Source organism: Pseudoalteromonas sp. BMB (assembly GCF_001709235.1).
Taxonomy (GTDB): Bacteria; Pseudomonadota; Gammaproteobacteria; order Enterobacterales; family Alteromonadaceae; genus Pseudoalteromonas; species Pseudoalteromonas maricaloris.
Genome location: NZ_MBQA01000197.1, coordinates 1 through 57671 on the forward strand (window position 1 = coordinate 1; position 57671 = coordinate 57671).

57 protein-coding genes (1 of these 57 running past the window's edge) are annotated in these 57671 nt (G+C 42.9%); 22 read left to right on the forward strand and 35 right to left on the reverse strand.

Going from position 1 to position 57671, the window contains the following annotated elements:
- The first annotated feature begins 102 nt into the window (after nt 1-102).
- The 3 genes from BB427_RS19710 (at nt 103) to BB427_RS19720 (ending at nt 2408) form a co-directional block, all read left to right on the forward strand.
- Nucleotides 103-1179: a hypothetical protein gene (locus tag BB427_RS19710; RefSeq protein WP_069022737.1), complete on the forward strand. Its 1077-nt coding sequence runs from the start codon at nt 103-105 to the stop codon at nt 1177-1179.
- A 128-nt stretch (nt 1180-1307) separates the two neighbouring features.
- Nucleotides 1308-1919: a hypothetical protein gene (locus BB427_RS19715; RefSeq protein WP_069022739.1), complete on the forward strand. Its 612-nt coding sequence runs from the start codon at nt 1308-1310 to the stop codon at nt 1917-1919.
- Nucleotides 1920-2042: 123 nt separating this feature from the next.
- Complete coding sequence (locus tag BB427_RS19720) at nt 2043-2408, forward strand: hypothetical protein (protein ID WP_069022741.1); 366 nt, start codon at nt 2043-2045, stop codon at nt 2406-2408.
- A 361-nt stretch (nt 2409-2769) separates the two neighbouring features.
- Here BB427_RS19720 and guaA read toward each other — a convergent pair whose 3' ends face one another.
- Together guaA and guaB are read right to left on the reverse strand one after the other, a co-directional pair.
- On the reverse strand, nt 2770-4344 hold the full coding sequence (gene guaA, locus BB427_RS19725) for a glutamine-hydrolyzing GMP synthase (RefSeq protein ID WP_069022743.1): 1575 nt from the start codon (nt 4342-4344) through the stop codon (nt 2770-2772).
- Between the two features lie 105 nt (nt 4345-4449).
- Nucleotides 4450-5919 (reverse strand): IMP dehydrogenase, encoded by a 1470-nt coding sequence (gene guaB / locus BB427_RS19730; protein WP_010374639.1) that lies wholly within the window; start codon nt 5917-5919, stop codon nt 4450-4452.
- A 131-nt stretch (nt 5920-6050) separates the two neighbouring features.
- Here guaB and xseA point away from each other — a divergent pair, with 131 nt between their 5' ends.
- Nucleotides 6051-7388, forward strand: a complete 1338-nt coding sequence (gene xseA, locus BB427_RS19735) for an exodeoxyribonuclease VII large subunit (protein ID WP_069022745.1) — start codon at nt 6051-6053, stop codon at nt 7386-7388.
- Between the two features lie 49 nt (nt 7389-7437).
- Here the strand turns inward: xseA and cysE are convergent, their stop codons facing one another.
- The gene (gene cysE, locus BB427_RS19740) at nt 7438-8259 is read right to left on the reverse strand and encodes a serine O-acetyltransferase (RefSeq protein ID WP_045987778.1); all 822 of its coding nucleotides are present in this window, start codon (nt 8257-8259) and stop codon (nt 7438-7440) included.
- A 243-nt stretch (nt 8260-8502) separates the two neighbouring features.
- On the opposite strand from cysE, the gene BB427_RS19745 reads away from it, so the two are divergent.
- The gene (locus BB427_RS19745) at nt 8503-8910 is read left to right on the forward strand and encodes a diacylglycerol kinase (protein ID WP_010374636.1); all 408 of its coding nucleotides are present in this window, start codon (nt 8503-8505) and stop codon (nt 8908-8910) included.
- Between the two features lie 75 nt (nt 8911-8985).
- Here BB427_RS19745 and BB427_RS19750 read toward each other — a convergent pair whose 3' ends face one another.
- Nucleotides 8986-11862: a M16 family metallopeptidase gene (locus BB427_RS19750; protein WP_069022747.1), complete on the reverse strand. Its 2877-nt coding sequence runs from the start codon at nt 11860-11862 to the stop codon at nt 8986-8988.
- 270 nt (nt 11863-12132) lie between these two features.
- Between BB427_RS19750 and BB427_RS19755 the strand changes: the two genes are divergently transcribed.
- Nucleotides 12133-13089 (forward strand): methylenetetrahydrofolate reductase, encoded by a 957-nt coding sequence (locus BB427_RS19755; RefSeq protein ID WP_069022749.1) that lies wholly within the window; start codon nt 12133-12135, stop codon nt 13087-13089.
- Between the two features lie 333 nt (nt 13090-13422).
- Here BB427_RS19755 and BB427_RS19760 read toward each other — a convergent pair whose 3' ends face one another.
- The 3 genes from BB427_RS19760 to folB are packed head-to-tail and all read right to left on the reverse strand — an operon-like array spanning nt 13423 to nt 15066.
- Nucleotides 13423-14223 (reverse strand): undecaprenyl-diphosphate phosphatase, encoded by an 801-nt coding sequence (locus BB427_RS19760; protein ID WP_010607635.1) that lies wholly within the window; start codon nt 14221-14223, stop codon nt 13423-13425.
- A complete protein-coding gene (folK, locus tag BB427_RS19765; RefSeq protein ID WP_069022751.1) occupies nt 14220-14708 on the reverse strand; it encodes a 2-amino-4-hydroxy-6-hydroxymethyldihydropteridine diphosphokinase in 489 nt (162 codons plus the stop codon). Before folK ends, BB427_RS19760 begins: the two co-directional genes overlap by 4 nt.
- A 7-nt stretch (nt 14709-14715) precedes the next feature.
- Nucleotides 14716-15066, reverse strand: a complete 351-nt coding sequence (folB, locus tag BB427_RS19770) for a dihydroneopterin aldolase (RefSeq protein WP_069022753.1) — start codon at nt 15064-15066, stop codon at nt 14716-14718.
- Nucleotides 15067-15190: 124 nt separating this feature from the next.
- Here folB and plsY point away from each other — a divergent pair, with 124 nt between their 5' ends.
- Nucleotides 15191-15781 carry a glycerol-3-phosphate 1-O-acyltransferase PlsY gene (plsY, locus tag BB427_RS19775; RefSeq protein ID WP_083229914.1) on the forward strand — a complete coding sequence of 197 codons (591 nt, stop codon included), beginning with the start codon at nt 15191-15193 and terminating at the stop codon, nt 15779-15781.
- On the opposite strand, the gene tsaD is transcribed toward plsY, so the two are convergent.
- Genes tsaD through BB427_RS19790 form a run of 3 tightly spaced genes read right to left on the reverse strand, consistent with a single transcriptional unit; the run spans nt 15778 to nt 17765 of the window.
- A complete protein-coding gene (tsaD, locus tag BB427_RS19780; protein ID WP_010607631.1) occupies nt 15778-16791 on the reverse strand; it encodes a tRNA (adenosine(37)-N6)-threonylcarbamoyltransferase complex transferase subunit TsaD in 1014 nt (337 codons plus the stop codon). The two genes, plsY and tsaD, sit on opposite strands and share 4 nt — an antisense overlap.
- 49 nt (nt 16792-16840) lie before the next feature.
- The gene (locus tag BB427_RS19785) at nt 16841-17434 is read right to left on the reverse strand and encodes a YjaG family protein (protein ID WP_010374628.1); all 594 of its coding nucleotides are present in this window, start codon (nt 17432-17434) and stop codon (nt 16841-16843) included.
- The gene (locus tag BB427_RS19790) at nt 17418-17765 is read right to left on the reverse strand and encodes a putative signal transducing protein (protein WP_010607629.1); all 348 of its coding nucleotides are present in this window, start codon (nt 17763-17765) and stop codon (nt 17418-17420) included. Before BB427_RS19790 ends, BB427_RS19785 begins: the two co-directional genes overlap by 17 nt.
- A gap of 109 nt (nt 17766-17874) precedes the next feature.
- Between BB427_RS19790 and BB427_RS19795 the strand changes: the two genes are divergently transcribed.
- From BB427_RS19795 to BB427_RS19805, 3 genes are all read left to right on the forward strand, one after another.
- Nucleotides 17875-18273: a DUF2721 domain-containing protein gene (locus tag BB427_RS19795; protein WP_010374626.1), complete on the forward strand. Its 399-nt coding sequence runs from the start codon at nt 17875-17877 to the stop codon at nt 18271-18273.
- A gap of 58 nt (nt 18274-18331) precedes the next feature.
- A complete protein-coding gene (locus tag BB427_RS19800; RefSeq protein WP_039491371.1) occupies nt 18332-19855 on the forward strand; it encodes a DUF3369 domain-containing protein in 1524 nt (507 codons plus the stop codon).
- A 108-nt stretch (nt 19856-19963) separates the two neighbouring features.
- Complete coding sequence (locus BB427_RS19805) at nt 19964-20866, forward strand: LysR family transcriptional regulator (RefSeq protein ID WP_045988224.1); 903 nt, start codon at nt 19964-19966, stop codon at nt 20864-20866.
- A gap of 56 nt (nt 20867-20922) precedes the next feature.
- On the opposite strand, the gene ubiA is transcribed toward BB427_RS19805, so the two are convergent.
- Nucleotides 20923-21786 (reverse strand): 4-hydroxybenzoate octaprenyltransferase, encoded by an 864-nt coding sequence (ubiA, locus tag BB427_RS19810; protein WP_069022761.1) that lies wholly within the window; start codon nt 21784-21786, stop codon nt 20923-20925.
- Complete coding sequence (locus BB427_RS19815) at nt 21779-22312, reverse strand: chorismate--pyruvate lyase family protein (RefSeq protein ID WP_069022763.1); 534 nt, start codon at nt 22310-22312, stop codon at nt 21779-21781. Before BB427_RS19815 ends, ubiA begins: the two co-directional genes overlap by 8 nt.
- Before the next feature lie 151 nt (nt 22313-22463).
- Here BB427_RS19815 and BB427_RS19820 point away from each other — a divergent pair, with 151 nt between their 5' ends.
- A complete protein-coding gene (locus tag BB427_RS19820) occupies nt 22464-22859 on the forward strand; it encodes a flagellar basal body-associated protein FliL (RefSeq protein WP_039491379.1) in 396 nt (131 codons plus the stop codon).
- Nucleotides 22860-22912: 53 nt separating this feature from the next.
- On the opposite strand, the gene glpG is transcribed toward BB427_RS19820, so the two are convergent.
- The 6 genes from glpG to BB427_RS19850 form a co-directional block, all read right to left on the reverse strand.
- A complete protein-coding gene (gene glpG, locus BB427_RS19825; RefSeq protein ID WP_069022765.1) occupies nt 22913-23740 on the reverse strand; it encodes a rhomboid family intramembrane serine protease GlpG in 828 nt (275 codons plus the stop codon).
- Nucleotides 23737-24054, reverse strand: a complete 318-nt coding sequence (glpE, locus tag BB427_RS19830; RefSeq protein ID WP_010374619.1) for a thiosulfate sulfurtransferase GlpE — start codon at nt 24052-24054, stop codon at nt 23737-23739. The genes glpG and glpE overlap by 4 nt, the downstream gene beginning before the upstream one ends.
- A gap of 104 nt (nt 24055-24158) precedes the next feature.
- Nucleotides 24159-25184, reverse strand: a complete 1026-nt coding sequence (gene tdh, locus BB427_RS19835; protein ID WP_010607622.1) for an L-threonine 3-dehydrogenase — start codon at nt 25182-25184, stop codon at nt 24159-24161.
- A 43-nt stretch (nt 25185-25227) separates the two neighbouring features.
- Nucleotides 25228-26424: a glycine C-acetyltransferase gene (locus tag BB427_RS19840; protein WP_010374617.1), complete on the reverse strand. Its 1197-nt coding sequence runs from the start codon at nt 26422-26424 to the stop codon at nt 25228-25230.
- 214 nt (nt 26425-26638) lie between these two features.
- Entirely contained in the window at nt 26639-27193 is a 555-nt protein-coding gene (gene gmhB, locus BB427_RS19845) for a D-glycero-beta-D-manno-heptose 1,7-bisphosphate 7-phosphatase (protein ID WP_039491386.1), read from the reverse strand.
- Nucleotides 27186-28253 (reverse strand): glycosyltransferase family 9 protein, encoded by a 1068-nt coding sequence (locus BB427_RS19850; protein ID WP_069022767.1) that lies wholly within the window; start codon nt 28251-28253, stop codon nt 27186-27188. The genes gmhB and BB427_RS19850 overlap by 8 nt, the downstream gene beginning before the upstream one ends.
- Nucleotides 28254-28360: 107 nt before the next feature.
- Between BB427_RS19850 and BB427_RS19855 the strand changes: the two genes are divergently transcribed.
- Nucleotides 28361-29074, forward strand: a complete 714-nt coding sequence (locus BB427_RS19855; protein WP_069022768.1) for a 3-deoxy-D-manno-octulosonic acid kinase — start codon at nt 28361-28363, stop codon at nt 29072-29074.
- On the opposite strand, the gene hldE is transcribed toward BB427_RS19855, so the two are convergent.
- Genes hldE through BB427_RS19870 form a run of 3 tightly spaced genes read right to left on the reverse strand, consistent with a single transcriptional unit; the run spans nt 29071 to nt 32598 of the window.
- Entirely contained in the window at nt 29071-30519 is a 1449-nt protein-coding gene (gene hldE, locus BB427_RS19860) for a bifunctional D-glycero-beta-D-manno-heptose-7-phosphate kinase/D-glycero-beta-D-manno-heptose 1-phosphate adenylyltransferase HldE (RefSeq protein WP_069022769.1), read from the reverse strand. The two genes, BB427_RS19855 and hldE, sit on opposite strands and share 4 nt — an antisense overlap.
- Entirely contained in the window at nt 30516-31112 is a 597-nt protein-coding gene (locus BB427_RS19865; protein WP_039491395.1) for an SIS domain-containing protein, read from the reverse strand. The genes hldE and BB427_RS19865 overlap by 4 nt, the downstream gene beginning before the upstream one ends.
- Before the next feature lie 40 nt (nt 31113-31152).
- On the reverse strand, nt 31153-32598 hold the full coding sequence (locus tag BB427_RS19870; RefSeq protein WP_069022770.1) for a capsule assembly Wzi family protein: 1446 nt from the start codon (nt 32596-32598) through the stop codon (nt 31153-31155).
- Nucleotides 32599-32743: 145 nt separating this feature from the next.
- Between BB427_RS19870 and waaA the strand changes: the two genes are divergently transcribed.
- Both waaA and BB427_RS19880 read left to right on the forward strand, forming a co-directional pair.
- On the forward strand, nt 32744-34012 hold the full coding sequence (waaA, locus tag BB427_RS19875; RefSeq protein WP_069022772.1) for a lipid IV(A) 3-deoxy-D-manno-octulosonic acid transferase: 1269 nt from the start codon (nt 32744-32746) through the stop codon (nt 34010-34012).
- Nucleotides 34013-34015: 3 nt separating this feature from the next.
- Complete coding sequence (locus BB427_RS19880; RefSeq protein ID WP_045988234.1) at nt 34016-34558, forward strand: DUF1415 domain-containing protein; 543 nt, start codon at nt 34016-34018, stop codon at nt 34556-34558.
- 67 nt (nt 34559-34625) lie between these two features.
- Here BB427_RS19880 and BB427_RS19885 read toward each other — a convergent pair whose 3' ends face one another.
- From BB427_RS19885 to purL, 4 genes are all read right to left on the reverse strand, one after another.
- Entirely contained in the window at nt 34626-34946 is a 321-nt protein-coding gene (locus BB427_RS19885) for a YdbL family protein (RefSeq protein WP_017216535.1), read from the reverse strand.
- A gap of 9 nt (nt 34947-34955) precedes the next feature.
- Nucleotides 34956-35135: a YnbE family lipoprotein gene (locus BB427_RS19890; RefSeq protein WP_010374602.1), complete on the reverse strand. Its 180-nt coding sequence runs from the start codon at nt 35133-35135 to the stop codon at nt 34956-34958.
- A gap of 3 nt (nt 35136-35138) precedes the next feature.
- Nucleotides 35139-37691, reverse strand: a complete 2553-nt coding sequence (locus BB427_RS19895; protein WP_069022774.1) for an intermembrane phospholipid transport protein YdbH family protein — start codon at nt 37689-37691, stop codon at nt 35139-35141.
- 104 nt (nt 37692-37795) lie between these two features.
- On the reverse strand, nt 37796-41680 hold the full coding sequence (gene purL, locus BB427_RS19900) for a phosphoribosylformylglycinamidine synthase (RefSeq protein ID WP_069022776.1): 3885 nt from the start codon (nt 41678-41680) through the stop codon (nt 37796-37798).
- A gap of 201 nt (nt 41681-41881) precedes the next feature.
- Between purL and mltF the strand changes: the two genes are divergently transcribed.
- Together mltF and BB427_RS19910 are read left to right on the forward strand one after the other, a co-directional pair.
- Nucleotides 41882-43312, forward strand: coding sequence for a membrane-bound lytic murein transglycosylase MltF (gene mltF, locus BB427_RS19905; RefSeq protein ID WP_069022778.1), 1431 nt, complete (start codon nt 41882-41884; stop codon nt 43310-43312).
- A 129-nt stretch (nt 43313-43441) separates the two neighbouring features.
- Nucleotides 43442-43624, forward strand: a complete 183-nt coding sequence (locus BB427_RS19910) for a hypothetical protein (RefSeq protein ID WP_010374594.1) — start codon at nt 43442-43444, stop codon at nt 43622-43624.
- On the opposite strand, the gene tadA is transcribed toward BB427_RS19910, so the two are convergent.
- Nucleotides 43621-44121, reverse strand: coding sequence for a tRNA adenosine(34) deaminase TadA (tadA, locus tag BB427_RS19915; RefSeq protein ID WP_069022780.1), 501 nt, complete (start codon nt 44119-44121; stop codon nt 43621-43623). The genes BB427_RS19910 and tadA overlap by 4 nt on opposite strands.
- Before the next feature lie 259 nt (nt 44122-44380).
- Between tadA and BB427_RS19920 the strand changes: the two genes are divergently transcribed.
- Nucleotides 44381-45685 (forward strand): inosine/guanosine kinase, encoded by a 1305-nt coding sequence (locus tag BB427_RS19920; protein ID WP_010374590.1) that lies wholly within the window; start codon nt 44381-44383, stop codon nt 45683-45685.
- 83 nt (nt 45686-45768) lie between these two features.
- On the opposite strand, the gene glsB is transcribed toward BB427_RS19920, so the two are convergent.
- The 7 genes from glsB to rplU form a co-directional block, all read right to left on the reverse strand.
- On the reverse strand, nt 45769-46686 hold the full coding sequence (gene glsB, locus BB427_RS19925) for a glutaminase B (protein WP_069022782.1): 918 nt from the start codon (nt 46684-46686) through the stop codon (nt 45769-45771).
- 86 nt (nt 46687-46772) lie between these two features.
- On the reverse strand, nt 46773-47129 hold the full coding sequence (hpf, locus tag BB427_RS19930) for a ribosome hibernation-promoting factor, HPF/YfiA family (protein ID WP_010374586.1): 357 nt from the start codon (nt 47127-47129) through the stop codon (nt 46773-46775).
- A gap of 230 nt (nt 47130-47359) precedes the next feature.
- Complete coding sequence (locus BB427_RS19935; RefSeq protein WP_010374584.1) at nt 47360-47731, reverse strand: DUF3718 domain-containing protein; 372 nt, start codon at nt 47729-47731, stop codon at nt 47360-47362.
- Nucleotides 47732-47810: 79 nt separating this feature from the next.
- The gene (gene folA / locus BB427_RS19940) at nt 47811-48302 is read right to left on the reverse strand and encodes a type 3 dihydrofolate reductase (protein ID WP_069022784.1); all 492 of its coding nucleotides are present in this window, start codon (nt 48300-48302) and stop codon (nt 47811-47813) included.
- Between the two features lie 379 nt (nt 48303-48681).
- Nucleotides 48682-49839, reverse strand: a complete 1158-nt coding sequence (gene cgtA, locus BB427_RS19945) for an Obg family GTPase CgtA (RefSeq protein WP_069022786.1) — start codon at nt 49837-49839, stop codon at nt 48682-48684.
- A gap of 169 nt (nt 49840-50008) precedes the next feature.
- Nucleotides 50009-50266 carry a 50S ribosomal protein L27 gene (gene rpmA / locus BB427_RS19950; RefSeq protein ID WP_010374578.1) on the reverse strand — a complete coding sequence of 86 codons (258 nt, stop codon included), beginning with the start codon at nt 50264-50266 and terminating at the stop codon, nt 50009-50011.
- Between the two features lie 19 nt (nt 50267-50285).
- A complete protein-coding gene (rplU, locus tag BB427_RS19955) occupies nt 50286-50597 on the reverse strand; it encodes a 50S ribosomal protein L21 (RefSeq protein ID WP_010374575.1) in 312 nt (103 codons plus the stop codon).
- 417 nt (nt 50598-51014) lie between these two features.
- Between rplU and ispB the strand changes: the two genes are divergently transcribed.
- A complete protein-coding gene (gene ispB / locus BB427_RS19960; RefSeq protein WP_017216541.1) occupies nt 51015-51986 on the forward strand; it encodes an octaprenyl diphosphate synthase in 972 nt (323 codons plus the stop codon).
- A gap of 49 nt (nt 51987-52035) precedes the next feature.
- Here ispB and BB427_RS19965 read toward each other — a convergent pair whose 3' ends face one another.
- Nucleotides 52036-52308 (reverse strand): oxidative damage protection protein, encoded by a 273-nt coding sequence (locus BB427_RS19965; protein ID WP_069022789.1) that lies wholly within the window; start codon nt 52306-52308, stop codon nt 52036-52038.
- Between the two features lie 65 nt (nt 52309-52373).
- Nucleotides 52374-53435 (reverse strand): A/G-specific adenine glycosylase, encoded by a 1062-nt coding sequence (gene mutY, locus BB427_RS19970; RefSeq protein ID WP_069022790.1) that lies wholly within the window; start codon nt 53433-53435, stop codon nt 52374-52376.
- A 144-nt stretch (nt 53436-53579) separates the two neighbouring features.
- Between mutY and trmB the strand changes: the two genes are divergently transcribed.
- The 4 genes from trmB to BB427_RS19990 form a co-directional block, all read left to right on the forward strand.
- Nucleotides 53580-54305 (forward strand): tRNA (guanosine(46)-N7)-methyltransferase TrmB, encoded by a 726-nt coding sequence (gene trmB / locus BB427_RS19975; RefSeq protein WP_017216543.1) that lies wholly within the window; start codon nt 53580-53582, stop codon nt 54303-54305.
- A gap of 81 nt (nt 54306-54386) precedes the next feature.
- Entirely contained in the window at nt 54387-55415 is a 1029-nt protein-coding gene (locus tag BB427_RS19980; protein WP_069022792.1) for a methyltransferase, read from the forward strand.
- A gap of 164 nt (nt 55416-55579) precedes the next feature.
- Nucleotides 55580-57202, forward strand: a complete 1623-nt coding sequence (locus tag BB427_RS19985; RefSeq protein ID WP_069022794.1) for a sensor histidine kinase — start codon at nt 55580-55582, stop codon at nt 57200-57202.
- Nucleotides 57199-57671: the 5' portion of a YfiR family protein gene (locus tag BB427_RS19990; RefSeq protein ID WP_069022796.1), read on the forward strand. The gene runs 49 nt beyond the window's last position; 473 of the gene's 522 nt are visible here — the first part of the coding sequence; its start codon is at nt 57199-57201; its stop codon lies beyond the right edge, outside the window. Before BB427_RS19985 ends, BB427_RS19990 begins: the two co-directional genes overlap by 4 nt.

The following is a 57671-nucleotide window of genomic DNA, read 5'->3' on the forward strand; positions in this document are numbered from 1 at the left end:
GGACGTCTAAAGCTTGGCTGGCGCTCATTCTTCGCTAATTTTAGCCAAGCTTAATACGCCCCATATTGCGGCGTTATAAGGTTATTTAGATTTCGAGTAAACATGATAAAAAAACATATAGGCTATGGCGGCGACCTTTTTATTCCATCTAAAAAATATATGGGGTTAACAGGTGGAGTGTCCTCTCCCGAACTAAAAACATTGATAGGAATCGGGGACTTATTTCTTATTCACGACAAGGTTAGTTTTAGAGCTGATCAATCCACAACAAGAGAGCTTTTTAGTGCATTTACTCTACCTGAAATTGAGGAGTTTATAAAAAATGGACGCATAAGCTTTTATCTTCCAAGATATAGTCCCTTTTATACAGAAACCTTAAGTGACGATATCGAGAAGTCTTTAGATACTGGTAATTCAATATTTCTCAGAGAGCCACTGAACGCTTCCAAGGCAGTATCCCTTATCTTTGATAACTTGGAGCTGCCTATCGATAATCAAGAAGACTATACTCAGCTCACCTCAGAGATGAATGACCTGTTTTATAAGCACGGAATTCAAAGAGATTCTTTTTTCACTACAGACAGATGCTTTGCATTCGATCAAGCTATTCAAAAAATTAGAGAGCTCTGGGTTTGCGGTATTTTTTCTACATCGTTTGATGATGAGGTTCTGCATTATTTGAGCCTATGCGACAAAGCTGCAACTTTGAGAGAAATGAATCTACCATTTTCTGACTTGGATCTTCATAAATCGCCAGTGATAGATGACCTACATTCATTAAAAAACTTACCTTCACTTGCTAAAATTTTACTAAGCTCGGAAAAGCCAGTAAATAAGTTTATGGGGATAATAAACTCCGCTGAAGCGGACGAACTGAGGAAGTGGATTCAAAAGAGTAAAGGTGGAAATGTTGATGTACGCGACTTATACGATTCAACAGTTCGTCAGTTACCTTCAAAAAAAGAGTGGGTAGACTGGACAAGGTTCGGCTCTGTGACGGCAATTTCAGGTATATTGGGAACGATATTAACCGCAAACCCTTTAATTGGTATGGCGATAGGCGGAGCAACTAGTGCACTAGACAAAGTATATGGAGATAAAGTAATCGATAGTAGCACTAAGGTTTATAACCCTGATGCTTGGTTTAGTTTCATTCAAAACGCTGTTAAAAAAGGGTGAACTGAGTATAACCATATAACAAATGCCTTAACCAAAAGGGACGCAAAAAAGCAGGCTGCGCTCCTCCGTCGCAAAGTTTAGCCTGCTATTTCGCGCCGGTTAGGCAAGCGTTATAAGCTTAGGATAGTATGTATATCACTGATACAAAGAAGGTAGACGATTGGCTTTTGATAAGAAAAGAAGCAATTAAATCATCTGATAGCTTGTTATGGATGACAATATTTAAAGACTTCTTTTATGGTCGCTTAGAGAGCCGTTACTTAACCCCAATTAAATCACTCCAAAAAGGGAGCTGTTTAGGTGAGGGGTTCTCTATTTCAGCTATTCATTGCTCAATCATTGAGTTTTTGGAATCGACTTATGAAGGCATTAACTACAAATGGGTAAGGAAAGATTCTGAATTGGGAAAATATGAATATAAATCTAGTAAAAAATGTTTTATTAATTTCCTTACCCAAAGGTATCCATTTAGCATTGTATTTAATGAAGAAATTGCTAGTGATTTTTATTCCTCTGTTCGCTGCGGTCTATTACATGAGGCATCTACTAAAAACGGTTGGAAAGTTTTGGCATCCTCTCATAGTGGCACTGAAATAGTCTGCGCAGAGACTAAAAAAGTTTTTCGTAATGACTTTCAAAAAGCGATAGACTCATATATTGCTTGGTATCAAACGCAACTAATTAAAAGTGACAAGCTTCAAAAAGCGTTTATTAGAAAATTCGACTCTATATGTGAATAGGCTTATAACAAGCTGTTCAAGGCGGGACTGCTAACGTTTGGCTCGGTTTCGCTACGCTATACATTCTAGCCAAACATTAATCAGTCCCTTTACGGGGCGTTAGTTTTTTATCGGATCTAAGATATGAATTTACAAAAGGAATTGCTTCAACGAGTTCATCAGGGGGAACTTTCGTTTTCGCCAAAGGATGAGAGCTTGGAATCTCTTCATGAGTTTCAGTCTATAGCTACTCGTTTAATATCTGCTTATGAACAAAATTACATTCAAGAATTAATGCACTCTAAATCATATATAGTTGCTGGCGGGCTAGTTAATGCAGTAATAATTCAAGGCGGTCTTACATTTGAAGGTGAGCAATTTCTTCAAACGGAGAAAGAGTCATCACAACAAACAAAAGGCGCAGAAGATATGATTGATGTAAAGCCAAATCTTTTTGGCGTAGGTATTAATTTCAATGCCGTCTATAAGAGATTGCTCAAAAAAAACTAACAAGCGCATTAATGAATGGACGTCTAAAGCTTGGCTGACGCTCGTTCCTCGCAGATTTTAGCCAAGCTTAATCCGCCTGTTATGCGAAATTCACCTAATACAGCCGACGACCTAAAACGCTTCTGTCCAGAAACAAGTTACAGCTTCACCATAATCGGTTTGATATATGTGAAATGCGGTGCTGTGCAGTCACAGCCCAAAAAATAGCAGACCAGCATCACTATAAACATCACTGCGAAGAAACCACATACCTCCGCAAGGTTTTTTAGGAAAGTAAAAATTCATAAAAAAGGCTAGTCAGAAATACTGGCTGGCCTTTTATTAATCTAACGAAAGCTAGGTTAGGTTTTTACAACCAAGCTTATTCCCACTCGATTGTCGCTGGCGGCTTACCTGATACATCGTAAACCACGCGAGAAATACCATCGATTTCATTGATGATACGGTTTGAAACGTGGCCTAGTAGCTCGTATGGTAAGTGTGACCAACGTGCCGTCATAAAGTCGATAGTTTCAACACAACGTAGTGAGATCACCCAGTCGTATTTACGTGCATCGCCCATCACGCCAACAGAGCGTACCGGTAGGAACACGGCGAATGCCTGAGACACTTTGTGGTAAAGGTCCGCTTTATGTAGCTCTTCAATGAAGATAGCGTCAGCACGGCGCAGTAAGTCACAGTATTCTTTCTTGATTTCGCCAAGTACACGAACACCAAGACCTGGACCTGGGAACGGGTGACGATAAAGCATGTCATACGGCAGACCAAGCTCTAGGCCAATCTTGCGAACTTCGTCTTTAAATAGTTCACGTAGTGGCTCAACCAGACCAAGCTCCATATCTTCAGGTAATCCACCCACGTTGTGGTGAGATTTGATCACATGCGCTTTACCGGTTTTTGATGCTGCCGATTCGATAACATCAGGGTAAATTGTACCTTGTGCTAGCCATTTCGCGTTTAGGCGCTGGCTGGCTTGCTCATCGAACACTTCAATAAAGGTGTGACCGATTGCTTTACGTTTGTCTTCAGGGTCGTTTAAACCGTTAAGCGCGTTAAGGAAACGCTCTTCAGCTTCTACTTTGATGATGTTCAGACCAAACTTATCACCGAACATATCCATTACTTGCTGGCCTTCATTCAAGCGCAGCAGGCCATTATCAACAAATACACAGGTTAGCTTATCGCCAATCGCACGGTGAATAAGCATTGCAACCACTGATGAATCAACACCACCAGATAAGCCAAGGATAACTTCGTCATCCCCTACTTTCTCTTTGATACGCTCAATTGCATCTTCAATGATTTGCTCAGGCGTCCATAGTTTTTCACAACCACAGATATCAATTGCAAAGCGCTCTAGTAAACGCAAACCTTGCTGAGTGTGCGTTACTTCTGGATGGAACTGTACACCGTAGAAACGCTTTTCTTCCCAAGACATTGCCGCATGAGGGCAAGTATCCGTTTTCGCTGAAGTTTTGAACGTGTCTGGAATTTTAGCTACTTTATCGCCATGGCTCATCCACACGTCTAGGTAACCTGCACCATCTTCGATGTGATCTTCAATCGCTTCAAATAGCTTACAGTCGCCTACTTTCTCTACTTTTGCGTAGCCGAATTCTTTTTTATCTGAGCTATGTACCTGACCACCAAGCTGCATTGCCATCGTCTGCATACCATAACAGATACCCAGTACAGGCACACCGGCTTCGAATACGTAATCTGGTGCTTTTGGGCTACCTTCAAGCGTCGTTGACTCTGGGCCACCTGATAGAATGATACCTTGAGGATTGAACTCACGGATTTGCTCTTCTGTCACATCCCAAGCCCAAAGTTCACAGTAAACACCTATTTCACGTACACGACGTGCAATTAGCTGAGTGTATTGCGAACCAAAGTCTAAGATCAAAATTCGGGAATCGTGGATATCTTTGCTCATTGATAATCTCGTTAGTTAGGAACTAAACAGGATAAAGCCGCCTTGCGTCTCTATCAAAAGTAATAAGGGCTAGCAACTTGCTAGCCCAGAAACACGCCTTGAGGCTTAACCCATACGGTAGTTAGGCGCCTCTTTGGTGATCTGCACGTCATGTACGTGAGACTCACCCATACCCGCAGAAGTCACACGTACAAACTGCGGCTTAGTATTTAATTCAGTGATAGTTGCACAACCAGTTAGACCCATTGCACTGCGAATACCACCGATTTGCTGATGGATAATCGTTGCGATTGGTCCTTTGTATGCTACGCGACCTTCGATACCTTCAGGTACTAGTTTGTCAGCAGCATCACTCTTCTGGAAGTAACGGTCAGACGAACCTTCTTTTTGGTTCATCGCACCAAGTGAACCCATACCACGGTAAGACTTGTAGTAACGGCCTTGGTATAGTTCAACTTCACCAGGAGACTCTTCAGTACCCGCTAGCATTGAACCCACCATTACACATGAAGCACCAGCAACTAGCGCTTTTACGATATCACCAGAGAAACGGATACCACCGTCGGCAATCACTGGAATATCACGACCTTTTAGGCCTTCTACTGCATCAGAGATAGCAGTAATTTGCGGTACACCACAACCCGTAACGATACGAGTAGTACAGATAGAACCTGGGCCGATCCCCACTTTAACAGCATCTGCACCAGCATCAGCCAATGCAATTGCACCTTCAGCTGTTGCTACGTTACCTGCAACGATTTGTAGTTCTGGATATACTTCACGTGTCGCTTTAACGCGGTCAATAACACCTTGAGAATGGCCGTGAGAAGTATCGATTAGTAGTACATCAACACCCGCTTCAACCAAAGCTGCAATACGCTCATCAGTACCAGCACCAACACCAACAGCAGCACCAACACGAAGACGGCCTTGCTCATCTTTACATGCGTTTGGTTTATCTTGCGCTTTTTGGTAATCCTTAACGGTGATCATACCTTTTAGTGCAAATGCGTCATCAACCACTAAGATTTTTTCGATACGGTGTTCGTGCATTAGGCCAAGGATCTCTTCACGAGATGCGCCTTCTTTTACTGTCACTAAGTCATCTTTCTTAGTCATGACCGTTGAAACTGCTTTTTCCAGCTTAGTTTCGAAACGCATATCACGGCTAGTCACGATCCCTTCAAGTTGGTTGTTTGCACCAACAACCGGGAAACCTGAGAACCCTTTGTCCTGTGCAAGCTCCATTGCTTCTGCAATCGTAAGATCAGAAGTAACCGTCACAGGGAAAGAGATAATACCCGCTTCATACGTCTTAACTTTACGCACGTTGCGAGCTTGTTCTTCGATAGTCATGTTTTTGTGGATAAAACCAATACCACCTTCTTGTGCCAGAGCGATCGCTAAGCGCGCTTCTGTCACTGTATCCATTGAAGCGGAAACAAGCGGTAAGTTTAATTCAATCCCACGAGTCAAACGCGTTTTCAGGTTTGCTGTGTGAGGAAGAACAGTTGAATGAGCTGGTACTAAAAGTACGTCGTCAAAGGTAAGGGCTTCTTTTGCAATTCTTAGCATGTTCGCGGCTTCTCTCAAGTGAACTGAGTATAAGGAATTGCGTGCGAATTTTATCAGCGTTCCTTATGGGAGTAAATAAAATTTAGCAAAAAATGTGATAAAGTGACTGTGAATTTTTTATGGAGGCCAACATGGGATACCCCAATAATAATAAAACCTATTCTGTATCAAGACTTAACAGAGAAATACGCGCGCTCTTAGAACAAGGTTTTGCCTCTGTACAACTCACCGGAGAAATTTCAAACTTTGTTGCTCCGGCCTCCGGGCATTGGTATTTTTCTCTAAAAGATGACAAAGCACAGATAAAAGCGGCCATGTGGCGAGGTAATAATCGTTACTGTAACCACCGCCCTGCCAATGGTCAGCAGGTAATGGTACAGGCTAGAGTGTCAGTGTATGAGCCACGAGGCGACTATCAATTGATAGTCGAGCAAATGGCCCCTGCCGGTGAAGGCTTGCTCAAGCAACAGTTTGACGCCCTAAAAATGCAGCTGGCAGCAGAAGGCCTGTTTTCGGCTAGTCACAAAAAACCTTTGCCAAGTGTCATTAATCGCGTGGGGGTCGTCACTTCAGCGACGGGGGCTGCCATCAAGGATATTTTGACTGTACTCAAACGTCGTGCCCCACAGTTACAAGTTGTAATTTACCCAGCTCTAGTGCAAGGCGATGAAGCCAAGCAGCAGATTTGCAAACAAATCGCTCAGGCGAATGCTAGACGCGAGGTAGACGTATTGATCGTTGGCAGAGGTGGCGGCTCATTAGAAGACTTATGGAGCTTTAACGAGGAATCAGTCGCAAGGGCTATTTTTGCCAGCTCAATTCCGGTGATAAGCGCAGTGGGCCATGAAATAGATACTACCATTTCCGACTATGTTGCAGATGTCAGAGCGCCAACCCCATCGGCGGCCGCAGAACTAGTGAGCCCAGACTCAGAAGCACTAAAATTGCGTACTTCAGAGTTACTACAATATCTCAATCAAGCTTTTAAACGTCGCCTTGAAGGTGCATCACAGCGATTAGCAAACTTTGAAGCCCGACTGCAGTTACAACACCCTAAGAATCAACTTATGCAGCAAACACAGCGAGTTGATGAGTTAGAACAGCGATTAATTCGTGCTCAAGCCCATCACTTACGTCAAAAGCAATCGCAATTCCATCTGCTGCAGCATAGATTTGATCGATTACATCCAGAACAAAGGATCGCTCAGTTCAAGCAATTGGTCACACAACTCAGTGATAAGTTGCAGTATGCAATGGAGCAAAAGCTTAACACGCAAAGACACCAACTCGCGGTATCAAGCGCAAAACTAGACAGCGTCAGTCCACTGGCGGTATTAGCTCGGGGCTATAGTATCGCAAAGCAGGAAGATAGAGTGATTAAATCAGTGGCGGATGTCGACCCGGAAAAGCCGATAGTTACACAACTGGCTGATGGTGAGGTGGTGTCTATGGTAAAAGCAACCCAATAAGCGGATATAAAAATGGGGAAGTGATTTCCCCATTTATAATCTAATAACCTTACAACATCGCTGAAGTGATTGACTCATTTTCGAGCTTATCATCATCTTCGAGGAAGTTTTGGTTCATACTCTCTGCAGGGCATGGGCATGATGGCTTACCAACCACCTTAGCTGGGATCCCCACTACTGTAGTGTGCGGTGCTACAGGGCTAAGTACAACGGAACCTGCACCAATTCGAGCGCCCTCTCCTACTTCAATGTTGCCAAGTACTTTGGCACCAGCACCAATCAATACACCGGCGCGGATTTTCGGGTGACGGTCACCCTGCTCGTTACCCGTACCACCAAGTGTGACTGATTGCAGAATAGAAACATTATCTTCAATAACCGCGGTTTCACCAATGACTATACCAGTCGCATGGTCAAACATAATACCATGACCGACTTTACAAGCAGGATGGATGTCAACACCGAATACTTCAGAGGTTCTGCTCTGTATAAAGCGAGCCAGCTCTTTTCTGTCTTGACGCCATAAGCAGTATGCCAATCGATGTGCTTGGATTGCATGAAAACCTTTCAGATTTAAAATTACGTTGAGATAACTATCGGCAGCCGGGTCGCGATCTTTAACGGCTTTTATATCATGTGCAACATGAGTCAGCATGGTATCGCAGTGCACAAAGGCCTGATCAAACAATTCACGAATTGTAAATGCTGACACCACGGCATCCGCCAACTTATTTGCAACGATAAAGCTTAATGCAGAACCAAGACACTCGTGATTTAAAATACTCGAGTAAACGTGACTAGCAAGCAATGGTTCGCGAGCAACCAACTCATTGGCTTCTTCGCGTAACTTATTCCAAATCTCATGTCTCATGTGACGAACTTCCGATAATACTGATACTTCTCATAGTGTAACGCTTAGAGTCATTAAGTGTCATGTATTATAAAAAATCAGGCTTCAAACACTTGGTTATATCTAATAACCAACCAACATATTTTAGTCCGGTTTCAAATGCCCTCTGTTGGACCAAAGATTCTTACAATTTTGCACTGTCGAACTGAGTAGATCTTCGTATAATAACGCCCCATTGAATACTACCAACGCGGGATCGCTAATATGTCGATAAAGATCAAGACAACGGATACCAACAAACCAAATGGCACAGGGCTTGCGCGAATAATCAAAGCAACGCATTGCTCAGCGAAAGGAATGAAAGCAGCCTATAAAGAAGAGTCGGCATTTAGACAAGAAACGTGGTTACTGGTGGCAAGTCTTCCTTTATCAATCATATTGGCGCAAAGTATTGCTCAGTGGGCCTTATTGGTCGGTAGTGTACTGTTGATATTGGTCATAGAACTCATCAACTCGGCAATCGAAGCACTGACAGATCGAGTGAGTACAGAGCATCACTTACTATCTGGTCGTGCAAAAGATATGGCATCAGCGGCCGTTACGCTGACATTATTAATTAGCTCATTAATTTGGATAGCTGCCGCAGTGGAGTGGTTCAACACCATAACCTAAAATTATGCGTGGTTTTGACACAAAAAAATGGCGGCTAAATTTTTAGCCGCCATTTTTTATTAAGCTGAATAATCGTTATTCAAACACTTTTTCTACATCTAACGTTTTAATATTCTTACTTGGAATATTGAGCGGGTATGTAGCAATTTCAGCATCTTCAGCCAGTAATACATCAGGCTTTTTCGTGTTATAAGTCATAGGAGATGACTGCTCAGCACTTAGGCGCTTCGCCATATCTTTTGCATCACCAGTGATAAACACATAGTGAATATCTTCGCTCTGCAAGTTCTCTTTGATAACGCGATTGATGTCTTCAACAGACAGCGACGCTAGCTGCTTTGTCACATAGGCAACAAATTCATCGGTGTTGTAGAACTGGCTATCAAGTGCATAACCTAGCTGTCTATCTTGGCTCGCCACCATTTGCGGCACAAAGTTGATTAAGAAGTTACGTGTTGCTTCAAAGTCTGCTTTGCTCATCCCTTCTTTGATCAGCTTATCGAGTTCAAACAATGCGGTACGCGTTGCAAAATGGGCATCGTTATTAGAACGAAGTGGGCGTAACCAAACTTGGAAAATTTGCTCACTACGACCTAAGTTTGCATCCGGCTTAGTTTGGAACATACCACGAGGGAAGTATTCGATATATGCATAATCACCATAGTTCATACCACGCACCTGACGGATACGCTGGTACAAGTGGCTGTTTGAACTGCGGTGCTCACCAAAGTATGAACGCACTAACCAAAGCGCAGCCCAGTCTTTACTGCTACGAACCGTGTCGATTGGGAAACCAAAAGACACCGCTGTTGATTTTGCATTCTTTTCTACGATGGTTGCGTGATGACCAGATAGCTTAGGCGCATCAGGCACTTGTAAACGTGCTTCTTCACCTTTAGGTAAAGCCGCAAGGTCGTTAAACATCGCTTCTTTTAGCTGTTTATCGAGTGCACCAGTAATACCCACGTTGAGTTTAGCTTGAGTAAATTGCTGAGCATAAAAAGCCTTAACGTCATCTAAAGTGATTGCTTCTAAGTCTGATAAATCACCAAAGTTATAGCTTTCGTATGGGTGGCCTTTGTACAGCTCGTGATAAAGCACTTCTTTACCTAGCTCTTCATCATTTGACGCTTTCAAACCAGCCTTAATGCCATCGATTAGCTCTTTTTTCAGACGTTTAAAATCATCTTCTCTGAACCCTGGGTTCAAAAGCTGCTGACTCACAATGCCATACCATTGATCAGCATTGTCTTTATGAATACGACCACGTAAAGAAATCATTTCTTTATCGATTTGATAACCAAAGCTACCAGCAATCGGGTACAGCGCCTTTTGAATTTCTTTGTATGATTGCGACTCACTTCCACCATTGGCAATCATAGCCGCAGTAAGCGCAGCAAGACCTTTTTTACCTGCAGGATCGGCAGCAGCACCTGTGTAAAAAAGAAAGTTCACATCCACCAGCGGTGAGTTATTGGTCTTGTCTAATACGTTGAAATGACGCGTTACTAGCTTGTCCATTTTTGCCACTAACTTGTCTAAGTTAACTTCCTTATCAAAACCAGAGACAGACTCAAGTGCAGACATAGTCACCGTTGTGCGGCTGCTGTCCACAAAGTATTTATTGGCAATATCACGAATATCTTTTGCAGTGACTTTATCAGCACTTGCATATAGCGCATTCACCACTTCAGGATCACGCTCAAAATGCATGTAGCTCGCGAGTGTCGAAGCAATAGATTGTGATGAGTCAAGGCCGTTAATAAAGCTGTACTTTAGGTTTGATTTAAGTGCAGCAAGTTTATTTTCATCTACCAGCTCTGTGCGTGCTTTTGCGTAAGTGTTATTGATTGCATCACGCACTGTCGCCAAATCTTTTTCATCTTCTACTTTAACGAAAACATGTAGAAGACCAGGGTCTTTGGTTTCAGGGTTATAGGTAAACATTTGGCTTGCAAGCTGTTTGTCTACCACTAGCTCTTGATACAGCGCTGAGTTTTCAGAGAAATAAAGCTGCGAGATCAGATCAAGTGCCGCTCGGTCTTTTTTCTTCGGCTCCCATGCAGCGCCTTTATACGAAACTAGCAACCAGTGACCCGGTAAGCCATCATATTTTTCGTGAACGTAACGCGCTTTGTCTTGCTTTGGCTCAACAGGAATATCGGCTTGGTAGTCACCCTTTTTCCAATTACCCCAATGCTTCTTCACCATAGCCATAGTTGCTTTAGGATCTACATCACCTACGATCACAAGTGATACATACTCAGGCTTATAAAAGCGCTCAAAGAAGGTTTTACCATAGGCCATTTGATCAGGCATTGCTTCGATGTCTTCAAAAAAGCCCATCGTTGTGTGTTTATAGGTATGTTTATCAAATGCTTCTTTTCTTACCGCAGAAAGCAGTTTTCGAACTGGACTGGCATTATTTTTAAGGTATTCACCTTTAACAGTTAGTGCCTCAGTACGAAACTGCTCTTCACTGTAAGTCAGGTTTTGAAAGATATCCGCTTCGATTTCTAATACTTTATCTAAATGCTGCTTCGAGAAATTTAAGTGGTAGTTCGTGTAGTCATTGGTGGTGTAGGCGCGATTATCAACACCTGAATTTTTCAAAATGTCCGAATAAACGTCTTGTGGATACTTTTCTGAGCCTTTGAACATCATATGCTCAAAGAAGTGAGCAAAGCCGGTTTTACCCGCTTCTACTTCATTACGCGAACCAACAGAAACCGGAATTTGTAGCGATACCACATCAGGATAGTTAGTTTTAACTACCATGACGCGAAGGCCATTTTCTAGCTCTTCCAAAACATAATCTTGGGCGAATACTTTATTGGATTGGGCAGCTTGAGTACTTACAGCTGACTGTTGAGCTTGGTCTGAATTCGTCGCTGCGCAGCCACTAAGCGCTAAGCTTACGGCAAAGCTGGTTGCTAGTAATTTGAATTTCATGAATTTGGTCCTAATCATATTTTTTATTCTAAGTAAGTCGTGTTCACTTACGTTAGCAAACCTCCTGATTATGCCCCAAAGTCATACTAATTCGCTAATTTCCAAGGTGATTTACCACCCTAATGTGTAAACAAATATGAAATTTTGGTTTGAGCGCTTGAGATAAATTCATAATTATTGAAATTCTTTCATTAAAAAAATCTATCTAGACGTCTAAATGGCTGCTATATTAGTAAAGAGATACAGAAATGCTTTTGTGGAATGAGGATTATGGCTTTAACGCTTCAAGAGAAAATCATTGACCCTAACCAAGGGGTATATTTAATTGGTACCACACCACCTAAGATTGGCACCGACCCAGAGCAGCTAAAATCAATTGCCGCTAAACTTTTGGGCCGTTTACATGAGATTGAATACGACGGCGTGATCATCTATGACATTCAAGATGAAAGCAGCCGTACTCAAGTACCACGCCCATTTCCTTTTAAGCACACCGTTGATCCGTGTGAATATAGCCAGTTGATCCGCGAATTGTCACACCTTGATGTAATTACGTATAAAAGTGTGGCACAGCGAGATAGTGAAGCTTTTGGCAATTGGTTAAGCAGCACTAAACAGCAATATGGGTTAAACAATCTAGTATTAGTGGGCAGTCCATCTTCACAAGGCGATATTAAGTTGCCGCTTTCTGAAGCCTATAAGGTACTGAAGCATCACCAAGATGACTTTTTCTTGGGTGGTGTAACCATCGCAGAGCGCCACGCCAGTAAGCGTAATGAACACGAAAGATTAATTGATAAAACAGAGCAAGGCTGCCAATTTTTTGTTTCCCAAGCAGTGTATGACGCTCAAGCAACCATAGATCTTATCACGAGCTATGCTCGCACCTGTAAACAGCAAGGGCAAACACCAAAACGCATTATTCTTACCTTTACTCCATGTGGTGGGGAAAAAACCTTGCAGTTTATGGAATGGCTGGGGATCTCAGTACCAGAAGCAACCAAATGGCGCATGTTAGATGCAGACAATACACTAAGTGAGTCAATTCGTATTTGTAGAGAAAATCTAGATCAAATCTTAAAAAGCTGCTCACATCTAGATATTTCTCTTGGCTTAAATATTGAGAGCTTAACAAACCGCAAAGAAGAAATAGATGCGTCGATAAACCTTTATAGGCTATTGAAGGCGACCATGGAATTATGCCTTGCGGAAAAGCAAATTGCTTAATGCAGTCTAGGGCCTGTTGATCTTCCAAGTTTGTTTTTGCAGCAGTTTGATTGGTATTTATACAAGGCAGAGCCTGCGTAGCATAGTCATTCTATGTAAGTCTGGCGATAACACAGTAGAAATGCCAATCAAGCGCTGCCCTTTGGGTTCACCTGAGTGCGCTTTGTTCATTGTTGCTCAACTTTTGCCTAGATTACTAGGCGGCAAGTCGAGCGTCGCGACCAAAACACATTCAGAAGAACAAAAATCAAACAGCGAAGGCCAACAGGCCCTATAGCCAGCTTCATCAAGCTGGCTTTTCTGTTAACCTTGCTGACTTATTCAAAGCCTAGATTAACTTAGGCTCAAGAAAGCGATTAATCCCACTCCAAGTAACAAGCGGTAAATGACAAATGGCATCATGCCCATGCGCTCTATGATTTTCAGGAAAAAGAAGATACAGGCATAAGCCGAGATAAACGACAGTGCTGCACCACTTAATAGCGCATTCCAATCAACCACTTCATCGCCGGTAGCAAGCTCTAAACTGTAATACAGTCCCATCATAGAAATGACCGGAATAGACATTAAAAACGAAAAGCGCGCTGCACTTTTCTTATCAAGCCCGAGTAACAAACCTGCGGTGATGGTAATGCCTGAACGCGATGTGCCGGGAATAACAGCGGTAATTTGCGCAAGCCCCAGTATCAATGCGCTTTTCCAGTTTAAGGCAAATTCGTCTTTGATTTGTTTTGCTTTCACGTCGGCGTACCAAAGCAGTAAACCAAATACTATCGTCGATGTTGCAATCACCCAAGCACTACGTAAGTAAACTTCTACGATGTCTTTAAGTAGTGGGGCTAAGATCACGAATGGAATGGTGGCAACCACAATACACCAAGTCAGCCGGCTTTCTTTAGAGTGCGTACCTGAGAATGACTTGAACCATCCAGCCAGTAGGCTGACAATGTCTTGTCGAAAATAAATAACGACAGCCAGCAAAGTACCAACATGAACAGCAACATCAAAGGCAAGGCCCTGATCTTGCCAACCTAGTACCTGAGAAGGTAGCAGTAAGTGGGCAGAACTCGAAATAGGTAAAAATTCAGTGAGACCTTGAATAATTGCAAGGACGACAATCTCAATAAAGCTCATTGCTTGGGAAACTCCACTTTCCATAATTTTTGAGTTGGGTTGTGATACTCCTGCCATAACTGAGCAATGGTTTTACCCTCAACAGGATGGATAAAATCAGGAGCTAGTTCAGCTAATGGCTGAAGCACGAAGGCATTTTTGGTTATTTCATCCCGAGGCAACTGAGCAGGTGATGAACAAATAAGGTGGTCATAAAAGAGAATATCGAGATCTAATGTGCGTGGACTAAACTTCTTTTCACTACAGCGACGACCATGATCGTATTCTATCGACTTGAGCAGTTTATACACTTCGTCTAAAGACAGCTGTGTTTGTGCAGCAAAGACCGAATTATAAAAGTTATTTCCTGCAAACCCGACGGCTTCACTCTCAAACACACTCGAATGTTGAAAATCCGGAAAGTGTTTTATCAATATCCTCAAACCACTCAGCAAATTTTTTTCTTTTTCTATGTTTGAGCCGAGACTGATAAAAATTTGTGCCATGATAATTCTACTTCTTACGCACAATTTCTACACCAACCGTTTGTGCTTGTGGCACGGCAGCAGGTTTACTTACTCTTATAAGCACTTGTTGTACATTAAATTCATTTAGGATCATTGCAGCAAGCTGTTCAACTAAGGTTTCTAATAGCTCAACTGGTTTTGCTTGGGTATGCGCAATAATACGCTCACTCACTTTGGCATAATCAACCGCCAAATTAATATCGTCATGGCGAGCGGCAGCGCTAATATCGGTCAACATCTCAACATCAAAGTAAAGGCTTTGTTTACTTTCTTTTTCAAAGTCGTACACTCCTATTATGGCTTCGACGTGTAGCTGTGAGATATAGACTTTATCCATGTAAACTCCAAACATGTTTATCGCTGTAATTCACCCGCATTTTCTAATCGCAATTCGCGATCTGTGCAGGACTTAAGACCGCCGATCATAGCCCAAAACAACGCAATAAAAAATAAGGAAGACAGTGTTAATCAGTTTAATGTGCGTATGTGCTTATTTATTGGGATCGATTTCCTCAGCGATTCTGGTGTGTCGGTTATTCCATCTACCAGATCCACGCTTTAATGGTTCTAATAATCCAGGCGCAACCAATGTATTAAGATTGGGAGGAAAGATCCCAGCTGCGCTGGTGCTCGTCTTCGATATTTTAAAGGGAACCATCCCGGTGTGGGGAGCTTACTTTCTGAAAATAGAGCCTGTATGGTTAGGTGCCATAGCCGTAAGCGCATGCCTTGGTCACATTTATCCTATTTTCTTCCACTTTAACGGTGGTAAAGCAGTAGCAACGGCATTTGGTGCGCTATTACCCATCGGCTTGTCATTGGGTGGGCTATTGATCAGTACCTGGCTCGTGGTGCTAGCGCTAACACGCTACTCTTCACTCGCAGCGATTGTCGCAGTCGCAGCTGCTCCACTTTACACATGGTGGATAAAACCGCTTTATACGGTGCCGGTCAGCTTTTTAACTGTGGTGATTATTATTCGTCATAGAGCAAATATTAAAAGGCTCTTGAGTGGTAAAGAGCCCAAGGTGGGGAAAAAGTCTAAAGATTAGACTTTTTCTAGACTATCCAGCGGCCAACGCGGTTTAGTCTTCATATCAAGTGGCGCATGCTGACCTGCTTTTAGGCGCTGCATTCCTGCATAAGCTATCATCGCCCCATTATCTGTACAAAATTCAGTGCGCGGGTAATAAACTCGCCCTTTCATACCAAGCATCATGCGCTCAAGCTTTTGCCTAAGTTCAGTATTGGCGCTGACGCCACCTGCAATCACCAAGCTTTTAATGCCTGTTTCTTTCAGTGCCCGCTTACACTTGATCGCTAGTGTTTCTACGACCGCAGTTTGAAAGGCATGAGCGATATCTGCTTTCGTTTGCTCATCATCGCCTTCATTACGGATCGTGTTTGCCGCTGCAGTTTTTAATCCACTGAAACTAAAATCCAGACCGGGTCTGTCTGTCATCGGTTTTGGAAAAGTAAATCGCCCTGCTTGACCCTGTGTCGCCATTTTCGCAAGCATTGGGCCACCAGGATAATCAAGACCGAGCAGCTTTGCGGTTTTATCAAACGCTTCACCAGCGGCATCGTCCACTGATTCACCAAGCACCTCATACTCACCGATACCCGAGACTTTGACCATCATGGTATGGCCACCAGAGACTAGCAGCGCAACGAATGGGAACTCTGGTTTATCGTCTTCAAGCATAGGGGCAAGCAAATGGCCTTCCATATGATGTACGGCAACGGCAGGGATCCCCCAACCAAATGCTAACGAGCGACCAATTGAGGTGCCAACCAACAAAGCACCGACCAAACCCGGCCCTGCGGTATAAGCAATGCCATCAAGATCTTCTGGACCACAACCCGCTTGGGCGAAAGCAGCTTCAATAAGAGGAATTGTTTTGCGTACATGATCACGAGAAGCAAGTTCAGGCACTACCCCACCATAATCGGCGTGTACTTTTACCTGAGAATATAATTGATGTGCCAACAGCCCTTGCTCATCATCATAAATAGCAATACCCGTCTCATCACATGAGGATTCTATACCCAAAATACGCAAGTTACTTTCTCCAAACTCTTTACTGCAGCCGCTGATTATACGAAATCAACTACTCAAGTTCCAAACCAATATTTGTTTGGCCGTCAGCTAGTGCCAAGGCCTTTAGCGACTTCACCGATTCGCTGCTAATACGTCCCATATTTTCCACATGTTCGATAAGCTCAGCGAGGATTTCAATTTCATACTGCATCTGCGGGTGCTCACGCACTAACTCATTCGTAGGAGATATATCTTCCGCCATCAACATAAACTCGATGTATTTAGCTACCGTTGCCTGAGAAATTTTGGCAACACTTACAAACTCATGTTCATCTTTTGTCATCAGGCCTTGTAACATGCCTAACAGCGCAGTCGCTACGTCGATTGCGGGATAGGTACCAAACATATCAAACTCACTGAGCTCAGGTACATTTGGTTCTACCTTTTCAACCAGCTTCTCTAAGCTAATTTTGCTCTTTGGCAGTAATATTTTCTCCCAAATTAAATTCAGCGCATTTCTGAGTACTTGCTCGTCGCCAAAACCCGTTGCCTCACTAAATAGTGAATAATTTGGCAACATACGTTCAATAATAGCAGCGCCTAAGACTGCTTTTTGAAGATAATTTAACTCTCTAATTCTTTGAAAGTTATTTGCTTTGCTCATGCTTATTTCCACATTGCCAGCAATATTCAAACGCTGGTCCATTTAATTCTGCACAGTGATTACATAGCCAATCCGACAGCTCGGCGGCACTGCGATGTCGTGATTTGTTATAGTTTACCAATATTTCCTGAGCCTCGGGTAACTTTATTGCATAAACAAAGAGCTTGATGGCAGCTTGCTCTGCTGGAATTTCACCAATAGCACCTGACAAATGCTCACCTTGTAAGCGAACCTGAATATTCGCTTGTTCTAGTTGACCTTTGAGTAAATGTGCTTCAACAAAGCCACTGATAGCGCACAATTGCACCCAATGAAAAGATTGTTCACTCATTGCATTATCTTCACTATTGAATTAGCACTCATTGTGCTCATTTGTTTCTTGATAAAATCGTTCATTATCATCACACTTAAACATCAAGCTATTCCATTAAAATACGACTATGACTCTAACAACACCGGGCCTATTATTCCCAGCAATTTCTTTATTACTGCTCGCTTACACCAATCGCTTTTTGGTACTCGCGCAATTGATCCGTGAATTAAACGCCCGAGAAGGCGACACCATAAGATCCTTGGTTAAAGCACAAATAGAAAACTTAAGAAAACGAATTAGATTGATCAGACGAATGCAAGTATGGGGTGTAATCGCATTTTTACTCTGCACGTCTTCAATGTTTGCCCTGTTTCTTGAAATATCCTTACTTGGCGTCACATTGTTTGGTGCGAGTCTGTGTAGCCTGACCTTGTCATTGCTACTTTCTCTTTATGAAATCCACATTTCTTGCGATGCAATCGAACTAGAATTGCAAAATATCGAGAAAAAACCTCAACAAGATTAGCGGCCTTGTTACTGCCGACTATACTAACGTTGAGTCAGCATAAAAAGAGGAGCAATCTGTGAGCGGATTTTTGTTCTCAGATGAAGTGCTAGAAAGCCCTACAAATAAAATGGCCGAAACCTACTGGGATATTCTGGTTGTAGATGATGAAGAAGACATTCACCAAGTGACTAAACTGGTGTTGTCTGGCTTTAAATTTGAGAATAAAGCACTGAGATTTCATCACGCCTACTCTGCACAAGAAGCAAAAGCCATCTTGGACACGGAGCAGAATATCTCTGTAGGCCTCATTGATGTCGTAATGGAAAGTAATCATGCAGGGCTTGATTTAGTGCGATATATCCGCGATGACTTAGCAAACTTTGATATTCGCCTTGTCCTGCGCACTGGGCAGCCAGGAGAAGCCCCGGAAGAATCGGTCATTCGCGATTACGATATTAATGACTATAAGAACAAAACCGAGCTCACTGCCGTCAAGCTAAAAACACTACTCTATTCTGCTTTACGGGCTCACCGGGATATTCAAACCATCGAAAAGCACAAAATGGGACTTGAACGCATTATTGATGCATCCTCAAACTTTTTGAAGTGTAGCAATATTCAGGATTTCGCATCAACCATATTATCTCATGTATCCGCTGTAATGGGATTATCTGATTCGGAAATATATTGCGCAGCTGCGGTAAATCACCAAGCCAACGAACCGACAAAATTTAAACTACTTGCAGCCTCAGGTGCTGGCGTAGAACCTAGTAATGTTACCTTGCCCGAGAATGTACAAAATCTGTTTATAGAAACACATAATAAAAAAGCATCGCTCAAAACCCGTAATGAATATATTGGCTATTTCCCTTCTAGAGAAGGGAGTGAAACGATGATTTATGTGAGTAAGGACAGCGAACTTCATAGCATGGACTTCCAGCTACTTGAATTTTTTGCAAACAATATTGCACTAGCCTACGACAACTTGAAGTTGCGTGAAACCGTCAAAGATTCTCAAAAAGAGCTTTCTTATATTTTAGGTGAAGCCGTCGAAAAACGCTCGAAAGAAACAGGCTCGCACGTAAAACGCGTGGCACATTATAGTATGCTTTTAGCTCAGCTTTACGGACTCTCTCACTACCAAGCAGAAATCATCAAACTCGCCTCTCCGCTCCATGACATTGGCAAAATCAGTATTCCAGATCAAATCTTAAATAAACCCGGAAAACTCACTGATGAAGAATGGATAATTATGCAGACGCATGCGCAGCAAGGGTTTGAAATCTTAAAAAATTCAACAAATGAGATTTTGCAGTGTGGCGCATTAATCGCGCATCAACATCACGAAAAGTGGGATGGTTCAGGCTATCCTAGAGGTTTAAAGGGAGAGCAAATTAACATTGTCGGCAGGATCACCGCTCTGGCAGATGTCTTTGATGCACTAGGAAGTGAACGGTGTTATAAGCCTGCTTGGCCACTAGATAAAGTAATAGATTTGCTAAATACTCAAAGTGGTAAACAATTTGAACCCAAATTGGTTGACCTTTTTCTAAAAAATCTGGAACAATTTATTGAGATACGTGACAGGTATCCTGACTAACTTTGTAATCAGAATGTAAAAACTTCACTTTCTTTTTCCCGTTTGGTGTATTATTATTGGGAAAAGACGTAATAAATGTGTTTTAGTTGAAATTAAAAGGAATTTCACATGAGATTTGAACAACTCGAGCAGTTCGTAGCATTAGGTAATCTAAGACATTTTAGACAAGCCGCAGAACAAACCCAGATCAGTACTTCAGCGCTTACTCGAAGCATCCAAACCCTTGAAGATGAAATAGGTTGTGAACTCGTTAAACGCTCAACACGTTCAGTAAAACTGACTGAACAAGGTGAGCTGTTCTTAAAGTATTGCAAAACAACCTTATCAGAACTCGATCTAACCAAGAAAACCATTAAGCAAAGCTTGTTTGGTCGTGATAACCAAAAGTTAATTATTGGTTATACGACTCAAGCTAGTAGCATCGTGCCAGTTTCTTGCGGTCAGTTTTTAGCTCAGTACCCTAATGTGAAGATCGAAATGCAGTTGCAAGATGAGTTGGAGCTTACTCGTAAGCTACAACTTGGTGAGATTGATATCAGCGTGTATTTACAAAGTGCAAATAGCATAGTGAGTGATATTCACCTGCCTGATCAGTTAGTTTTATTTGTTTCGAGAAATCATCCTCTAGCAAATCAAGACAGCATCAGAAAAGCCGAATTAACACAATACCCTATGTATGGCTGCTTCTCACAGTCGAAGCAAGTACAAAGTATGCTTAATGAAGCCGTTGATTCGTTAAACAAATCAACGAGCGTTAAAATTGGTAATATTGAACAAGTAATTGATGGTTTGAAGAATAGCAATAGCTTTGCAATTGCGAGTATCGAACATTCAAAAACTATCGCACAAGATCCTAACTTAGTTTTCTTAAAAACCAATAAGGCTTTGGATAGAGAACAATTGATTGTACAAACCAATCACCAAGTTGGCTCAAATGCGCATATAAATCACCTGCTTGAGCTAATTGAGGATGCAGCATCTTCATCTAGCAAGCATACAGTAACTTATTAGTTGCTAAACAGACGGGCAAATAATCTGTATTACTTGCCCGTTTTTAATTACTCGCTTTAGAGCGGTAAAAAGCCCAGTACGACCCCGACAAAAATCGCCAAGCCCACATAGTTATTGTTTAAAAAAGCCCAAAAACATCTGTCTCTATCTCTGTAGCGTATGGCATATTGTTGCCTAATAAGCAGCACAGAAGCTGCTAGTAAGCCGCACCAAAAAGCGAGATTCAAGTCAAACGTTACACCAACTGCCGCCATCATCGTAATGAATGTGATGTTGAGCAACGCAATAATATGAAGATCCCATTTGCCGAATAAAATCGCAGTAGACTTGACCCCTATCTTCAAATCATCATCCCTATCTACCATGGCGTACATAGTGTCATAAGCGACCGTCCATATTAAATTCGCAACAAACAATACCCAAGCAAGCACTGGCACATTTTGATTTACTGCCATAAAAGCCATCGGTATTGCCCAGCTAAAGGCAGCCCCAAGTACGAGTTGAGGTAAGTTTGTATAACGTTTCATGAAAGGATAAACAGAGGCTAACGCAAGCGCGCCAAGCGATAATACAATGGTTTGCCAATTTAAAAAAAGCACCAGAATAAAAGCGATTACAACCAAAAAGGCAAATAGTCCTAGCGCTTCTTTACTCGTTACAGCGCCCCTTGCAAGCGGTCTTGTCGCCGTACGCTTTACAGCCCCATCAACCTTGCGATCAGCAAAATCATTGATAACACAACCCGCACTGCGCATTACTAATACACCCAGAGCAAAGATTACAATAAGCCAAATACTTGGAACACCTTCAGCTGCAAACCACAGTGACCAAAGCGTTGGCCACAATAATAGTAAAGTCCCGATTGGCTTGTCTAATCGCATAAGTTGGCTGTAAGCCTGCCATTTCTGGTGGTCAATCATAAAAGCTTTCCGATATAAAGACTTCACAAACTAAAATCTTTGCTTTGCCGTTTTTAAACCAGCTTCTTCTAGCAAATAAACGCTCTGGGGCGACGCCAGTAGTGGGTGTAATTAGTTCAATCAGCGCCGGATAGTCGGCAGTAGATAAGCGAAGAAACTCAAGGGCTCCGCGCTGCCAATTTGAATCAGTAAACAGTAACTCACCCAAAGGTGTCTCACCGATTGCATCCATGCCTACAGTACATGCGTCCTCATTGAGCCAACTTTGTCCAAATACAGCTGCTTTACCGTTACAATTTAACGTTACTTCTCGGCACCAAACCTGTTCAGAAAGCTCTGTACGTAACGCATCTGGAGCGCTCCTGAACTCATTAGCAAGCACAGTCACAGAAAATTTATCACAAGTTTCTTTCAATTTTGCGGTTAGAGATTGGGTCTCTAGTAAATAAGGAGAAAGTGCTGGCTCAACATCCACCAACTGTGTGTTCTTCAGCCAAGGGAGCTCTAAGGGTAATTGCAAAGGCAACGTTCTATTTCCGTTTTAAAAATCCGCGGTCATAATAGCAGAGCAGAGGCTTTCTAAAAAGTTTATGTTTGTATTGAAGCTACCTGTAAAATCAACGCAATTATGTATAAACTAAGTAAAAAGTAATTTGTATTAGGATACCTAATTAAACATGAGACTGTTGGCTGTTGTACTCACATTATGCATTGCATTAACCACGGCTTCCCCTGTAAAAGCGGACTCAACTATTGGGTATTACGGATTTGAGCCAGATATCATCACAAACTACATAGGCCAGTCCAACAAAAAACTCGGTTATGTCCGTGTTACCGTTGACCTAATGTTAAATGACGTTGCAAATATTGCCGTGGTTGAACACCATACCCCTTTACTAAGAGATGCAATCGTACAGATCCTGAGTAAAGAAAATGAAGAAACCATTAAGTCATTAACTGGCAGAGAAGAAATCAGAAAACGCTGTGCTGAAAAGCTAAAGACACTGCTAAAAGAAGAAACGGGGCAGGAAATTGTTCGAGATGTGCTTTTTACCAAATATTTATATCACTAAGCGAACCAACTCATACAAGAACTCGGAAGCGCTAGATCCCGAGTTCGAAGTAACTAGCTATTCTCTTTGCGTTGCCTGTTGATAGGCCAAAATACCGCAACCAACATACCTGATAGCAATCCGAACAAATGCGCCCAGTTAGCCATGTTGATGAAAAACATATCCGTAAATCCAAACAGCATCCAAAGCAGCATAAAACCAATAACAGGCTTAGAGACCAAAGCCGCTCCTGCAGGGTTTCGATGACCAATTACCCAGCAAAAGCCTAGTAGTCCGTAGACCACACCACTTAGTCCACCAAAATTAGCGTCAACGAATAGGAACTGCATAAAATTACTGGTTAAGCCGGTTACAAAGTAGATGCAAACTAATGCCCAGAGACCTAGTTTCTCTGAAATTTGCGCGCCAAGGTGCAACCACCAGCTTAAATTAAAAATCAAATGTATGGCGCTAAAATGTATGAGTGTAGGCGCTATCCAAGTCCAAGGTTTATCTAGGGAGAAACGTAGCGCAGAAAAGATGCCATTAGCGTCACCAAACAACATGGCAACAAAAATAATAATACTGACACCAAAAACGCCCTGTAATAACCAGTTCAATCCCAAAAAGCGCTTTACTAAGTTTAAGTTTTGGCCTTGGTAGCTAAATAACCCTTGTGTACTTCCTGTTTGCCAAGAAGCCGCTTGATATAACTCTGCTTCAGGTTGCTCCAAAAACGTTTGCCAAAGACGCATAGCAAGCGCTTCATCACCACGCTCTAGCCAAACTTCAACTTGTTGCCCATCGTGACTTTGCAAAACACAATAAACCTCTTGCGTCTTAAAATAATCGACCGCACCTTGAGCTAGTCGTGCATTGTGATAATGGGCTATTAACTTCACTTTTCAATCTCGTTTGGCAATTCACTTGCCCACTGCGTAAAACCGCCATCCATACTGTAAACATCTTCAAAGCCTTGCTCAACTAGGTAGTTAGCTGCGCCTTGTGAGGAGATCCCGTGATAACACACCACAACAATGGGTTGGTCAAACTCTTTCTCTTGCATGAAATGTGCAAGATTAGCGTTAGATAAATGTTCGGCGCCTGGAATATGCCCTTGTGCAAAAGTATTTTCATCGCGGATGTCTGCTACCACTACATCATCATTGCCTAAAAGCGCTTGTGTGTCTGCTACTGAAATATGTTTAAAAGACATGTGTTACCCATTCAAAACTAAAAAATAAAAGACGGCTTAAGCCTTACCGACCTAGCCGTCTTTCTATTATAACTACTCATTCATGCACTAAGCAAAGTTGAGCATTAATCCCAATTCAGAATAACTTTACCTGATTGCCCTGAAATCATCGTATCAAAGCCAGTCTGGAAGTCATCAACATGGAACTGATGTGTAATGATTGGGTCAAGGTTTAAGCCTGACTGGATCAAACTTGCCATTTTGTACCAAGTTTCAAACATTTCACGGCCGTAAATACCCTTGATCACTAGACCCTTGAAGATCACTTGGTTCCAATCCACCGCCATGTCAGAAGGAGGAATGCCCAGCATTGCAATCTTACCACCATGGTTCATGCTGTTTAACATGCCTTTAAATGCAGAAGGAACACCTGACATTTCAAGCCCAACATCGAACCCTTCTGTCATACCAAGATCTTTCATAACCGTTTCGAGGCTTTCGTTGGCAACATTTACTGCTCGCGTAGCACCCATTTTAGTGGCAAGTTCAAGGCGATATTCGTTTACATCTGTGATAACCACATGACGCGCCCCGACGTGTTTCGCCACTGCCGCAGCCATAATACCAATTGGGCCCGCACCAGTAATGAGGACGTCTTCACCAACTAAGTCAAACGACAGTGCGGTGTGCACTGCATTACCGAATGGGTCGAAGATAGAAGCGAGTTCGTCAGAAATGTTGTCAGGGATCTTAAACGCATTATAAGCAGGAATAACTAGGTATTCTGCAAATGAACCTTCGCGGTTAACGCCTACCCCAATGGTGTTACGACATAGGTGAACGCGACCAGCACGACAATTACGACAATGACCACATGTGATATGACCTTCACCAGAGACTCGGTCGCCAATGCTAAAACCACGTACCTCTTGGCCCATATCGACCACTTCACCTACGTATTCGTGTCCCACAACCATTGGAGTTGGGATCGTGTTTTGTGCCCACTCATCCCATTTGTAGATGTGTACGTCGGTACCACAAATTGCTGTTTTACGGATTTTGATCAATAGATCGTTGTGCCCTACTTCCGGTTTTGGCACATCCGCCATCCAAATTCCTTCTTCAGCTTTCAACTTGGATAATGCTTTCATAGTATTCGCTCGTTAGCTGCACCGGCTTAAGCCGGTGGCAAAATTAAATGACGCCTAGGTCTTTACCAATACGGGTAAAGGCTTCGATTGCTTTGTCTAGCTGCTCAGTCGTATGCGCAGCTGAAATTTGTGTTCTGATCCTAGCTTGACCTTTTGGCACGACAGGATAAGAGAAACCGATCACATAGATCCCTTCAGCTAGCAGTCTGTCAGCCATTTCTGAGGCCACTTTGGCATCGCCTAACATAACCGGAATAATCGCGTGATCTTTACCCGCACAAGTAAAGCCAACAGCTTCCATCTTAGTACGGAAGTAAGCTGCGTTATCCCATAGTTTAGCACGTAGGGCATCGCCTTCTTTCATCATGTCTAGTACTTTGATTGAAGCAGTAACAATTGAAGGCGCTAGCGAGTTTGAGAATAAATAAGGGCGTGAACGCTGACGTAACCACTCTACGATTTCTTTCTTACCAGAGGTGTAACCGCCCGATGCACCGCCAAGTGCTTTACCAAGCGTTCCTGTAATAATATCCACTCGATCTAATACACCACAGTATTCCGGTGTTCCGCGGCCATTTTCACCGACAAAACCCACCGCGTGTGAATCATCAACCATCACTAAAGCGTCGTACTTATCCGCTAAGTCACAAACCGCTTTTAAGTTACAAATAACGCCATCCATTGAGAATACGCCATCGGTGGCGATAAGCTTGGTTTTCACACCAGCTTCATCAGCAGCTATTAACTGCTGCTCAAGATCAGCCATATCGTTGTTAGCGTAGCGGAAACGCTTAGCTTTACATAAACGCACACCATCAATGATAGAAGCGTGATTTAATGAGTCCGAGATAATTGCATCTTCAGGGCCTAAGATAGTTTCGAATAAACCAGCATTGGCGTCAAAGCATGAAGAGTAAAGGATAGTATCTTCTGTTTCTAGAAATTCACTGATCTTTGCTTCAAGCGTTTTGTGAATATCTTGCGTACCGCAGATAAAACGCACCGATGCAACACCAAAACCATGATCATCAAGGCCGCCTTGCGCCGCTTTAATGAGCTCTGGGTGATTCGCCAAACCTAGATAGTTATTAGCACAGAAGTTAATTACACTTTCGCCAGTCGATACTGCAATTTCAGCTTGCTGCTGAGAAGTGATAATACGCTCTTTTTTATATAATCCTTCAGCTTTTACTTCTTCAATTTGTTGCTGAAGCTGGCTGTAGAAGGCCGATGCTCTCATCTGGGAGTCTCCATTTTTTGCACGGTGATAGTAAGCTACGTATCGCCATAGGCGGTTGTCATTCTCACTATCAGAAGTTTACGCTTGTGCTAATTAGCTCAAGTTAATTGGAACGTACCAATTCAATCATACCTGGTACATTAAAAGATATCTTTATTTTAAAAGGTTCACACAATAAATGCACGATTTGCGACAACTGGCAGCAAACTTTATTTTACTCAGACAAACATAGTGCGGCTGGTACCTCCGCCAACGAAGCACATACTTTGTCCGCGAGCTGTTGTTGCTCTTGACTAAAACTCTGCCCAGACTCAACTAAAATGGCTGTTTTTACGCCAGCAGCGCGGGCAGCCTTGATGTCTGAGACTTTATCACCAATCATAATACTTTGCGCAGGATCCAAGTCATGCTCGGCTATCGCTTGCAGCAGCATCCCGGGTTCTGGTTTACGACAGTCACACTCTACTTTATATGGGCCTTGTGCCTTTTCTGGGTGGTGAGGACAAAAATAAACACCAGCGATGTCAACACCATGCGCCATAAACTGCGCGCACATCCACTCGCTTAACGCGTGAAATTGTGCTTCATCGTAGTAACCTCGGCCAATGCCCGACTGATTCGTCACGACCACAATTTTATAACCGGCTTTGCTAAATGCTTGGCAGGCACTGAATACCCCATCGATAAACTCAAAATCCGCAATTTTATGAACATAGGCGTGATCTTTATTAACAACGCCGTCTCTATCTAAAAATACAGCCTTATGCATAGGTTACGATCCCCTGCTCTTTTATTACCCGATCAAACATCGTAATTACTGCATCAACGGAAATTTGAGACATGAGTTCGCTACCCTTTACCCGTGTTCCCCACGGTAATTGCTCAGCAGTTTTGCCCTTTTGCGCAATGAGGTTTTGATGATAAACCTCAACCACATAGTCTTGATACATGTATGGCCCTGTGCGAGTTGGGTTGGAGTGAGCATACAAACCGATCACCGGCGTTCCAACTGTCACAGCCATATGAGCAGGCCCGGTATCAGGTGCTAGCACCAATTCGGCTTGCTCCAACACACAAAGTAGGGTTTTCAAGTCAGTTTTTCCCACTAAGTTTAATAACTCAGCTTGGCTGTGTTGTTGAATTTCGGCTGCTAAGTTTTGCTCAAGCTCCGTTGGGCCGCCCGTTATCACCACCTGAAACCCCAATGCAGCAGCATGATCTGCAACCCTAGCATAACGCTCAGGAAGCCAATTGCGCTCGGCTTTACTTGCCGCAGGCGATATCACAAAAACCTTGCCTTCAGGTAATAGCGATTTTGCCGCAGCTTGATGAGCTGCTGTCACTGGCATCTGCCATGTTGGCTCACCGCACTCAGCACCAATTGCACGGGCAAAGTTTTGGAAACCTTCGAGCACATGTGGCGACTGTTGAGGTGCGATCCGCTTGTTAATAAACAAACTGTGTAACTCTTTTGAGCGCCCTTTATCAAAGCCTATTTTTTGCTTTGTAGGAATAACTCGCGCAACAAGGTTGGCTCTTAACGCAACCTGCATATGTAGTAATACGTCAAACTTTTGCCCTTTGAACTTTGCCTTTAACGCCTTGAGCGCGGCTTTACCCTGTTTTTTGTCAAATACGACGAGCTCAACACCGGGTAAGTCAGCCAGCAACATGGCTTCCACTTTACCTATCACCCACGTTATTTTCGCTTGCGGATGTGCACGTTGGATCGCCTGTACAGCACTCACGGCATGGCATACGTCGCCAATCGCAGAAAGTCGCAAAATACAAATAGAGGTCAAGGATTTGCTCAAAACAATAGTTCTCATGGAAAGTAACAAGCGCTTGATCTTAAATTAATCAAACAAGTTTGCAAGTTTCACTGAGGATGAAAAATAGTTAGAATGTCACAATTGACTCTTAAGAATCCTATATTGTGCAAATCACCAAACAGCCGCATAGCTATTTACTAACGCCTTCAGCCCTAGATTATGATGTTTCAGAAGAAATGTTTGACCCTGAATATTGGCAGAAAAATAATGCGATTGTCGGCTCGAAAGAAGGCCGAGCAACAGCGTGGTTCGTACGGTTTAATCAAAGCGTTGCGGTACTTAAGCACTATTATCGTGGCGGCTTAATCGGCAAGCTGTTGAGTGATCAATATATTTTTACCAAATTAGAAAATACTCGCGTATATCAAGAGTTTGCCTTGCTAGAGCAACTACAACTACAAGGTTTACCAGTCCCAACGCCACTTGGCGCTAGAATATCACTTCATTTTGGTATTTATCGTGCAGATATTTTGACCGAAGCGGTGTCTGATGCCACCAGTGTTTGCGAAATTTTGCAAGCAAGAACGCTTAGTACAAATGAACTGGAAAGTATCGGCCACACCATTGCTCAGTTTCATCAAGCCGGTGCCTATCACGATGATTTGAACATCAACAATATTTTATTTGATGCCAACGGCAAAGTATTTCTAATTGATTTTGATAAGGGAAAAATCATGCAGCCAAACTCAAGTTGGCAGCACGCAAACATGGAGCGTTTGCAACGTTCATTTAAAAAAGAGGCCGGCAAATGGCCGACCTTTTATTTTGATGAAAATCAATGGCAAGTATTGATGCAAGCCTATCACAGCGCACGTTAACTTTTTTGTAGCTGTGCCTTTTTAATCACATTGGAAGTCGAGCAGCCATCCAAAAATGCTAACACCTCGACTTTTCCACCTTGATTAAGCACATGCTCTGCACCTGCAATCTCTTCCACTTTATAGTCACCACCTTTGACCAAAATGTCAGGGCTGACCATTTCTATCAGCTTAGCTGGTGTGTCATTTTCTTCAACACTGCCAAACGGAATAACCCAATCTACAGAAGCGAGTGCAGATAACACCATAGCCCGCTCTTTCAGTGGATTGATTGGACGTTCAGGCCCTTTGAGACGCGAGATCGATTCATCATTATTTAACCCAACAACGAGTCTGTCGCCCATCGCTTTAGCTTGCGCTAAATAACGCACATGGCCTGCATGGAGAATATCAAAGCAGCCGTTGGTAAACACAATGGTTTCGCCGTTTTGCTTGGCAAAAGTAATATGCTTAAGCACTTCTTCAAATGGCGTTTGGTAGTGCTCGCCCGTTTCTCTAAGATATTGACCCAGTTTGCGACTCAACTCTTCCGGTGACACCGTTGCAGCGCCTAATTTACTCACGGCAATACCTGCGGCAATATTTGCTACTTCCACCGCGTCTTTAGCAGACATTCCAGCGCCTAACATCGTCGTCAGTGTGGCGATCACGGTATCACCAGCTCCCGTAACATCACTTACTTCCTGTACTTGAGCCGGGAAATCAAACTTTTCAGTATTGGTTATTAAAGACATGCCTTGCTCGGAGCGCGTCAGCAACATAGCGCCGATCCCCGATGTTTTCAGCAGTTCACGCGCACTAGAGGTGAGTGCCTCTTCGCTACTTGTATCTCCACCTGCGAGTTTAAATTCGTTTAAATTAGGCGTGATAAAATCAGCACCTTGATAGAGGCTCAAGTCACTATTTTTAGGGTCAATAAGTACCGTTTTACCAGCAGCTTTTGCCACCGCAATCATGTCTGAAATGGCGCACAAAGCCCCTTTGTTGTAGTCGCTAAACAACACAAAGTCATACTTATCAACTTCTTGCTTTAGACGCTCAAGCAAGAGTTGACTGTGAGATAACTGAAAGGGCTCTTCTAAATCGAGTCTAACCACTTGCTGATGACGGCTGATCACACGCATTTTTGCGATAGTCGGCAGCTCAACGACGTTAACTAGGCTAGATTCAATATTTTCTTTGGTAAGAATAGCCTCAAGCGTTTTGCCATTGTCATCTTCGCCGATAAGTCCAAGCAAACCCACTTTACCATCTAGGTGAGCGATGTTTTTGGCAACGTTCGCCGCACCACCAGCTTTGTCTTCTAATGCGCTGACTTTCACCACAGGCACTGGAGCCTCAGGAGAAATGCGCCCAGTATCTCCATGCCAGTATCTATCCAACATCACATCGCCAACCACCAATACCTTGGCTTTATTTAGCTGTTGAAGCGCCGCTAACTTCATGCTTTTTGCTCCGCCGCAACGAGCATATCGACCGCTTCGCATAGCCAGTGACCAATAAACATATGCGCTTCTTGAATACGCGCTGTCTCATCGTTTGCGATAATAATCGGTAATTTAGCAATGTCCTTCACTTTGCCACCAGTTCTACCTGTCAATGCCACGGTAAACGCGCCAATTTCATTTGCGGCTTGAAGTGCCAAATTGATATTAGGGCTCGTACCTGATGTGGTTAAACCAATCACCATATCTTCTGGTTTACAAAGTGCCTGAACCTGACGTTCAAATACTGAGTCAAAGTGATAGTCATTGCTGTGCGCGGTCAAAATTGAGGTGTCGGTAGTTAATGCAATCGAAGCTAAAGGACCGCGCTCTAATTTGTAACGCACCACAAATTCTGCAGCGAGGTGCTGCGCATCTGCCGCGCTACCACCATTACCAAACCAAATGACCTTACCACCGGCTGCTAACGTGCTTTGGCATGCTTCAAGTAGCTCAACACATTCTTGGTGATAGTTTGCCATTGTTTCAAAAACATCAACATGGCGCTGTAAGCTTGCGAAGTAGCTTTGTGCTACTTGTTCATTCAATGACATATTTGTTCCTAAACTATTCTATGCTTGTCCCGCGTGATACCTACCAGTATACATGGACTGATAACCAAGTGTAATTCTCACCGAAGACATCTTTACCCAAGGTTAATTTCGTTTCGATTTGCTTGCTATAAGCTTCACCAATATGCGCCAGCTCAAACTCGTAGCCACGTTCGTACTCAGCGCCAAGCTCACCAAGTTCATTCAAATAGTTACTTTCATTATCGATAACTGAAAGCTTAGCTCGCCATAATGAACGATAATCTGATTGGTAAGTACCTTCTAAAACGTGAATTTGCGTCGGTGCACCATCATCGAACTGGCGATGGTTTGCAGCAAAATGCCCAACGCCAAATCCGTCGATCGTATTGCCATAAGTATCGTAAATTTCGTTTACGTACCATAAGCTTTCCATATCAGTAAACTCATAGCGTAATGAAGTCGTTGAAGTCAATTGAGGGAGAAAAACGCCAACATTGACAACCGTATTACCAAACAAATAGTTTTTATGGTTATTGCTATCCTCACCACCGTATTCTAAATACCATTGTGCTTGAGTGCCGTAATTTGTGGTAAAGCTGGTCGTGATAGTTGCCCATTGATCGCCCAGTTCATCATCTTGAGTGAGATCACCTATCTTATTATCGTTTCCAACAGGGTCAAAATATGCCTTAACAAAGTCCTTAAAATCTACTTTTCTAGGCCCGCCTCCGAATTGCATGACTCTGTTTAGACCGATTTTCCATCCAGCTAATGGCTCTATACTAAAGTGACTACCCGCTATTTTAGGTGTTCCATCATGAAGCGTGCCTTGAAAACGAATCCCGTCATGGACTTTCTCAAGTTCAGAATAAAACAGCTCAAAATCGAAGTTCCACCAATTTCGAATAGGCACAACTAAACCCAAAGAAGCTGATAATGAGGGTCTAGCGTTATTAGAATATACTTGAGCCGAATGCTTAAATGGTGAAAACCAATGTTCTTTATATCCTAAATTAAGCTGCAAGTTACCGTAGGACATGCCATAAAAAGTATTGTATGGAACAAGTTTGTTTGCATCTACTCGATACTCAGCACCGATTTGTAAAATGCTTGATTCGCTTCCACGCCAAACACCACCGAGCCCCAATTCAGCATATTCACCGCTGTAATTACCTCTGTCGTTGGCTATTTGCTTTTCTTCACCGCTATCAACACGCAGTGTTATCGATCTTTGTGTCAACGCATCGTCCTGCAGATAAGGTGCAATCCCCTGACTAATACTCTGCTGTAATGTGGCGTCAATATGCCTAAGCTTCATCAAATGCATCTTGATTTCACTGATACGGTAAGGCTTTGCCATAGGCGTACCAACGGTCAACGCAAACATTTTATCGATTTGATATTCCAACAGCGGATCTTGTCCAATAGATAAATAAGCTGTGGGGCTCGCAAAAGCGAGATTCGAAGCTAATAAGCTACAGCAAGCGAGTACTCGAGCTAAATTCATTTTGTTATTCCATTACTTTTAATGCGCTAAATACTACCAAACCAAAAGCCCATAGGCATCTGTTGAACTGTGTAAAATTGTGTTGTTCATTCAATTTCGCCTTGGAACAAGGTAAAATACTGATTTTTGAGCTTAAGCGACTCCTATGGCGCGCCGACTATATTCCTTACTGTTGCTAGTATTAGCACCTATTTTATTGAGTTATCTGTATTTTATTCGAGGTAGGAAAAACCCTGGCTATCGAACTCATTTTACAGAGCGCTTAGGCTTTAACCCAAACAAGCTGCCGCAACATGCTGTTGTGATCCATTGCGCCTCTGTTGGGGAAGTGCTTGCAGCCACACCTCTCATAAAATCAGTACTTAAAGAACAAGCTGCAGCTCCAATCATTGTCACTTGTAACACCCCGACAGGTAGAGAAGAGATAACAAAAGCTTTTCACAGTGATGTACAAGTACATGTCTGTTATTTACCTATAGATTTTGCTTTTGCGGTCAGAAAGTTTTTCATGACCTTGAAGCCCAAACTCCTTATTGTGATGGAAACTGAGCTGTGGCCTAATCTTTTTTATTACGCCAAACAAAACCAATGTAAAACCTTGGTAGTCAATGCCAGACTCTCTGAAAAGTCATACCAAGGTTATAAAAAGCATGCTTGGTTAACCAAAGGCTTAATGAGCAACATAGATCTGCTTGCAGCCCATAATGAAGAAGACGGCGAGCGTTTCATCAAGCTCGGGCTTGTTCAATCTAAGCTTCACATTACCGGCTCAATCAAGTTTGATATCTCAATCACCGAAGAAGAAATTGCAAAGGCAAGACAGTTTCAAGCAAATTACCCCGAGCGGTTAATTTGGCTTGCAGGATCTACGCATCCTAAGGAGCATGAGCAAGTCATTGCTGCACATCAGCGAGTATTAAAGCAGGTAAGTAATGCGTTACTCATTATCGCGCCTCGCCATCCCGAGCAGTTTCAAGCGGTTGCTGACTACCTCAGTGAACAAGAGATCGCTTTTACCAGAAAGAGTAGTAACGGTATAAACGCAGAAGCTTCGATCTTGTTAGCGGATACTTTAGGGGAATTAAAGTGGCTATTTGGCGGTGCCGATATCGCCTATATTGGTGGTAGCTTGATTGAGCGCGGCGGTCATAACCCACTAGAAGCGGCGGCTCATGGTGTGCCAATATTAACCGGCCCACATACCTATAATTTTGCGCATATATACCCTCAACTTATCGTGCAACAAGGTGCCATCGTAGTCGATGATGAGGACAAGCTTGCCGCTCAAATTATTACGCTATTTGAAGATAAATCGCTGCGAACGCAAATCGGTGCTAACGCTCAATCGGTACTAGTTGAAAATACCGGGGCTATTGCTAAAACCATGAAACTAATCAATAAGAGCTTGGAATAATTCATGAATACAGTCATCTCTACAATGCAAAACTGGGTTAGCCAAGTCATTGTGAAATACAACTTTTGCCCGTTTGCTCGACAGGAAGTTGAAAGTAACAGCATTCATTATTTCGTGTCTCAAGCGATAAGCCACGACGATGCCGTGATGGATATGTTAGAGCAGTGCTCAGAGTTAAACCATGAGCCAGAGCGAGAAACAACACTAGTTATATTTGATAAAGGTTTTAGCAATTTTGACGACTTTTTGGATCTCGTCGACCTAGCAAACGCTTTATTAGTAGCGCAAGGGTTTGAAGGCACTTATCAAATTGCTACTTTTCACCCAGATTATGTTTTCGCTGATAGTGATGAGCATGACGCAGCAAACTACACTAATCGCGCGCCCTACCCAACACTCCACTTGATCCGCGAAGAAAGTATGGCTCAAGCGTTAGCTGAGTATGACGATCCTGAACAGATCCCAGAAAATAATATCCGCCTCGCAAGACGTAAAGGGAAAGCGTTTTGGCAGCATTTGCTTCAGCAATGCCACAAAGCTAAATAACCTAAGCTTCGGATAAATAGTCAAAAGGCTGGTTTAGCCAGCCTTTTTTAGTAAGATTTTGGTAGTATTACTTTTTCACCCAGCTGCCATTGACTTGAATATAATGGCCTGAATGCGTTTTGTTATACGCTTTTTTAGCAGCTAAAGCTTCCACTTGCTCAAGTGTAATACCGTTCTTTTTCGCTAATTGCTGGTATTTTTCTTTGCGCTTTTCATTCACTTCATCAACTAGCTGCTGCACACCTTGGCCATTTTTAACTACGCCAAGATAGCCCGATGTAGTTTCGCCAACTAAACCCTGTGATTTAGCATCGTCAATGGAAATTGCGAATGCGGCGAAACTCATACTGAGCCCAATAATTAGGGTAGAGATTGCTTTTAGCTTCATAAATCCTCCTTAGAATAGCTCGCTGTCTTCGCTGAATAAATTGTCGAGTTCTTTATCCACCTTCACGCGGATCTCATGATCTACTTTTACATTTAAGTTGATCGTAATAGGCTCTTTGGTTTCTACTTGCACCTTATGAGTACAAGCGCTCAATACCAATAAAGCTGATATCACTAGCATCCATTTCATTCACTAACGCTCCTCTTTATTTAACGCATTTTCCACTTCGCGCGTAATCTCGTCGCTTAAGCGTAGGGCTCGTAATAAGGTAAACACATTTTCTGAGTGTGTATAGTTAAAGTTTACTGGTTGTTGTTGGAGTTTGTTAATTCCTGTAATTTTAACATCTAAGTCCAACCAGCCGTCTTCACTTAAATTTACGCCACTACTCAATTGCTCAATGGTCAACTCGTCAAGTACACCGATCACCGTTTGTAAGCTAGGTTGCTGCTCTTTTAGCGCATTAATTGATGCATTGTTTTCAACCTTTAATAGCCCTTCACCAACACTGTGTATTTTACCAGAGTCAATTCGCACACCCGATGAAGAGAGTTGCACAGGTAATGTCCCTGAGATTAGCCCTTTCAGCTCGACGCCCGCATCATGCCCTGAGGCGGCAATAAGATCCAAACTCAGTTTATCTAGCGATACCTGAACGACCTGCGGCGTTGGGACCAAACTAACTTCATCAACCCCCACGTTACCGGCAAAAACCTGTGCGTTAATATCTTTCAGTTTAGCCACGCCTGCTTCGCTGAGTAGTTGGCCTGTTATTGCTTGAACGATAACACCAGCTCTCAACTCTTCAACACTCAGTGTGGTTGGCTTGAGTTGAATATTAGCTGAACTTAATAGACCAAAGACATCAATCGTTGCATTTTGAATAAGCCGTTCATTAAATAACGCAGAGCCGTTTTGAACGCTCCCGTCTAAGGTAAATATGCGCGTGGATAAATCCCCTTCGAGTACTGCATAGAAGTTACCATGGGTAATTTTTAAGTTCGGTAAAAGCGCGTCAATATATGGCTGAAGTTGAGTGAGCTGCTGCGTGGGCACGTGTATTTGTGCTGGATGTTTTAAGCTTGAATATTGATGCTCAAGCAACGCCTTTACACCATCAATATTAATCACATGTGACGCCATCAATCCGCGGCTCTGCTGCCCTTTGCTGTCAATGCTCACGTTTTTCAAACTGAGATCAGCTAAGTTAACTTCTGCTACCTTAGTATTGCCCGACAGGGTTGAAAAGATTTCTCCGGTCGCGACTGAGCCTTGCCAGTGCAGTGTCTGCGCAAACTCATTCAGTTTATAATTCTGCTGTTGTATCTGTGCACTGGTTAAGTTGAGATTGATATCAAAATCATGTGTAGGCTTGAGCACAACTCGCCCGCTCAACGCACTCTGTTTTGCTGTTACATTCTCAACACTCAGGTTTTGCTGTTTTGAATCAAGCGTTATCGCAAAACTCATTCCTTCAGGTAAGACTCTGTGTAGTAGATGTCCACTTTTGAGTTTTGGCACATCTAGCTGCGCATGTAAATCAAGCGTCAAAGATGGATTATCAATCACCAAATCTGATGTCAACAACTGGGTTGAGAATATACTCGGCTGAGCCTCAACTGTAATTAGCTCGGTTGGATCACCCGATATTTTGAAACGGCTATTGAGCTCGAGATTCTCAGCAATAGCATCTTGCAGTGTAAGCTTTTGAAGGTCACTTGTGATTTCCCCGCTCATATTAACAAAATTTGGCCGCGCACTAAGCGCTCCAGCCAGTGTATGCGCGCCCCACTTTTCATCGGAAAATTCAAGGCGAATATCACCATTGACGAAAGGCTCAGTTAAGTCGACTGCCAACTCGTTAACTTCAAGCTGTAACGGTTTATCTTTACCTGTCACTTCAAGTAAATCTGTCGCAATTGAATCCGCAGAAATAATAATTTCACTCGGTATACGAAGCTGCCAAGTGGTCGGTAACAGTTTGCTATATTCAGAAGTAAGACAATCAAGCGTTGATTTCGCTGAAATCGGCTCGGCAAGTGCTATCTTCCCCTGCTGCGTGGCTAAATCATACCGCCCTGACACAGCGCCTATATACGCAACGGTGCCTTTACACTCAGCCTGTTCAAGCGCCACTAAAGTTTCAAGTTCTAGCTCTGTGTCCATAGCTAGACCATCGAATTCAAGTTGGCTAGTTCCTGAAAGGGCTTGGATCTGAGGAGGTAACAAAGCGCTGAGATACTCGCCACTAAGATCAATATTTGCAGCAATACGCTCTGGCTGCAACGTAACTTCTGCAGCGATGTCACCTGAAACTACAAATTGATTCAGCTCGGACTCCGAAATCGACACAACTAATGGCTTTGGTAATGGCTCGCCAGATATAGAGAGCTTGGCAACATGCATTTTGGGTCTGGTGATGTCGAGTGGTAATGCGAGGCGCTGTGGCCGAGTTGCATCTGACTTTTTGGGCGGAAGAAGTTGCATGTCCGCTTTTTCAATATTGACTTGGCGCATGCTTAGTTGCGCATCATAAAGCTGGGCATTAAACGCATCTGTCTGCACACATGCTTTTGTAATATGGATACGATTGAAGCCCGACAAGCGCCAGTCAAGACAACTGACCTGAAGTTCATTAATGGGTATAAAATGTTTAATGGCCCAGAGCGACAAAGGAACTCTGGCAAGGTAAACACCCACTAAAACACTGAGTATCAACGCTAAGCTCCAAAGCCACTTTTTCATTCGTATCCCTAAAATATGATTGGTATTTCCCTTTCAGTGTACCCGATAGATAATTATCGAGCCATGAATAAAAAAGGTCACCGAAGTGACCTTTTTTTATTTCGTTAGCCTACTAGCTTACGCGCATTGCGGAACATACGCATCCAAGGGCTATCTTCTTGCCACTCATCTGGGTGCCAAGAGTTTGCTACTGCTCTGAATACACGCTCAGGATGCGGCATCATCACAGTTGCACGACCGTCTGTTGACGTCATGCCCGTAATACCAGCAGGAGAGCCATTCGGGTTAGCTGGGTACTGAGTGGTTGGATCACCGTAGTTATCAACAAACTTCACAGCAACTGAACCTGAATTCAGTGCCGTTTGTACCGCCGCTTCGCTTGCAAACTCAGCATGACCTTCACCATGTGATACCGCGATTGGCATACGAGAGCCAGCCATACCATCAAAGAAGATTGACGGGCTTTGCTGTACTTCAACTAAGCTGAAACGCGCTTCAAAACGCTCTGACTTGTTGGTGACAAAACGTGGCCAGTTTTCCGTGCCAGGGATTAGCTCTTTCAATGTAGAAAGCATCTGACAGCCATTACACACACCTAAGCTGAAAGTATCTTGGCGTTGGAAAAAGCCTTGGAATTGCTCACGTGCTGAGTCATGGAATAGAATTGATTTAGCCCAGCCTTCACCAGCACCTAAAACGTCACCGTATGAGAAGCCACCACATGCCACTAGGCCTTTGAATTGCTCTAGCGTTAAGCGACCTTCAAGGATATCGCTCATGTGTACGTCGATTGCCGCAAAGCCAGCACGATTAAATGCAGCCGCCATTTCGATATGTGAGTTAACGCCTTGCTCACGCAAGATGGCAACTTGAGGCTTTACCCCTTTTGCAATGTAAGGCGCTGCGATATCTTCGTTTAGGTCAAAGCTTAGTTTAACGTTAAGGCCCGGATCTTTGTCATCGAACTTAGCGTCAAACTCTTGCTTCGCGCAATCTGGGTTATCACGTAGTGCTTGCATCTGGTAAGTTGTCTCAGCCCAGATAGTGCGAAGCTCTGTGCGAGTATTTTCAAGTACTGCCTGACCGCCACGAGTAAAGATAACCTTGTCTTCACCGTTTAGCGTACCGATGCGATGTGCAATATCAGCAATACCGTGCTCGGCAAATACTGCTTCAACCGCGGCGATATCGTCATTGCGAACTTGCAATACTGCGCCAAGCTCTTCATTGAATAGCACTTCTAAGTTTGTACCTTGCAGCGCATCTAATTCAATGCTCACACCTGTGTGGCCTGCGAACGCCATTTCCGCAGCAGTGGTGAATAGACCACCGTCAGAGCGGTCGTGGTAAGCGATAAGCTTGCCTGATTCAACTAATGCTTGTACCGCATTGTAGAAGCCTTTTAACAGCTCTGGGCTGTCAACATCAGGTGTCTTGTCGCCAAGTTGCTTGTACACTTGCGCTAAGCTTGAGGCGCCAAGACGGTTTTGACCAGCACCTAAGTCAAGTAGGAATAGGCTGGTTTCCCCCTTATCAGTACGAAGCTCAGGCGTGACTGTTTTGCGAATATCTTCAACACGACCAAATGCAGTGATGATAAGTGATAATGGCGCAGTCACTGACTTTTCTTCGCCATTCTCATCCCACTGAGTCTTCATCGACATTGAATCTTTACCAACTGGGATTGTAAGGCCTAATGCAGGACATAATTCTTCACCAACCGCTTTAACCGCTTCGTAAAGACCCGCATCTTCGCCTGGGTGACCCGCAGCCGCCATCCAGTTAGCAGAAAGCTTAATGTTGTTTAGGCTACCGATATTAGCACCAGCGATATTGGTTAACGCTTCTGCTACTGCTAGACGCGCTGATGCTCCATAGTTAAGTAATGCCGCAGGGGTGCGCTCACCCATCGACATCGCTTCACCGTGGTAAGTATCGTAAGTTGCCGCCGTTACCGCACAGTTAGCGACTGGTACCTGCCAAGGACCAACCATTTGGTCACGTGCAACCAAACCCGTTACGGTTCTGTCACCAATCGTGATAAGGAATGTTTTCTCAGCAATCGTTGGTAGGCGAAGCAAACGCTTAGCTGCATCTTCAAGCTCAATACCCGCAGTATCTAATGCTGTACCCACTACACGCTTTGACTCAACGTCACGATGCATTTTTGGTGGCTTGCCAAGTAATACGTCTAGTGGCAGGTCCACAGGATTATTATCAAAGTGGCTATCAGCGACTGTTAGATGACGCTCTTCTGTCGCTTCACCAATTACCGCATATTGTGCGCGCTCACGCTTACAAATTGCTTCAAAGCGAGCAAAGTCTTCAGCTGCAACTGCCAATACATAACGCTCTTGCGACTCGTTACACCAGATTTCGTGTGGTGCCATGCCTGGTTCATCGTTCGGGATGTTACGCAGCTGGAACTTACCACCACGGCCGCCGTCGTCGACAAGCTCAGGAAATGCATTTGATAAACCACCCGCGCCCACATCGTGAATAAACGCAATTGGGTTATCATCACCAAGCTGCCAACATTTGTCGATCACTTCCTGACAACGGCGTTCCATCTCAGGATTTTCACGCTGAACAGAAGCAAAGTCTAAATCTTCGTTTGATTGGCCAGATGCCATTGATGAAGCAGCCCCTCCGCCAAGACCGATGTTCATTGCGGGACCACCAAGTGCGATTAGCTTAGCACCTACAGGGATTGAGCCTTTTTGCACGTGATCTTCACGGATGTTACCTAAACCACCAGCGATCATGATTGGCTTGTGGTAACCACGTACTTCCGCGCCATTATGGCTTTCTACTTTTTCTTCGTAAGTACGGAAGTAACCCAATAGGTTTGGACGACCAAATTCGTTGTTAAATGCAGCGCCACCAAGTGGGCCATCAAGCATGATGTCTAATGCATTAACAATGCGTCCTGGTTTACCAAAGTTAGTTTCCCAAGGTTGCTCAAAACCCGGAATACGAAGGTTAGAAACCGTAAAGCCAACTAAACCTGCTTTTGGCTTAGAACCACGACCGGTTGCACCTTCATCGCGGATCTCACCACCAGAACCTGTTGATGCGCCAGAAAATGGGGCAATCGCCGTTGGGTGGTTGTGCGTTTCCACTTTCATCAGAATGTGGATATCTTCCTCGTGGTAAGCATATTCGCCGTCTGTATTTGGGAAGAAACGACCCGCTTTAGAGCCAACCATTACCGCAGCGTTATCTTTATACGCCGACAATACGTTGTCGCTATTGGTTTCGTAGGTGTTTTTAATCATTTTAAACAGCGACTTAGGCTGTTCTACACCATCGATAGTCCAATCAGCATTGAAAATTTTGTGACGACAGTGCTCAGAGTTTGCTTGAGCGAACATGAACAGTTCGATGTCATTAGGGTTACGGCCAAGCTTTTCAAAGCTTTCTACCAAGTAGTCAATTTCGTCATCAGCAAGTGCAAAGCCTTGCTCAACGTTCGCAACCGCGAGTGCTTCACGGCCGCCGCCAAGAATATCCACCGAAGACATTGGGCGAGGCGTTTCCGTGCGGAATAATTTAGCTGCATCATCAAGCTCTGCATGAACAGATTCGGTCATGCGGTCATGAAGTAATTGTGCAACTTCGTCGAACTGAGCTTGTGTTAGTTCACCCTCAACATAATAAGCAATACCACGCTCAACACGGTGTACTTGCGTAAGACCACAGTTGTTTGCAATATCTGTCGCTTTAGAAGCCCAAGGAGAGATAGTTCCGATCCTTGGTGTTACCAAGATCAGTTTGCCCTCTGGCGTGTGCTCCGTAATAGTCGGTCCATACTTTAACAGGCTGTTTAGCTTAGTTAACTCAGCCTCTGAAAGCTCAGCCGTTAAATCAGCAAAATGCATGAACTCGGCATAAACATTGGTAACTGGTAATTGAGCTGCAGCGCAGGTTTTAAGGATCTTTTGGACTTTGAAATCTGAAAGTGCAGGTGCACCACGTAGGATTAACATAGGTATTTTCATCCGGGGTTAAGGATTGAACGATATCTTTGGGCGCTCATTATAGTGGAAATAGCGCGCGGAATTAACACTAATTTGTCAAAACTAGAAAATATCATGCAAATCTATCATTACCTTAAGTTAATTCGGCTTTTGCAATTATGATTTTGCTGCGGTAAGTTGGGATTTCGAGCGCAAAAGAGAACCTAGGCCATGTTTAAATACATCTTTATGTGCTTTGTTGTCATCTGTTTAGTTGGGTGCGACAAAGCCCCTCTTAATCAGTTGCAACATGTAAAACAAAATAAGGTATTACGTGTTGGCACGCTCGCGGGCCCGGGAAACTACTACCAAGGCACCACTGGAGAACAAGGGTTCGAATATGAACTGGCGAGTGAATTTGCCAATGAGCTTGGTGTTGAATTACACATTGTTCCTTACTTTAACTTAGATGAGTTATTTGCAAGGCTAGATGCCGGAGACTTAGATATCGTCGCCTCCGCGGTGAGCTTTCACCCATCAAGAACAGCGCAATATCGTTTTGGCCCAACGTATAGAATGATCAGTCAAAAGCTCGTGTACAAACAAGGGAGAGAATGGCCAAGAGACTTTGATGATATTAAAGCGCCAATTACCGTACTTGCACACAGCAACCATGTTATTGCGCTTGAAGAGGCGAAAACAAGCCATCCTCATTTGAGTTGGGAGGTTGTTTCAGATAAAGGTGAGGAAGAGCTGCTTCAGGCCATCATTGATGGAGAGATTGACTACACCATTACAGACTCACATTCACTGGCCCTATTTAGACGCTACCACCCGACCGTCAGTATTGCGTTTTCAGTTACAAAAGATGAACATGTGGCGTGGATGATGCGTAATGAAAAAGACGATTCGTTATATGCGTTGCTGCCTGCATTTTTCGCTCGAGTACAACAAAACAACTTTTTGGCCACGCTCGAAGAGAAGTATTTTGGTCATATCGAAGAGTTTAACTATGTAAACACCTTAGCTTTTGTCGAAGCCGTACATAGTACCTTACCCACCTATCTCAAGTGGTTTAAAAGTTATTCGAAACAGCACAATATCGATTGGCGTTTGCTGGCTGCAGTCAGCTATCAAGAATCGATGTGGGATCCCAGAGCTAAGTCTCCAACTGGGGTTCGTGGCATCATGATGCTAACACAACCCACGGCTAAAAAAGTTGGCGTGACAAACCGCCTCAATGCGCAGCAAAATATTGAAGGTGGCGCCAAATACCTACGTATTTTATTCGACCGTATGCCTGAAGAAATACAGCAGCCCGATAGTACTTGGCTTGCCCTTGCTTCTTACAATGTGGGCTGGGGACATGTGCGAGATGCACGTAACATTACTGCGGATCAAGGAGGCGATCCGAATAACTGGGCTGACGTTAAAAAACGACTACCACTACTTACTAAAAAGCGCTACTATCGAAATACAAGATATGGATATGCTCGTGGTGATGTCGCGGTAACGTATGTAGATAATATTCGCCGCTATTATGATGCACTTGTGTGGTTGGAAGACAACGGTGCACTCCTACCTGACAGCAGTAAAGCCTCTTCGCAAACGACTCCGGTTGATAATCCAGACAAAGCCAGTGAAGTCGAGAAGCAACAGTAATTTATATTTACTAAACTGGCTTGATAAATGCTTCAAAAGGTCATAAATCTGTCATAGGCATAGCGTATTTATACTAAATTAATATTTGGGGGCGTTACCCCCACCTAATCTCTCACATTCGGAGGTTCTATGTTGAGAAGACGTCGGAATCATCAATTTAAACGTAACACCAAATACACGTCGCCAAATCGCCGTCGTGTCATGATGAAAAATGCACACCGTAAAATGCTCTTGCGCCATCGTATTTTTGCGCTAATTCAAATGGAAGAGCAAAGGGACGCGAAAACAGCCACTGCGGTAGTACAACCCTAAGTACTACCGTTTTTCAACTTTTTTGCAGCTTTAATCTCTTGGCGTCTGCGCTTAAAAAATGCAGACAGCTTTTCGCCACATACTTCACCCAATACGCCCGATGTAACTTCTAGTTGGTGGTTGAGCTTTTCATGCTGTAACAAGTTCATTATCGAACCAGCCGCGCCCGTTTTTGCATCCGAGGCACCAAACACCACTCGGCTCAAGCGGCTATGGACCAGTAAACCAGCACACATAGGACATGGTTCAAGCGTCACATATAAAGTGCAATCAATCAGCCGATAATTTTCAACGACTTTGCCAGCTTCTCGAATAGCCATCATTTCAGCGTGAGCCGAAGGATCATGACAGGTAATTGAACGGTTCCAACCCGCAGCTATCATTTCACCACCTTTCACTACAACAGCGCCGACAGGAATTTCGTTTTCAGCTTCAGCTTTGTCAGCAAATGCTAACGCCACTTTCATCCAATATTGATCATCTTTTACTTCTGACATGATAATTTTATAGTCGTCCTCACCTAAAATGGAGTATATCACCTCCAGCAGAGCTCTGGTTAAGCTGCTATTCTTAAATAATCATAGTCACCAATACAGCTGCTTTTATAAGCAAACTCAGGATGTTACCAACATCTTTTTAATATTTTGCGGACATTATTGATAATTTTCGCAATTTTGCCGTGGCTCACAGGGTTGGATTTACGCTATAATTCGCCGCTTTTTTTATTTCGTAAGCTCAAAAACACACGGGTAGAATATGAAATTTCCGGGACGCCGTAGGCATAAACACTATTTTCCGGTGGAAGATAAAGATCCGCTTATTAACCAGTTACACGCTGATGATCGGCTAAAAAGGAGCTATATCTGTGGTATAGATCAAATCGTCGTTGATATCGAAGCGAAAGTGGATCAAGCTTTTCTTGATGAATTCCACTTACAGCGTGGTATGTCACAAGTGATAGACAATGATGTCACCAACGCCCTTTATGATAGGCTAAAACGTGATGACATGATCGACTATGAATTTGCCGGCGGTACCATAGGTAACACCATGCACAACTATTCAGTGCTAGCAGATGACCGCTCAGTACTGCTTGGGGTGATGAGTGAAAACATAAAGATTGGCAGCTACGCCTATAAATTTTTATGTAATACCTCAAGCCGAGTTGATCTGGACTACTTGCAGCCAGTTGATGGCCCCATTGGTCGTTGTTTTACACTTATTGATGACAGTGGTGAACGAACTTTTGCTATCAGCGCAGGATTAATGAACCACCTACGTCCTGAGTCTATATGCCAAACGCTTATCGAAGAATCATCGGCGTTAGTGATCAGCGCTTATTTGATGCGCACGAGTGGCGACGAAACCATGACACAAGCAACAATGCAGGCGGTTGAGTATGCCAATAATGCTGGCATCCCCGTAGTATTGACGCTTGGCACTAAGTTCTTAATTGAACAAGATCCCAAATGGTGGGCTGATTTCGTTGCTAAACATGTTGATATCCTCGCGATGAACGAAGAAGAAGGTGAGGCGATCACAGGCTTTAGCGATCCACTTCTCGCTGCGGATAAAGCACTGGACTGGGTTGACCTGGTCATTTGTACCGCTGGCCCTAAAGGGCTGTTTATGGCGGGTTATGTTGATGACAGCTGCAAGCGTGTGACTGAATACCCGTTGCTGCCTGGTGCTATTCCTGAATTTAATCGCTACGAATTCTCACGCGCGATGAAAAAAGCCCAATGTGAACAGCCGATCAGAGCATACAGCCATACCGCTCCTTACATGGGTGGACCGGATATCATCAAGAATACGAATGGTGCCGGTGACTGTGCCCTTGCCGCTGTTCTGCATGATATTTGCGCCAATGAATATCATAAGCTAAATGTCCCAAACTCGGCGAAGCATGAACAAAGTGCTATTACCTATTCATCTTTGGCACAGATAAGCAAATATGCAAACCGTGCAAGCTATGAGGTACTCGTTCAGCATTCACCAAGGCTATCTCGAGGCCTACCTGAGCGTGAAGACTCACTAGAGCAATCATACTGGGAACAATAACGGTTCTTAGCCTGTTTAGGATTGGTAAAAATAGCGACTTCGGTCGCTATCTTTATATCATCTAGTTTGTATATAACTTAGCATCAAAAAATAGCAGTACCAAGTTCATTGGATAGATATTCTAATGCCGCGATCCCAGCCAAAGAGTTACCAACTTTATCAAGCCCAGGCGACCAGACCGAAATTGTAAAACGATTCGGCACAATAGCGATTATTGCCCCCCCGACACCAGACTTACCAGGCATTCCTACTCGATAACCAAAATCACCTGCTGCATCGTAAAGACCACTCGTAAACAACAGCGAGTTCATTTGCTTGGTTTGTTTTTTGGTTAGTATCCGCTGTTTTGATAAGTTGCAGTAACCCTGACTAGACAGATAGGAAAATGACTTCGCCAACTCAGTGGTATTCATTTCAATTGCACAAAAATTGAAATAAGACCACAACACATCCTCGACTTCATTATTAAAATTGCCAAATGACTTCATCAAATAAGCCATCGCTGCATTTCTATACCTGTGATCATACTCAGACTGCGCCACAATCTTATTAATACACAACTTGTCGTTACCAGACATCGCTCTATAGCTTTCTAGCATGGTATGAATTGGAGCAGATAAACGAGAGTACAGCGCATCACAAGTTACAATGGCACCTGCATTTATAAAGGGATTTCTTGGAATACCATTTTCGAACTCAAGCTGAGTTAAAGAGTTAAAAGCGGTACCCGAAGGCTCTTTTCCTACCCGACTCCACAGCTCGTCACCATAGCGCTGCAGTGCTAGCGTCAATGTCATTACTTTGGATACTGATTGAATTGTAAATCTGGCTTCAGTATCTCCAGCACTAAATGTTTCGCCATCTACCGTGTGCAGTGAAACAGAAAATTGTTCTAACGGCTGCTCAGCTAAAGCGGGAATATAGTTAGCAACTTTGCCTTGGCGTAACAACGGTTGAACTCGCTGCACAGCCTGCTCTAAAATTTCTTGGTAATTTGGCATATGCTCGTAATTAAGGCTAGCTAGGATGATTTGGGAAGTGTATCAAAAAAGGCCCCGTAGGGCCTGATGTTTATCTGAAACTAAGGTTATTTCAGTTCCATTTCTTGAATAATCTCGTGCGCAATAGGTGGAGTTGTACTCACCGGCTTCTGATGTTTATTGGCTTTTAACTGACCTTTTCGGTGCTTCAAAGCTGCATCAAGCTTTTTAGACGCTTTAGCAATAGCAGGATACATCACTTCGTCTTCACCTTTTACCGATATTCGGCTACCTGCGTAGTTTGTACTTATCTCCGTGTAAAATTGTTTGTGTTCTTTGCTGACGATGATGTCTAGGGATAACAACGACGGAAAATGGTTAGCGATCTTGGCAAACTTTTCATGAACGTGGTTTTTAACAGCATCGGTTACATCTACGTGATGGCCAGATAAATTAATCTTCATATGCAATCCTTCTTTTGCGTTTACCCTTAACAATAGTATTGGCACGATTGCTCGATTTCTCAAGAGCCTTAGCAGAAATTTATTACAAAAATTGGAAGGAAGCTGATTCTAATCAAAAAATAAATAAGGAGAATTAGTGAGGCCTTTGATCTCAAATGTATGTTTATTAGAACTCAGGCATAAAAAAAAGCCCTAGCAAGGGCTCTTTTCATATTGCGTAAACTTTACAATTAAAGGCCTGCACGCTCTTTGATGACAGCAATCAATGCTGAACCACCGTGGTTTGATTCAGCCCATGCTAAATCTTTACCATCTTCTAGCGCGCTTTTTGGAATACTTTTAATAATGTACTCGCCCGAATCGACCGCGTTGCTAGCAATAGCATGTCTAAGTAAGTTATTACCGTTGCACTGGATTGCGTCGTAAACATTACGCATTTTCAGGCGTGATGTTTTCAAAGCGTTACGAATGCGATTTTTATCGTCCGCTGCGATATATTCACATATAGAAAGCGCCAACTGATCGTTTGCACTTACTGGTTTGCTGAAAGAAAAAGCTGCAACAGCGATAGAAGCTGACAGTAGCACGGTAGTTAATTTCATTACACAGACCCTTTAATACTTTATTCGTAGCATATAACTGGCTATATTTTAGCAACCTAAACAATTGTTAGCAAGAAACTCATAGTTTTTTGTTCAGAGTTACGAATTTATAACTATGGTTATTTCTTTCATCAGGTTCGTTACACTCAGTTTCAAGCACTTCCCATTCAGCAACTTGCTCGTAGTCCGGAAATTGAGTATCTCCTTCAACTTCTAAATCGATGAAGGTCAAATAGAGCCGCTGAGCATAAGGCAGAAATATGTCATATATATGACCACCACCAATTATCATAATTTCGTCACAACCCCTAACAGCACTAAGTGCGGCTTCAGGTGAAGCGAGGACTTCAATACCTTCTTGAGTATAGTCAAGATTTCTGGATATCACTATGTTTCTACGACCAGGAAGAGGCCTACCAATAGACTCAAATGTCTTTCGGCCCATAATCACAGGTTTACCTAGCGTAACCTTTTTGAAATGTTGAAGATCTGCAGGCAAGTGCCACGGCATATCGTTATCTTTTCCGATAATACGGTTATTTGCCATCGCAGCTATCATTGAAATTACCACAACGCACCTTTATAGTATTTTAGTATTAGTTTATACACACAATTAGCATGCAAGATGTTTGGTTAACCTGAACTCGGGATAAGAAGTAAGTTAATCCACTAAAATCACTAAGCTCAAAAGCGTAGTATCACTCTAGCCAGAAGTTATTTCTTAATACAAGGCAAATTTGTGCGTCAATAGCTGGCCTATTGCAAACAAATTTAACGCAGTAGTAAGGGATAACAGCTGCTAGAGAACAAGTTGTTATCCCGAGTTCAGGTTGATTAGTATATCACCTTCAACAGAATTGCGGCGAGAATACTGAGTTGAAGTAATATACTGTTCAAATAGGTATAAAAAAGGCCCATATATGGGCCTCTTAGAATAAATTCAATGTAACTTAACGCTCGTAAATAACTTCAACATCGTAGTCGTCGTCATCCCAATCATCCCAGTCATCATCGTCGTTCTTATCATTTTTAGTTGCATGTCTGTGGTATGTGTCCCACTTAAATTCAACTTCTTCTTGCTGCTCTTCTTCGAATTTATCTTTTGGCATGCTTTCAAGAAGGTTCATGATATCAAAGCATAAAGGTTGCGTATTTAACTTGTTTGCAGCAGAGATCATATAAAAGTTTTCTGCGTCTAGCTCTTCAGCAATACGGGCGCATACTTCTTCTCTTTCTTCTTCAAGCAATAAATCCACTTTATTTAGCACTAACCAGCGAGGCTTTTCCGCTAATTTAGGGCTGTATTGGTGCAGTTCGTTAATAATAGCGAAGCCATTCTCGACAGGATCACTACCGTCAACCGGCATCACATCAATAATGTGTAATAACACCCGACAGCGCTCTAAGTGCTTTAAGAAACGAATGCCAAGACCTGCGCCGTCCGCAGCACCTTCAATTAGGCCTGGGATATCAGCAATTACAAATGACTTGCTCGCTTCAGGTCTCACAACACCTAAATTAGGTACTAGCGTGGTAAATGGATAGTCAGCGACTTTTGGCTTGGCTGCAGATACACTACGGATAAACGTAGATTTACCAGCATTTGGCAGACCTAACAAACCGACGTCTGCAAGCAGCATTAATTCTAAACGAAGGTTACGAACTTCACCTTGAGTACCTAGTGTTTTCTGTCTTGGTGCGCGATTAGTACTTGACTTAAAACGCGTATTGCCAAGGCCATGATACCCACCTTTCGCTACGATCAGCTTTTGTCCATTTTTGGTCAAATCACCTAAACACTCTTCAGTATCGACATCTGTAACTCTTGTACCAACTGGTACCTTAAGTACTAAGTCCTGACCTTTTTTACCAGTACAATTACGGCCTTGACCATTAGTACCACGCTCAGCCCTGTGAAAGCGTTCAAACTGATAGTCGATAAGCGTATTTAAATTTTCATCAGCCTGCAGGAATACACTACCGCCATCGCCACCATCACCACCGTCTGGGCCACCATCTGGCACAAACTTTTCGCGGCGGAATGAAACGACACCACTGCCCCCATCTCCGGCTTCCGCTCTAATCTCTACTTCATCGACAAACTTCATGGTTTAAACTCTTTAACTCTGTCTGAATTCACTACACCATTATAGCAGCAGCGACAAATCGCTCCTAATACCAATTGTATTAATACGCCTTGATATAGCTAATTTGGTAATTGATGTGCTGAAAACAAAAAACCCCGCCTAAGCGGGGTTTTTTAGTATTTAATACCGATTACTCAGCAACGATGCTAACGTATTTACGGTTTAAAGGACCTTTCTGCTCAAAAACAACTTTACCGTCTGCTTTTGCGAAGATTGTGTGGTCTTTACCGATACCTGCGTTAGAACCAGCGTGGAACTTAGTACCACGTTGACGAACGATGATGCTACCCGCTAGAACTGATTCGCCACCAAAACGTTTAACACCTAAGCGTTTACTTTCTGAATCGCGACCGTTACGAGTACTACCAGCTGCCTTCTTATGTGCCATCTTTCTGTACCTCTAAAAATTAAGCGCTAATGCCAGTGATTTTAACTTCAGTGAACCACTGACGGTGGCCCATCTGCTTACGAGAATGCTTACGACGTCTAAACTTAACAATCTTAATCTTCTCGCCACGACCGTGAGATACAACTTCAGCTGTAATTTTACCACCGTTAACAAACGGTGCACCGATCTCGATCTTTTCACCATCAGCAATTAGAAGTACTGAATCAAATTCAACTGCTGCACCAGTTTCAACGTTTAGCTTTTCTAAACGAATTGTTTGACCTTCAGTCACACGGTGCTGTTTACCACCACTTTGGAAAACCGCGTACATAATTAACTCCGTCTGTGCGCCCTCAAATCGACGCAACTTAATATTCTTCAATAGGGCGCGAAGTTTACGCTAATGCGTATCTTGGCGCAAGAGTAAATTTGAAGAAAGTGAATAAAATTTAGCTCGTATGAGGGCAATCAAATATTTTCCCCTATTCTAGTCAAAAAAATGTCAAAGCCAAGCTCTTTTTTCTCTCAATTCATCAGACAAAAGGCGAATCTATAGTTTACCTAATACAGTGCCAAATGAGATTTTACTGTACCTATTTCACTCATTACGAGACCATTAAAAGCACAAAAAGTAAGCATAAAAACGTTTTTTTATAAGCAACTACGACAATTTATCGAGTCGATGATTTTTTTGTAGTACAATCGCCAAGTTTATTCATTTTCGGTTAATAGATTGGCTCGGAGCGCAATGGATATAAAAACTATCCAAAATTTGGTTGAGCAAGATATGCTTGACGTCAACCAACTTATACATCAACAAATGCAATCTGATGTTGCACTTGTAAAACAGCTAGGTTTATACATTGTAAATAGCGGAGGAAAACGCATCCGCCCAATGTTAGCCCTTTTGGCTGCACGAGCATTAGGTTACGAAGGTGATAAACACATCACACTAGCGACAATTGTAGAGTTTATTCACACAGCAACCTTACTCCACGATGACGTGGTTGATGAGTCATTACTGCGCCGTGGAGAACCGACTGCAAATGCTGAATTTGGAAATGCGGCAAGCGTATTGGTCGGTGACTTTATCTACACTCGTTCATTCCAGTTGATGGTTGGTCTTGGTAATATGGAAGTCATGCAGATCCTAGCGGATGCAACCAATATTATCGCTGAGGGCGAAGTGTTACAGCTAATGAATTGTAATGACCCAGATACAACTGAAAAGAGTTATATGCAGGTTATCTACAGCAAAACGGCAAAGCTTTTTGAAGCTGCAACTTTACTACCCGCTGTAGTGTTAGAGCAATCAGACGAAATTAAAACTGCGCTTAAGCTTTACGGTATGCATTTAGGCACAGCCTTCCAACTTGTAGACGATATTCTTGACTACAGTGCTAACGCAGAATTGCTGGGTAAGAATATTGGTGATGATCTCGCCGAGGGTAAACCTACGCTTCCGCTTATTTATGCAATGCAGCATGCAACTGCTCAGCAAACAGCTCAGATCAGAACAGCAATAGAAAGTGGTAATGGACTTGATTATCTTGAAGATATTTTAGCAACACTAGCCGAGACCAAAGCACTTGACTTCACGATGGCTAAAGCCCAAGAAGAAGCCCAAAAAGCGATTGCACAATTGAGCATTTTACCTGACTCAGTGCACAAAGAAGCACTGATAGGACTTGCTAAACTTTCTGTGGATAGAGAGTATTAATCGTCCCCTTGCCAGTTTATAAGCTATAAAAAGGTCGCTGATGCGACCTTTATTTTTCTGGTGGCCTGTAGCCTTCAATTTCGACTTCTTTATCTTCAAACAAAAAGCCGACCATCTGCTCTTCAAGCATTTGCCTGTGCTCAGGATCCATCATATTAAGATGCTTTTCGTTAATTAGCATGGTTTGCTTGTGTTGCCATTGCTTCCAAGCTTCTTTGGAGATGTTATTAAATATACGTTCACCAACTTCTCCTGGATACAGTTGAAAATCCAGTCCAGGCGCTTCCTTTTGCAACTTTTGACAAAATACCGTACGTGCCATGAGTATCTACCTCTTCAATTTTAATCGTGCACTCAATGAGAGTCAGCACCAGTGATAGCGTCAGTTTACCCTATTGCGGTTAATACTTTAACCAACTTTTTAGTCGGCGCAGCGAGCCCAACCTCTGGCGGGTTATGAGTATCGAACCACAGCAATTGCTGATCATGCACACACTCTGGCATACTTTTTACTTCCACAACCACGGGGGTAATAGTTAACTCAAAATGCGTAAAAATATGCACAAAGGGTTCAAGTGTATTTGTACATTCAAGTTTAAGTTCTTGCTGCTTAATAAACGCGTCTAACTCATCTTGCTCTACAAACTCAAAAAAGCCGAATAACCCCCCCCATATTCCACTCGAAGGGCGCTTCTCCATCAAAACTTTATCACCACATTTAATTATTAAGTGGTGAGTACGCTTTTTTGGTTTCTCTTTTTTGGGTTTAGGGTTTGGAAACTCTTTAATCCGATTATTTTTGAACGCCGAACATTCCTCAACAAGTGGGCAAACATCACAGTTTGGTTTACTTCTGGTACATACGCCTGAACCTAAATCCATCATAGCCTGATTAAACGCTCTTACATCACCGCTTGGTGTGACGGCATCACTCAAAGACCATAACTGATTTTCGACCTTTTTTACTCCGTACCAGCCCTCAACCATATAAAACCGAGCTAGGACTCGCTTAACATTACCATCGAGTATTGGATGATGCTGACCAAGCGCAAGAGAGAGTATCGCACCTGCGGTAGAGCGACCAATGCCCGGTAAGTCCATCACCGCTTCTAATGTTTGTGGGAATTCACCCTTATAGCTATCTCTGATCACTTTTGCAGCTTTATGAAGATTTCTTGCTCTGGCGTAATAACCAAGCCCAGTCCAATGGTGTAACACTTCATCTTCCGGTGCATCGGCCAATGCAATTACTGTTGGGAAGCGCGCCATAAAGCGCTCAAAATAAGGAATAACTGTGGTTACTTGAGTCTGCTGTAACATCACCTCAGAAATCCATACTTTATACGGTGTTTTTCCGAGTTGCCACGGCAGTGTTTTTCTACCATGAAGGTGATACCAAGACACAACTTGCTCACCAAACCACTTAGCTTGTTGCTGGCTAACTTTCATAAACTTGACTAGTACTTGCTACAAAAGCCGCCAGTGTAATCACAATTGCTTTAATAGTCACCACGTAAAATTTCACTCTATACTTGTTTATTGCCAACTGAATGACGATAATGTGCGACCATTTTCACGAGCATAGAAATGACCATGAACGAATCAAGCAAAAGTGCGCTCGAACAGGCGCAGGAAGAAGGCAAGTACATCAGAAAAGTGCGTAGCTTTGTTAAGCGTGAAGGACGTCTTACTAAAGGCCAAGCAGCATCGCTAGAAAAATGCTGGCCAACAATGGGACTGGAGCACCAACAAGGTTTGCTGGACTTTACAGAAGTATTTGGTAACAGCAATGAAGTCGTTCTTGAGATTGGATTTGGGATGGGCAAGTCTCTCGTTGAGATGGCAAAAAATAACCCACAACAAAACTTTATTGGCATAGAAGTACACCGTCCAGGTGTAGGTGCTTGTTTGATGGATGCAGATGAGCAAGGCATCACTAACTTACGTGTTTTTGAACACGATGCAGTTGAAATTTTAGCGGATTGTATCGCTGATGGCAGCCTTGCTAAATTACAGCTATTCTTCCCTGATCCATGGCATAAAAAGCGTCACCACAAACGTCGCATTGTACAACTTGAATTTGCTGAGAAAATACGCCAAAAGCTTAAAGTAGGTGGCGTGTTCCATATGGCAACTGACTGGGAAAACTATGCCGAGCATATGCTTGAAGTGATGAGTGCAGCACCTGGTTATAAAAACCAGTCGCAAAGCAATGATTATGTTCCTCGTCCAGACTTTAGACCGCTTACTAAGTTTGAGCAGCGAGGCCATCGTTTAGGACATGGCGTTTGGGACTTAATGTTCGAGCGTATTAGCTAAACAACCCCCTCTCTATAATGAAGCAGCTCAACAGGCTGCTTCATCGTCCATCTATTTGAGTACATTCACTAGGAGCTAGCGTTGCAGTTTACCAACCCAAGTTTATTACTACTTCGTAATGAAGAAGAGCTTATTGCCAACAATATTCTGGTCATTAACCATCAGCGCGATGGCTTCCTATGTGAATTAAAAGCGCTTAATCCAAGTTCGGCAATTCATGCGTTTAGTTTCGATTTTGCAGACCACCTTCACGCCGATAAAATCGCCGACGTTAAAAGCTATGTAGACCATCAACTACCGCAGTTGCAAGATATTGATTTAGTTATTTATTATTACCCTAAATCAAAACCTGAAGCGCAAATGGTATTTGATAACATCCGTCACTTGAGCACGGCTGAAACTAGGTTACTCGTTGTTGGCGAAAACAAAAGTGGGGTGAAAAGTGCAGAAAAGCAACTTAAAGAGCACGCTGCACACTGTTATAAATTAGAAAGCGCAAAACACTGCATTTTATATGAGTTTGATCAGCTTACTGCCAACCCAAGCTTTGACGTAAGCCATTATGTACAGACATTTTCAGTGCGTATCGCCAAGACAGAGTTTACTGCCGCAAGTTTGCCAGGTGTATTTAATCATGGGAAGCTCGACGCTGGTACTCAATTATTGCTAGAAAATGTCACTCTTCCCTATAAAGGTAAAGTGTTAGATTTTGGCTGTGGTGCTGGACTTATAGCCTGCTACGCCTTATTGAACAGCCCAACTCTTAAGTTTACCTGTTTGGATGTCAATGCGCTTGCGCTGTTTGCCACGCAGCAGACTTTAGCTTTAAACAACCTCAGTGCAACTTTGCTACTTAGTGACGGTTTAAGTGAATTGAACGGTAAATTCAACCTTATTTTGAGCAACCCACCTTTTCATACAGGCCTTTCAACAGACTATGATATCGCTGAGCAATTTCTACATAACATCAAGCGTCATATGGATACCAAGTCTAATATTCAGCTAGTTGCAAACAGCTTCTTAAAATACCCACCTATTTTAGAAGCTCAGTTTGAACAGTTTGAAATTGTCACTAAAAACACTAAATTCGCCATCTATAAAGCGCAGTAGTTTACTAACTCTAAGGTTTACTTGCTTATATCAAGTAAACCTTAACTCAAACCCACCTTTTATCTTTTCATTTTCAAAGATTTGCTCTACTTTATTATAATGAGTTATTGGATCTCAAAAGCTCTGTAGCCGCAGCTAAGGCTGATCATACAGCTGGAATAAGAATGAGTAAGCAATTAACCAAAACAAGCATAAGAAAAGTATTGATCAGCGCAGTGATGCTTGTAACCGCGCTGTGCCTCTCTTTATCCATATCTATTTCCACTTACCTTGATGTAAAAGAGCAAAAACAACTGATCATCAATAAAATAGAGATGATAGCCGACATCGTTGCGTTCAATTCTCAGATCACAATTTTATTCGATGATCGAAAAACTGAAGATGCACGTCTAAAGTCTTTTCAACAAGTGGATATCATCAAAAACATCCATATCTATGCCATGGATGACGTAACCAACAGTCCTGTATTTTTTACCAGTTACAACGCCAGTCGAACACCACCAGTACCGCTAAAGGTTAATCAAATTGAAGAGTTAAAAACCCCGAAGGTCTCAGAAGACTACATTGAATTGATTAAACCTGTAATTTATGAGGGGAATATTGAAGGTTATGTTTATGTCCGCGGTGGCTTAGAAAGGCTCTCAAACTATATAAATAAAAAAATCTTGGTAGATATCGCGCTCACCTTATTCGTACTCCTCCTCGTATTGCTAGTTTCAAGGGGGATCCAAAAGCGTATAGCGACGCCAATTGAAGGACTCTCAGCACTATTGCAGGACGTTTCAAAAAATCATAATTACAGTGCAAGAGCGCCTGGCAGCAATATTTCTGAACTAAACGTATTAGCAAATAACTTAAATATCATGTTAGCTCGCACCGAAAATCAACTTGAGCGTCATAAAGCGGATAAACAAGAGATAAAACAGCTCAACCAGAGCTTGGAAGAAAAAGTGAATCAACGCACAATTGCGCTGAGAGAGGCTAACCAAGAACTGCTGAACGCTTTAGAGCGTATGCATCAATACCAGAACCAAATCATTGAGAACGAGAAAATGGCTTCGCTGGGGCAAATGGTGGCAGGTGTTGCCCACGAGGTAAATACCCCTATCGGTTTGGGTATCACAGGCTCTACGTTGTTAAGAGACAAATTATCCGATATTCGCGAAGCGTTTCAAACAAAGTCTCTGACCTCCAAGCAGTTAGAGCGCTTTGTTAACGATGGAATTGAAAATCTTGATCTTATCTACCGCAACCTAAACCGAGCGGCTGAGCTGGTTTCTAGCTTTAAGCGCCTGGCAGTAAGCCAGGATCTAGAAGTGAACTCACGAATAGATTTGTCAAACCTGCTTACTGAAGTCGTAGCATCTATGCGAGCTGAACTCTCCACAAAACAACCTGAAGTGACTATTGACTGTGACTCTGGACTTGCAATCGAAAGTAAAGCTGGACCATTACAACAAGTATTAGAGCAGCTTATATCCAACTCCTTACTCCATGGTTTTAAAGATCAACAAAACAATAGCATTGCAATTACTGTGAAACCATCAATGGGACAACTTGCTATTGAATATGCAGACAACGGAATGGGTGTACCCAAAGCAATTAAAAAGCGCATCTTCGATCCGTTTGTCACAACGCGTAGAGGTGAAGGAGGAAGCGGCCTAGGTATGCATTTGGTTTATAACCTAGTAACCCAAGCACTTGGAGGCTCGATCACTTTAGATGAAGAATTTAGCCAAGGTGCTAAATTTATTATAGCTCTTCCTCTGTCGGGTAATCTAAAATGAGGTTGATTAATCTAGTTATTTTGCTTTTATTTGTCTCCTTAAATACAACTGCAAAATCACCAGATCAGGTTCGCTCTGCTTTTCTCTATCAGATGGCAAAATTCGTCGAGTTTCCCGACGAAAACACAAAAACCAGTATTCAATTTTGCTTCTATTCACTTGAATCAGGGCCTGCTGCTGAACTAAAAAGTGCAACAAAGCTAAATGTGCGAGGCAAACCCATTGAGCTCGTAGAAGCAAAAAAAACGTGGAGTTATAGGGAACTTTCCAGCGCTTGCGATATCACATACATTGATGAAACTAGCGAAAATGATATACTGTCCACTTGGACCGATACAATAGAGTCAAACATGTTGACCGTGGGCGAAAGTATTGAGTTTTTAGAAAGAGGCGGGATTGCTTCTTTGGTCCAAGAAGGGAGCAAAATTCGACTGTATATAAATAAGCAAGCACTAGAAAAACAGTACTT

What these genes read in the sequence shown, in the direction of transcription:
- BB427_RS19710 (WP_069022737.1), top strand. Translation starts at nt 103, where the DNA reads ATGATAAAAAAACATATAGGCTATGGCGGCGACCTTTTTATTCCATCT.
- BB427_RS19715 (WP_069022739.1), top strand. Translation starts at nt 1,308, where the DNA reads ATGTATATCACTGATACAAAGAAGGTAGACGATTGGCTTTTGATAAGA.
- BB427_RS19720 (WP_069022741.1), top strand. Translation starts at nt 2,043, where the DNA reads ATGAATTTACAAAAGGAATTGCTTCAACGAGTTCATCAGGGGGAACTT.
- guaA (WP_069022743.1), bottom strand. Translation starts at nt 4,344, where the DNA reads ATGAGCAAAGATATCCACGATTCCCGAATTTTGATCTTAGACTTTGGT.
- guaB (WP_010374639.1), bottom strand. Translation starts at nt 5,919, where the DNA reads ATGCTAAGAATTGCAAAAGAAGCCCTTACCTTTGACGACGTACTTTTA.
- xseA (WP_069022745.1), top strand. Translation starts at nt 6,051, where the DNA reads ATGGGATACCCCAATAATAATAAAACCTATTCTGTATCAAGACTTAAC.
- cysE (WP_045987778.1), bottom strand. Translation starts at nt 8,259, where the DNA reads ATGAGACATGAGATTTGGAATAAGTTACGCGAAGAAGCCAATGAGTTG.
- BB427_RS19745 (WP_010374636.1), top strand. Translation starts at nt 8,503, where the DNA reads ATGTCGATAAAGATCAAGACAACGGATACCAACAAACCAAATGGCACA.
- BB427_RS19750 (WP_069022747.1), bottom strand. Translation starts at nt 11,862, where the DNA reads ATGAAATTCAAATTACTAGCAACCAGCTTTGCCGTAAGCTTAGCGCTT.
- BB427_RS19755 (WP_069022749.1), top strand. Translation starts at nt 12,133, where the DNA reads ATGGCTTTAACGCTTCAAGAGAAAATCATTGACCCTAACCAAGGGGTA.
- BB427_RS19760 (WP_010607635.1), bottom strand. Translation starts at nt 14,223, where the DNA reads ATGAGCTTTATTGAGATTGTCGTCCTTGCAATTATTCAAGGTCTCACT.
- folK (WP_069022751.1), bottom strand. Translation starts at nt 14,708, where the DNA reads ATGGCACAAATTTTTATCAGTCTCGGCTCAAACATAGAAAAAGAAAAA.
- folB (WP_069022753.1), bottom strand. Translation starts at nt 15,066, where the DNA reads ATGGATAAAGTCTATATCTCACAGCTACACGTCGAAGCCATAATAGGA.
- BB427_RS19785 (WP_010374628.1), bottom strand. Translation starts at nt 17,434, where the DNA reads ATGAGCAAAGCAAATAACTTTCAAAGAATTAGAGAGTTAAATTATCTT.
- BB427_RS19790 (WP_010607629.1), bottom strand. Translation starts at nt 17,765, where the DNA reads ATGAGTGAACAATCTTTTCATTGGGTGCAATTGTGCGCTATCAGTGGC.
- BB427_RS19795 (WP_010374626.1), top strand. Translation starts at nt 17,875, where the DNA reads ATGACTCTAACAACACCGGGCCTATTATTCCCAGCAATTTCTTTATTA.
- BB427_RS19805 (WP_045988224.1), top strand. Translation starts at nt 19,964, where the DNA reads ATGAGATTTGAACAACTCGAGCAGTTCGTAGCATTAGGTAATCTAAGA.
- ubiA (WP_069022761.1), bottom strand. Translation starts at nt 21,786, where the DNA reads ATGATTGACCACCAGAAATGGCAGGCTTACAGCCAACTTATGCGATTA.
- BB427_RS19820 (WP_039491379.1), top strand. Translation starts at nt 22,464, where the DNA reads ATGAGACTGTTGGCTGTTGTACTCACATTATGCATTGCATTAACCACG.
- glpE (WP_010374619.1), bottom strand. Translation starts at nt 24,054, where the DNA reads ATGTCTTTTAAACATATTTCAGTAGCAGACACACAAGCGCTTTTAGGC.
- tdh (WP_010607622.1), bottom strand. Translation starts at nt 25,184, where the DNA reads ATGAAAGCATTATCCAAGTTGAAAGCTGAAGAAGGAATTTGGATGGCG.
- BB427_RS19840 (WP_010374617.1), bottom strand. Translation starts at nt 26,424, where the DNA reads ATGAGAGCATCGGCCTTCTACAGCCAGCTTCAGCAACAAATTGAAGAA.
- gmhB (WP_039491386.1), bottom strand. Translation starts at nt 27,193, where the DNA reads ATGCATAAGGCTGTATTTTTAGATAGAGACGGCGTTGTTAATAAAGAT.
- BB427_RS19850 (WP_069022767.1), bottom strand. Translation starts at nt 28,253, where the DNA reads ATGAGAACTATTGTTTTGAGCAAATCCTTGACCTCTATTTGTATTTTG.
- hldE (WP_069022769.1), bottom strand. Translation starts at nt 30,519, where the DNA reads ATGAAGTTAGCGGCGCTTCAACAGCTAAATAAAGCCAAGGTATTGGTG.
- BB427_RS19865 (WP_039491395.1), bottom strand. Translation starts at nt 31,112, where the DNA reads ATGTCATTGAATGAACAAGTAGCACAAAGCTACTTCGCAAGCTTACAG.
- BB427_RS19870 (WP_069022770.1), bottom strand. Translation starts at nt 32,598, where the DNA reads ATGAATTTAGCTCGAGTACTCGCTTGCTGTAGCTTATTAGCTTCGAAT.
- waaA (WP_069022772.1), top strand. Translation starts at nt 32,744, where the DNA reads ATGGCGCGCCGACTATATTCCTTACTGTTGCTAGTATTAGCACCTATT.
- BB427_RS19880 (WP_045988234.1), top strand. Translation starts at nt 34,016, where the DNA reads ATGAATACAGTCATCTCTACAATGCAAAACTGGGTTAGCCAAGTCATT.
- BB427_RS19885 (WP_017216535.1), bottom strand. Translation starts at nt 34,946, where the DNA reads ATGAAGCTAAAAGCAATCTCTACCCTAATTATTGGGCTCAGTATGAGT.
- BB427_RS19890 (WP_010374602.1), bottom strand. Translation starts at nt 35,135, where the DNA reads ATGAAATGGATGCTAGTGATATCAGCTTTATTGGTATTGAGCGCTTGT.
- BB427_RS19895 (WP_069022774.1), bottom strand. Translation starts at nt 37,691, where the DNA reads ATGAAAAAGTGGCTTTGGAGCTTAGCGTTGATACTCAGTGTTTTAGTG.
- purL (WP_069022776.1), bottom strand. Translation starts at nt 41,680, where the DNA reads ATGTTAATCCTACGTGGTGCACCTGCACTTTCAGATTTCAAAGTCCAA.
- mltF (WP_069022778.1), top strand. Translation starts at nt 41,882, where the DNA reads ATGTTTAAATACATCTTTATGTGCTTTGTTGTCATCTGTTTAGTTGGG.
- BB427_RS19910 (WP_010374594.1), top strand. Translation starts at nt 43,442, where the DNA reads ATGTTGAGAAGACGTCGGAATCATCAATTTAAACGTAACACCAAATAC.
- tadA (WP_069022780.1), bottom strand. Translation starts at nt 44,121, where the DNA reads ATGTCAGAAGTAAAAGATGATCAATATTGGATGAAAGTGGCGTTAGCA.
- BB427_RS19920 (WP_010374590.1), top strand. Translation starts at nt 44,381, where the DNA reads ATGAAATTTCCGGGACGCCGTAGGCATAAACACTATTTTCCGGTGGAA.
- glsB (WP_069022782.1), bottom strand. Translation starts at nt 46,686, where the DNA reads ATGCCAAATTACCAAGAAATTTTAGAGCAGGCTGTGCAGCGAGTTCAA.
- hpf (WP_010374586.1), bottom strand. Translation starts at nt 47,129, where the DNA reads ATGAAGATTAATTTATCTGGCCATCACGTAGATGTAACCGATGCTGTT.
- BB427_RS19935 (WP_010374584.1), bottom strand. Translation starts at nt 47,731, where the DNA reads ATGAAATTAACTACCGTGCTACTGTCAGCTTCTATCGCTGTTGCAGCT.
- cgtA (WP_069022786.1), bottom strand. Translation starts at nt 49,839, where the DNA reads ATGAAGTTTGTCGATGAAGTAGAGATTAGAGCGGAAGCCGGAGATGGG.
- rpmA (WP_010374578.1), bottom strand. Translation starts at nt 50,266, where the DNA reads ATGGCACATAAGAAGGCAGCTGGTAGTACTCGTAACGGTCGCGATTCA.
- rplU (WP_010374575.1), bottom strand. Translation starts at nt 50,597, where the DNA reads ATGTACGCGGTTTTCCAAAGTGGTGGTAAACAGCACCGTGTGACTGAA.
- ispB (WP_017216541.1), top strand. Translation starts at nt 51,015, where the DNA reads ATGGATATAAAAACTATCCAAAATTTGGTTGAGCAAGATATGCTTGAC.
- BB427_RS19965 (WP_069022789.1), bottom strand. Translation starts at nt 52,308, where the DNA reads ATGGCACGTACGGTATTTTGTCAAAAGTTGCAAAAGGAAGCGCCTGGA.
- mutY (WP_069022790.1), bottom strand. Translation starts at nt 53,435, where the DNA reads ATGAAAGTTAGCCAGCAACAAGCTAAGTGGTTTGGTGAGCAAGTTGTG.
- trmB (WP_017216543.1), top strand. Translation starts at nt 53,580, where the DNA reads ATGAACGAATCAAGCAAAAGTGCGCTCGAACAGGCGCAGGAAGAAGGC.
- BB427_RS19985 (WP_069022794.1), top strand. Translation starts at nt 55,580, where the DNA reads ATGAGTAAGCAATTAACCAAAACAAGCATAAGAAAAGTATTGATCAGC.